The following is a 57,671-nucleotide window of genomic DNA, read 5'->3' as shown; positions in this document are numbered from 1 at the left end:
CGTTACCGAAGGTCTTGCGCTCCTTGCAGTATTCGATGGTGCTGTCGACGCAATACTCCAGGCCCTTGATCATGTTGGCCGCGCCGAACAGGCGTTCCTCCTGGAACTGCAACATCTGCATCATGAACCCCGCGCCTTCATGGCCGATGCGGTTGCGCTGCGGCACGCGCACATTGTCGAAAAACACCTGGGCGGTTTCCGAACTGCGCATGCCGAGCTTGTCCAGGTGCGAGCTCAGGCTAATGCCCGGAGTCTTCATCGGCACCATGATCAGCGACTTGTTGATGTGCGGTTTGTCGTCCGAGGTGTTGGCCAGCAGGCAGATGAAGTCGGCGCTCGGCGAGTTGGTGATCCACATCTTGCTGCCGTTGATCACGTAGTCGTCGCCGTCTTTGCGTGCGGTGGTTTTCAGCCCGGCGACGTCGGAGCCGGCGCCGACTTCGGAGACGCCGATGCAGCCGACCTGATCGCCACTGATGGCCGGGCGCAGGAATTCGTCGCGCAGTTCATCGGAGCCGAAGCGTGCCAGTGCCGGGGTGCACATGTCGGTCTGCACGCCGATGGACATCGGGATGCCGCCGCAATGGATGGTGCCGAACTCTTCGGCGGCGACGATCGAGTAGCTGTAGTCGAGCCCCATGCCGCCGAATTTTTCCGGCTTGGAAATGCCCAGCAAGCCGAGGTCGCCGGCCTTGCGGAAGATGTCGTGGATGGGGAAGCGTCCGGCCTTTTCCCACTCCTCGACGTAAGGGTTGATGTCGTGCTCGACGAATTGACGCACGGTGCGGCGCAGTGCTTCGTGTTCCTGGGTGAAAATCATTTTTATTGTTCTCCTTGAGCCGGCCTAGAACCGGGCTACGCCAAAACTGTTGGCTTGCAATGGCCGCACCTCGGCCTCGTGACAGACGTCCAGCAAGTAACCCAGCAAGGTCCTTGTATCGCGCGGGTCGATCAAGCCGTCGTCCCACAGGTTGGCGCTGCCGTAGAGCGCCGTGGACTGGCTGTCGAGTTTTTGCGCGGTGACCTGTTCGAGCATGTCGAGCATTTTCGGATCGGGCACCAGGCCGTCCTTGGCCTGTTTGGCTTCGGTGACGATACGCAGCACTTTGCCCGCTTGCGCGCCGCCCATCACGGCGGTGCGGCTGTTGGGCCAGGCGAAGATGAAGCGCGGGTCGAGGCCACGTCCGCACATCGCATAGTTGCCAGCACCGTAGGAGCCACCGACGACGATGGTCAGCTTCGGTACCCGGGCGTTGGCCACCGCTTGAATCATCTTCGCGCCGTGTTTGATCACACCTTGCTGTTCCGATTCGGTGCCGACCATGAACCCGGTGGTGTTGTGGAAAAACAGCAGCGGCGTCTGGCTCTGGTCGCACAGCTGGATGAACTGCGCGGCCTTGCTCGCGCCTTTTGGCGTGATCGGGCCGTTGTTGCCGATGAAGCCACAGGCGCGGCCCTGAATTTTCAGGTGACCGCAGACGGTTTGCTGATCGAACTCGCCCTTGAATTCAAGAAAGTTCGAAGCGTCGGCAATCCGCGCGATGATCTCGCGCACGTCGTAGGGTTTTTTCGGGTCATCCGGGATCAGGCCGAGCAGTTCGTCGATGGGGTAGAGCGGTTCGTCCCAACGCCGTTCGGGGCGTTGCGGCAGCTGTTCGTTCCACGGCAGCAAAGCGACGATCTCGCGTACCTGGCGCACACCGTCGGCGTCGTTTTCAGCCAGGTATTCGGCGGTGCCGGCGGTTTGTGCGTGCATCTCGGCGCCGCCCAGTTCTTCATCGGTGGCGACTTCGCCGGTGGCGGCCTTGAGCAGTGGGGGGCCTGCGAGAAACAGTTTGGCCTTGCCACGCACTACCACCACGTAATCCGACAGCCCCGGCTGATAGGCACCGCCCGCCGTGGCCGAGCCGTGCACCACGGTGACTTGCGGCAAACCCATGGCCGACATCCGCGCCTGATTGGCAAAGCTGCGCGCGCCTTCGACGAAAATCTCCGCCGCGTAGTTGAGGTTGGCGCCACCGCTTTCGGCCAGGGTGATCACCGGCAGTTTGTTTTCCATGGCGATCTGTTGCAGGCGCAGGGATTTTTTCAAACCGCTGGGGGAAATGGTCCCGCCCTTGATGGCACTGTTGTTCGCCACCACCAGCACGCGCACGCCGGACACGTAGCCGATGCCGGCGATCAAGCCACCACCGGCGGAGCTGCCGTCCTTGTCGTCGTGCAGCTTGTAGCCGGCCAGGCTGGCTAGCTCGAGAAACGGCGCGCCGGGGTCGAGCAGTAGATTCAGACGCTCGCGGGGCAGTAACTGACCGCGCTTTTCGAATTTTGATTTGGCTTCGGCCGCCTTGTTCAGCAAGTTCTGTTCGAGCGCGCGAACTTGCTCGATGGCGTTCAGCATCGCCGCGCGGTTCTGGGCGTACTGCTCGCTGTGGGGATCGAGTAACGACTGAATCACTGGCATGGATTATTCCTTGTCCTTCAGTACGTCGGGTATGTAGGCGCGATGGAACCCGTTGTACGACTCGCTGTTGGTCGCCTTGTGGATCGGCCAGGCGCGCCCGCCGAGGCTGGCGGCGCCGTCGATGCGCAGGGTGCTGCCGCTGACGAACGCCGCTGCCGGGCTGAGCAGGAAAACAATCGCCGCGCTGACTTCCGATTCGCTGCCGATGCGCTTGAGCGGCACGTGTTCACGCAGGGTCGGGATCACGGCCTTGAAGGCGCCTTCGTAGGTGTCCATGCCGCTGGAGGCAATCCAGCCCGGCGCCACGGCGTTGACCCGCACTCCGGCATGACCCCATTCGTACGCGGCAGTCTTGGTCAGGTTGTCCATGCCCGAACGTGCCGCGCCGGAGTGACCCATGCCGGGCATGCCACCCCACATGTCGGCGAGCATGTTGACGATGGCACCGCCGTGCTTGCTCATGGACTGGTTGAAGACTTCCCGGGCCATCAGGAAACCGCCCACCAGATTGGTGCGCATCACGGTTTCGAAACCCTTCTGGTTGATCGAGGCCAAGGGCGAGGGGTATTGCCCGCCCGCATTGTTGACCAGGCCGTGAATGGGGCCAAACTTGCGGATCAGCTCACTGACCAGATGCGTCACGGCTTCTTCCTCGCGGATGTCGCACACCGCCCAATCGGCCTTGCCGCCGTCGTCGGCGATCTCCGCCGCAACGGTTTTGAGCTTGTCGGCCTTGCGCCCGACCAGCAGCACATGGGCGCCGAGGGCCGCCAGTTCGTGGGCGGTGCAGCGGCCGATGCCACTGCCGCCACCGGTGACGATGATGTTTTGGCCGGCAAACAAATCGGCTTTGAAAATCGAGTCGTAGGCCATGGCGGCAATCCTCTAGTTGAACTGGTCGGCGATGCGCTGCGGCACCGGAATCTGGATTTCCAGCAGTTGCTGGGCGAAGGCTTTGCCTTGCGGATCGATTCGCAGGCTGGCGACACCGCCGCCGCCGAGGGCGTTTTCCAGCAGGAAATTCAGGCTGTGGCTGGCGGGCAAGTACCAGCGCTCGACTCGCCCGTGGATGGGATCGAGGACGTGGCCCATCCAGTCGACGATCACTTCCGGGGTCAAGGCTTCGGCGATCCAGGGCAGGAATTCGGGCGCGCGGGCCATGACGCCGATGTTGCTGTGGTTGCCCTTGTCACCGGAACGGGCGACCGCCAGTTTGACCAGGGCCACGCTGGCGTCGGCCAGGCCAGCCGGTTTTGGTGGAGTGAGCGGGGCTGGCAGGTCCAGCGGGTCGAGGACATCGAGGGCGGGCAGGGCACACCGGTGGCGCTGGCCCATGCAATCAATGTCCAGCGTGCAGGCGGTTTTGTCGATGAGGAACGAGAACAGCCGGATCAGTGGATACACCGTCGGCCGGCCCCCGACAATGCCGGTCAGCCCCGGTGCCATGCCGGTGGCGGCCTGGGCAATTTCCCGGGAGAACACGATCAATGCGCGCTTGTCCGGATGGCGCACCGCGAGTTTGATCACCACTTCGCGGCTGTCCTGGCGCTGGCCGTGGGGGCCGTAGGTGGCCTCGCTGCCCAGCAACTCGATATTCACGTCGCTATAGGGTGCCCAGCCGCGCTGGCGGAACATTTCCGAGGTCTTGTTGATGATCGCAGCGCTGACCCGCCGCGCCTTGTCGACGGCATCGATGCCGGCAATCAGGCAACTGGCGGTGCAGCGAAAACCATCGGGGTACGTGGCGCTGACCTTGTACTGAGCGGTCGGCGGCAGGCCTTTGGCGCCGTGCACCTGCACCGCGTTCTTGCCTTGCTGCAGCAGTTTGACCTGAGTGAAATCGCACACCACGTCGGGCAGCAGGTACGCCCGCGGGTCACCGATTTCATACAACATCTGTTCGCCCACCGTCAGCGGCGTGACCAGCCCGCCGGTCCCTTCGGGTTTGCTGACGATGAACTGGCTGTCGGCGCTGACTTCGACGATGGGAAAGCCGATGTGTTCGTAGTCGGGGACGTCGCGCCAGTCAGTGAAATTGCCGCCGGTGCACTGGGCGCCGCATTCGATGATGTGCCCGGCCAACGCGGCCTGGGCGAGCTTGTCGTAGTCGTGCCACGACCAGCCGAACTCATGCACCAATGCAGCGCTGACCACCGCACTGTCGACCACGCGCCCGGTGATCACGATGTCTGCCCCCAGGCGCAAGGCTTCGACGATGCCGGGTGCGCCGAGGTAGGCATTGGTCGAGACGCACATCGCTGGCAGGGGCGCGCCGCTGAACATTTCATGAATGCCCAGGTTGCCCAGCTGTTTGAATTGCGGTTGCAGGTCATCACCCAGCAGCACGGCGATCTTCAGCGCCACCCCGGCTTTGTCGCAGGCCGCTTGCAGGGCGGCGGCGCACGCTTGGGGATTGACCCCGCCAGCATTGCTGATAACCCGGATGTTGTGCTGCGCGAGTTGCGGCAGCAAGGGCGCGAGCACTTCGATGAAATCGCCCGCGTAGCCGGCCTGGGGATCTTTCATCCGTGCGCCGGCCATGATCGACAGGGTGATCTCGGCCAGGTAATCGAAGACCAGATAGTCCAGATCCCCATGTTCCACCAGTTGCGCGGCAGCGGTCGAGGTATCGCCCCAGAAGGCGCTGGCGCAACCGATGCGAATTGTTTTTGGCGCAGTCCGTTCCATAGCCACCTCCAACCGAAGTGCATCGACATTACCAAGCAAGCGCTTGGTTTGTAAATGACTTGGTTATCTTCTGCCCAAGCGCTTGCTTGGTTGCATCCATGAGCTTAAATTGCCCGCGCAACCCCGCTGTTTTCGGGGGGGATCGGCGTTATTGATTGATCGACTGTAGGAGAGAACGGGTGGACGAGCAAAAAGCCCTGAGGGTCATGCGCGAATTGGTGGACGACGGCCAATTGACCGATCCGGACAGCGCCCGGGGCAAGCTGCTGCAAGTGGCGGCCCACCTGTTCCGCAATAAAGGCTATGAGCGCACGACCGTGCGCGACCTGGCCGGGGCCGTGGGCATTCAGTCCGGGAGTATTTTCCATCACTTCAAAAGCAAGGACGAAATCCTGCGCGCCGTGATGGAAGAAACCATCCGCTACAACACCGCGTTGATGCGTGCGGCCATCGCCGAGGCCGGCAATGTGCGCGAGCGGGTGCTGGCGCTGATCCGCTGTGAATTGCAGTCGATCATGGGCGGCAGCGGCGAGGCCATGGCGGTGCTGGTCTACGAATGGCGCTCGCTGTCCGAAGACGGCCAGGCCAAGGTCCTGGCGCTGCGCGATGTCTACGAAGACATCTGGCTGCAAGTACTGGGCGAAGCCAAGGCCGCCGGGTTTATCCGCGGTGATGTGTTCATTACCCGACGCTTCCTGACCGGTGCATTGTCCTGGACCACCACCTGGTTTCGCGCCGGCGGTAGCATGAGCCTTGATCAGTTGGCCGATGAAGCGTTGATTCTGGTGCTGGAAGACCGGCAATAAGCTTGTATTGGCCAGCATTAAACTGGCTAACTGGACAAAAGCGCCTAGCTTGAAGGCATTGATGCCGTTTTACTGGGGAGTGGGGTTGTTTTGATGGGTTCGCCAATTCGGATGGCCTCGCGGCTTTTGCTGGCGATGCTTGCGGTGTCAGCGATGGTGCCGTCCCAGGCTGCGCAACAGGTGCGCATTGGTGCCGCGCACTTTCCGCCCTACACCGTGCGCCCGGAATCCGGGGCGGACACCGGGTTGCTGCCGCAACTGGTCGAAGCCCTGAACGCATCGCAAAGTGACTACCAGTTTGTCCTGGTGCCCACGTCCATACCCCGGCGCTTCGGTGACTTCAAGCAGGGCCGGATCGACATGGCCATCTTCGAAAATCCTGCCTGGGGTTGGGAAGACATTCCCCATACAGCCGTCGACATGGGGCTGGAAGACGCCGAGATTTTTGTCGCGCAACGCTTGCCCGACCGGCAGCAAAGCTATTTTGCCGACTTGAGCGGCAAGCGCCTGGCACTGTTCAGCGGCTATCACTACGAGTTCGCCAACTTCAACGCCGAGCCGCAGTACCTGACGAAAAACTACAACGCCACGCTGACCTATTCCCATGACAGTAATCTGCTGATGGTGTTGCGCGGGCGGGCCGACATCGCCCTGGTTACGCGCTCTTATCTGAACGACTACTTTTTGCGCAATCTGAAAGTCGCCAACGAGTTACTGGTGTCCGATCGCATCGATCAGATCTATCACCACTACGCCATTGTGCGTCCGGCCGCGCCCATCAGTGGTGAAGCCTTCGGCAAGTTGTTGCAAGGCTTGCGGGACAACGGCCAGATGCTGAGGATTTTCGATCCGTACAAGATTGCGGTGGTGCCTGTCCCGCACAGCGAATCGGCGCCACAAGTCGCCAATTGACGGACTTTGCCTAAATTTCCCATCGTGGCTCACGTCACCTCGTTGAACTGTCGACGATTATCGTGAGCCCGCCCCATGTCCAATCTGAATGACCTGACGGCCCTGTGCCTGCCCAATGGCAGTCGTCTTGCTGCTGATGAAAGCGAAAGCCGCCTGAGCCTCAGTCTGGAGGGGCAACCGTTGCTCACCCTGCGGCTGGTTCGTGGCCCCGAGTTGCACGTGCACCTGCAAGAGCGATTCAACCGCCCTGAAGGACAGGCGTTGTGGGCGGCCTGTTACTGGTTGTTTTCCCGCGACCCGGACTGTCAGCGCCTGGTCTGGCAGCTGCAGGACGTGCCAACCGAAGTCGTGTTGAGCGGCTTGCTGGTCTCGACTTCCGTCAGCGGCCAGTATCACTGCGAGCGCACTTTGTTCTGGCAGTTGCCGCAGCCGTGGCTGGGGCACTCCCTGACCGGCAGTTATCCGCAGCAAATGGTGATCACCGGCGGCAAGCGTCATCCGTTGCGACCGGTCAAGCCCCGGGGTGAAGTGTATCGACGCTTCGATGCGCGGCTGGGGGCCTGGGTTTCTTTGCGTACGCTGGAAATCGAGCAAGACCTGGCGCGCTTCAATTGCTGGCAGAACAGCCCGCGTGTCGCCAGTTTCTGGCAGGAGGAGGGCGGCCTCGAACAGCATCGCGAGTACCTGGGCAAACTCGAGGCCGACCCGCACACCCTGACGCTGATCGGTTGTTTCGACGATCAACCGTTTGCTTACTTCGAAGCCTACTGGGCCAAGGAAGATCGCATCGCGCCGTTCTACGCGACCGGCGATTACGACCGTGGCATCCACATGCTGGTGGGCGAGGAAAACCATCGTGGTCCGCACAAGGTGGCGAGCTGGTTATCGGCGCTGGTGCACTACCTGTTTCTCGATGATCCGCGTACGCAGCGCGTGGTTGCCGAACCTCGGGCCGATAACGCGAAGATGATCGGGTACATGCAGAACCAGTGCTTTCACTGCGAGAAAGAGTTCGACTTCCCGCACAAGCGCGCGGCTTTGATGATGTTGGGGCGGGAGCGGTTTTTTGATCGTTGTGAGTTGGCGTGATGTTTGAGGCTCAAGATTCGTTGCGGTCTTGAGTCAGCCTTCGCGAGCAAGCCCGCTCCCACATTTGAAATGCATTCCCTTGTGGGAGCGGGCTTGCTCGCGAAGGGAGCTCCGCCGATTTCAGATCTTACTGGCGGGCAGCCATATCTCCACGATTGCCCGACACCTTGCGGCAGTGCACCAGCGCATCGCGGATCATGAAGTTCACCAGGGTCGGCGATACACCGAGCTCCTTGGCGATGTCTTTTTGCGGTACGCCGTGCAGGCGATACATCTCGAAGGCATAGCGGGTGCGACTCGGTAACTCGGTCAACGCGTCGGCGATGTGCTCCAGCGTCGAGAAATTGATATGCGACGTTTCCGGTGACGCACCCTGGATCACCACATTCAACCCTTCTTCTTCAGGACCGGAATACTTCTGCTCCAGCGCCTGCTTGCGGTAGTGGTCGATCGCCAGGTTGCGCACGATCTGGAACAGGTAGCTGAGCTGAGCCTTGATCGAGCTGGTGATGGGCGGGGCCGATTGCAGCCGGAAGAACGCGTCCTGCACAACATCCTCGGCGCGTGAACGGCAACCGGTAATTCGGGCTGCGATCTTCACCAGAATCAGTCGATTGTCGACGAATGCCTGAAGTAGCGGTGTATCGCACCTGCTTGTGGACACTGGTTCCATCATGGAAATCACCCTGCTGCCAAAAGGTTAGTGGGACGGGGGATAAACCGGGGGGCCGTCCTGCACAATCGAGCGACAAATTAGGCTTAATGATAATGATTGTCAAATGAGAAAAAGAACTAATGCGCTATAAAAGTGCAGAGTGAGAGCTGCGACACGCTGACGCACCACAGCCCGCTTGGTGTTCCAGCCTGGCGACTAATTATTTCCAGACGTCATCCGTTCTCATTGGTGAATTGCACAGCGCAACCTTCATCACCCTGTAGGAGCGAGCTCGCTCGCGATGGTCGTCAACGATGACGATGGGCGCCTGACACCCCGCGGTGTTCTCCGGATTTTCGCGAGCAGGCTCGCTCCTACCAAGCCGAAATCAGGCAGGAAACCTCATGACCGACGCGTTCGAACTCCCCAGCACAATGGTCCAAGCCCTTCAGCGCCGAGCGGCCCTGACGCCGGATCGGGTGGCCTTGCGCTTTCTCGCCGAGACCCCGGATCAGGCTGTGGTGCTCACCTATCGCGAGCTGGATCTGCGGGCGCGGACGATTGCCCGCGCATTGCAGGCTCAAGCGGATATTGGCGACCGTGCCGTATTGCTGTTCCCCAGCGGCCCGGATTACGTCGCGGCATTCTTCGGTTGCCTGTACGCCGGGGTGATCGCGGTGCCGGCCTATCCGCCGGAGTCGACGCGCCGTCATCATCAGGAGCGGCTGTTGTCGATCATCAGCGATGCCCAGCCGCGCTTGCTGCTGACCCGTGCCGGCCTGCGCGACGCCTTGCTGCAAATCGAAGGGGCGCCACCGTTGCTGTGTGTCGATACCCTTGACGCTGCGCTGGCCGAGCGCTGGGTCGCGGCGGATTTGCAGAACGATCACATCGCCTTCCTGCAATACACCTCCGGCTCCACCGCGCTGCCCAAAGGCGTGCAGGTCAGCCACGGCAACCTGGTGGCCAACGAGCTGTTGATTCGCCACGGTTTCGGCATCGATCTGAACCCCGACGACGTGATCGTCAGCTGGCTGCCGCTGTACCACGACATGGGCCTGATCGGTGGCCTGCTGCAGCCGATTTTCAGCGGCGTGCCTTGCGTATTGATGTCGCCGGCGTACTTCCTTGGCCGGCCGTTGCGCTGGCTGGAGGCGATCAGCGAATACGGCGGCACCATCAGCGGCGGGCCGGATTTTGCCTATCGCCTGTGCAGCGAGCGGGTCAGCGAATCGGCCCTGGAACGGCTTGACCTGAGTGGCTGGCGCGTGGCGTATTCCGGTTCCGAACCGATTCGCCTCGACACCCTGGAACGCTTCGCCGAGAAGTTCGCGACCTGCGGCTTCACCGCGGACAACTTCATGGCCTCCTACGGTCTGGCCGAAGCCACGCTGTTCGTGGCCGGTACAGCCCGTGGCCAAGGCATTGGCAATCTGCGGGTGGACGATCTGGCCCTTACGCAAAACCGCGCCGAACCGGGCGAAGGCAGCCCGATCATGAGTTGCGGCGTCAGCCAGCCTGAACACGCCGTGCTGATTGTCGATCCGGCGTCGCTCACTGCGATGGGCGACAACGCAGTCGGGGAAGTCTGGGCCGCAGGGCCGAGCATCGCCCACGGCTACTGGCGCAACCCTGAAGCCTCCGCCAAGACCTTCGTCCAGCATGCCGGCCAGACCTGGCTGCGCACCGGTGACCTGGGCTTCATGCGCAACGGCGAGCTGTTCATCACCGGTCGCTTGAAAGACATGCTGATCGTGCGCGGGCACAACCTGTACCCACAAGACATCGAGCAGACCGTCGAACGTGAAGTGGAGGTGGTGCGCAAAGGGCGCGTCGCCGCGTTCGCCGTCAACGTGGACGGTCAGGAAGGCATCGGCATCGCCGCGGAAATCAGCCGCAGCGTGCAGAAAATCCTGCCGCCCGAAGCGTTGATCAAAGCCATCCGCCAGGCCGTTGCCGAGGCGTATCAGGAAGCACCGAGCGTGGTGGTGCTGCTCAATCCGGGCGCTATGCCGAAGACCTCCAGCGGCAAACTGCAACGCTCGGCGTGCCGCAATCGCCTGGTGGACGGTAGCCTCGACAGCTATGCGGTGTTCCCGCCGGCCAGCTCCGAAAGCGCAGGTCAGATCGAGTCGGGCTCGGAACTGCAAAGCCTGATCGGCCGGATCTGGTGCGAGCAGTTGCAGGTCAAGCAGGTGGGCGCCGACGATCACTTCTTCCTGCTTGGCGGCAACTCCATTGCAGCCACGCAAGTGGTCGCGCGTCTGCGTGAAGAACTGGGGCTGGAGCTGAACCTGCGCCTGCTCTTCGAAGCGCCGACCCTGGCGGCTTTCGCCGATGGAGTGGCCCGCCAGCAACAGGACGGTGGCCTGGCGCAGGGCGCGATCACTGCGCTGTCGCGCCAGCAACCGATGCCGCAATCGCTGGCACAAAACCGTCTGTGGATCACCTGGCAACTCGACCCGCAGAGCAGTGCCTACAACATTCCAGGTGGCTTGCGTCTGCGTGGCGAGCTGGATGAAGACGCCTTGCGCGTGAGTTTCCAGCAGTTGATCGAGCGTCATGAATCCCTGCGCACACGCTTCTTCGAGCGTGACGGCGTGGCGTTGCAGCAGGTCGATCCGGCCGCCGGGTTCAACCTGCAAATGATCGACATCAGCGACCTGCCGGTTGCCGAGCGAGAAGCCCGAGCGCTGCAAATCCGCGAGGATGAAGCGCGTACCCGGTTCGATCTGGAGCAAGGCCCGCTGCTGTGGGTGACGCTCGTGCGCCTCGACGACGAGGATCACCAGTTGCTGGTGACCCTGCACCACATCATTGCCGATGGCTGGTCGTTGAATGTGCTGATCGACGAGTTCTCGCGGTTGTACACGGCCGCTTCCCAGGGCCAGCAAGCGCTGCTGGCGCCATTGCCGACGCAGTACGCCGATTACGGCAGCTGGCAGCGCCAATGGCTGGCGCAAGGGGAAGGCGAACGGCAACTGGCTTACTGGAAAGCCCGGTTGGGCGACGAGCATCCAGTGTTGAGCCTGGCCACCGATCATCCGCGCTCGGCACAACAACTGCGCAGTGCAGCGCGCCACAGGGTGCGCCTGGGGGCGCCCCTCAGCGATGCCATTCGCCAGACCGCCCAGGCCCATGAATCCACGCCGTTCATGCTGTTGCTCGCGGCGTTTCAGGGACTGTTGCACCGCTACAGCGGCCAGCGTGATATTCGCATCGGCGTGCCCAATGCCAACCGTCCGCGCCTGGAAACCCAAGGGCTGATTGGCTTCTTCATCAATACCCAGGTGCTGCGCGCGCAGGTGGATTCGCGCCTGCCATTCGTTGAGCTGCTGGCACAAACCCGACTCGCCGCGCTGGATGCCCAGGCCCATCAGGACCTGCCGTTCGAACAACTGCTTGAAGCCTTCCCGCAGGCCCGCGAGCAGGGTCTGTTCCAGGTCATGTTCAACCACCAGCAACGCGACCTCAGTGCCTTGAAACGCCTGCCGGGCTTGTTGGCCGAAGAGCTGCCGTGGCATAGCCGCGAAGCCAAGTTCGATTTGCAATTGCACAGCGAAGAAGACCGTAACGGTCGCCTGACCTTGTCCTTCGATTACGCCAGCGAGCTGTTCGATACCGCGACCATCGAGCGTCTGGCCGAGCATTTCAGCAACCTGCTGCAAGCCATCTGCGAGCAACCGGCCACCGCCATCGGTGACCTGCCATTGTTGACGGCCGCCGAGCAGCATCAGCAATCGGGCTGGGCGAGCGCGGTGTGCGCAGCGGCCGATCAATGGCTGCCCGAACGGCTCAACGAGCAGGCACGCCAGACGCCACAGCGCACCGCGCTGCTGTGGGACGGCGGCAGCCTGGACTTCGCCGAACTGCACACCCGGGCCAATCGCCTGGCCCATTACCTGCGTGACAAAGGTGTCGGCCCGGATGTCTGTGTGGCGATCGCCTGCGAACGTTCGCCGCAACTGCTGGTCGGCCTCCTGGCGATCATCAAGGCCGGTGGCGCCTATGTGCCGCTCGATCCGGACTACCCGGCCGAGCGCCTGGCCTACATGCTCAACGACAGCGGCGTCGAATTGCTGCTGACGCAAACCCCATTGCTGGAGCGCTTGCCGGCGACGGATGGCGTCAGCGTGATCGCCATGGACGCCCTGCATCTGGAGAGCTGGCCAAGCCATGCGCCGGGGTTGCATCTGCAAGGCGACAACCTCGCCAATGTGATTTACACCTCCGGTTCCACCGGCCAGCCAAAAGGCGTCGGCAACACCCACGCGGCGCTGGCCGAGCGCCTGCAATGGATGCAGGCCAGCTATCGCCTGAACGAAACCGACGTGCTGATGCAAAAGGCGCCGATCAGTTTCGACGTGTCGGTGTGGGAGTGCTTCTGGCCGCTGATCACCGGTGCACGTTTGTTGATTGCCGGTCCCGGTGAACACCGCGATCCGCATCGCATCGCGCAGCTTGTGCAAGCCTACGGCGTGACCACGTTGCACTTCGTGCCGCCACTGCTTTCGTTGTTCATCGACGAACCGCTGAGCGCTGAATGCACCAGCCTGCGTCGAGTGTTCTCCGGAGGGGAAGCCTTGCCTGCGGAACTGCGCAACCGGGTGTTGGCGCAACTGCCGGCGGTGCAATTGCACAACCGCTACGGACCGACCGAAACCGCGATCAACGTCACCCATTGGCATTGCTCCAGCGCCGACGGCGAACGCTCACCGATTGGCCGACCACTGGGCAACGTGATCTGCCGCGTGCTCGACAGCGATCTCAATCCGGTTCCGGCCGGTGTGCCGGGCGAGCTGTGCATCAGCGGCGTTGGTCTGGCCCGTGGTTACCTCGGTCGCCCGGCGTTGACCGCTGAACGATTCGTCGTCGACCCATTGGGTGAGTCGGGCACGCGCCTGTATCGCACCGGCGACCGGGCGCGCTGGACGGCGGACGGCGTGATCGAATACCTCGGCCGTCTCGATCAGCAGGTCAAGCTGCGCGGGTTCCGCGTTGAGCCGCAGGAAATCGAAGCACGCTTGCTGGCCCAGGACGGCGTTGCGCAGGCCGTGGTGCTGGTGCGCGAAACCGTGGCCGGTGCGCAGCTGATTGGTTACTACACCGCGGCGGACAATGCCGGGGATGAAGGCGGGCAGACCGCCCGCCTGAAAAACGCACTGGCCACCGAACTGCCGGAATACATGGTCCCCGCGCAACTGATGCGCCTGGATGCAATGCCCCTCAGCCCTAGCGGCAAACTCGACCGCCGCGCTTTGCCGGAACCGCAGTGGCAGGTGCGCGAACACGTCGAGCCAGTGACTGAGCTGGAACGACACATCGCCGGTATCTGGCGCGAAGTGCTGGGCCTGGCACAGGTCGGCCTGCGCGATGATTTCTTTGCCTTGGGCGGCCACTCGCTGCTGGCCACGCAAATCATCTCCCGCACCCGCCAGGCCTGCGACGTCGAGTTGCCGCTGCGGGCGCTGTTCGAGCACAGCGAACTTGGTGCATTTGCCGAACAGGTTCGCTTGATCCAGGCCAGCGGCAGCACCAACAAGCAGCCGCCGATTGAAAAAGTCGACCGCAACCAAGTAATACCGCTGTCCTATTCCCAGCAGCGCATGTGGTTCCTCTGGCAGATGGAGCCGGACAGCCCGGCCTACAACGTCGGCGGCATGGCGCGCCTGCGCGGCGTGCTGGATGTCGCGCGTTTTGAAGCGGCGCTGCAAGCCTTGATCATGCGCCACGAAACCCTGCGCACCACCTTCCCGAGCATCGACGGCGTCGCCCGTCAACACGTGCACGGGCAATCCGATGTGCGCATGGCGTGGAAGGATTTCACGGTGCTGGATGCCGAAAGCCGCGAGTGGCAGGTCCAGCAACTGGCCGACGACGAAGCGCACCAGCCGTTCGACCTGGAAACCGGGCCGTTGCTGCGCGCATGCCTGGTCAAGACTGCCGAGCAAGAACACTACCTGGTGCTGACCTTGCACCACATCGTCACCGAAGGCTGGGCGATGGATATTTTCGCCCGGGAACTCAGCGCGCTGTACGAAGCCTTTGTCGATGACCGTGAATCGCCGCTCGCGCCTTTGCCGGTGCAGTACCTGGATTACAGTGTGTGGCAGCGTCAGTGGCTGGAGTCCGGCGAGCGTCAGCGCCAGCTCGATTACTGGACCACGCAACTGGGTCGCGAACACCCGCTGCTGGAGTTGCCGGCCGACCGTCCGCGTCCGCCGGTGCAAAGCCACCAGGGTGAGTTGTACCGTTTTGACCTGAGCGACGACCTCGCCGCACGAGTCCGCGCCTTCAATGCGCAGCATGGCCTGACATTGTTCATGACCATGACCGCCGCCCTGGCTGCAGTGCTGTATCGCTATAGCGGCCAGACCGATTTGCGCATCGGCGCGCCGGTGGCCAACCGCATTCGCCCGGAAAGCGAAGGGCTGATCGGGGCGTTCCTCAACACCCAGGTGCTGCGTTGCCAGCTCGACGGGCAGATGTCCGTGAGTGAACTGTTCGAGCAGGTACGCCATACGGTGATTGAAGGCCAGTCCCACCAGGACCTGCCGTTCGATCATCTGGTGGAAGCCTTGCAGCCACCGCGCAGCGCTGCCTACAACCCGCTGTTCCAGGTGATGTGCAACGTACAGCGCTGGGAGTTCCAGCAAAGCCGCACCCTGGCCGGCATGACGGTCGAGTACCTGGTCAACGATGCACGGGCGACCAAGTTCGACCTCAACCTGGAAGTCACCGACCTCGACCATCGCCTCGGTTGCTGCCTGACCTACAGCACCGATCTGTTCGACGAGCCGCGCATCGCCCGCATGGCTACGCATTGGCGCAACCTGCTGGAGGCGCTGATTGCCGATCCGCAGCAACGCTTGAGCGAATTGCCGCTGCTGGACGCTGGCGAACGGCAACATCTGCTCGACAGCCTTGGTGTCGAACCGGGCGAACATCGACTGGATCAGTGCATCCATCAGCTGTTCGCCGAGCAAGCCCTGCTGCGCAAGGACGCTCCGGCCCTGACCTTCGCCGGGCAGACCCTGAGCTATGCCGAGCTCGACAGCCGTGCCAATCGCCTTGCATGGATGTTGCGCGAGCGCGGTGTCGGGCCGCAGGTTCGTGTGGGGCTGGCACTGGAGCGCTCGCTGGAAATGGTCGTCGGCCTGCTGGCGATCCTCAAGGCCGGCGGCGCCTATGTGCCGCTCGATCCGGAGTATCCGCTGGACCGCTTGCATTACATGATCGAAGACAGCGGCATCGGTCTGCTGCTCAGCGATGCCGGGATGTTCAAGGCCCTCGGTGAGTTGCCGTCAACGGTTGGCCGCTGGTGCGTGGAAGAAGACGCGGCCGCGCTTGCCAGTTACCCAGCCTCCGAGCTGCCGCTGATCAGCCTGGCACAGCATCACGCCTACCTGATTTACACCTCGGGCTCGACCGGTAAACCCAAAGGCGTGGTGGTGTCCCACGGCGAAATCGCCATGCATTGCCGCGCGGTGATCGAGCGCTTCGGCATGCGCCCGGACGACTGTGAACTGCACTTCTACTCGATCAACTTCGACGCCGCCACCGAACGTTTGCTGGTGCCGCTGCTCAGCGGCGCGCAGGTGGTGTTGCGGGCGCAAGGGCAGTGGGACGCGCAAGAAATCTGCGGCCTGATCCGTCGTCATCAGATCAACGTCCTGGGTTTCACCCCGAGCTACGGCAGCCAGTTGGCGCAGTGGCTGGCAACGCAAAATGAAGTCTTGCCGGTGCGCATGATCATCACCGGCGGCGAAGCGCTGACCGGTGAACACCTGGCGCGCATTCGTGCAGCATTCACGCCGAACCTGTTCTTCAACGCCTACGGCCCGACCGAAACCGTGGTCATGCCGCTGGCCAGCCTCGCGCCTGAAGTGCTGGAAGAGGGCGCCGGCAGTGTGCCGATCGGCAGCGTGATCGGCGACCGCGTGGCCTACATCCTCGATGCCGATCTGGCGTTGGTGCCGCAGGGTGCGACTGGCGAGTTGTACGTGGGTGGCGCTGGCCTGGCGCAGGGTTATCACCAGCGGCCGGGCATGTCCGCGGAGCGCTTCGTGGCCGACCCGTTTGCCGCCAATGGCGGGCGTATCTACCGCACCGGCGACCTGGTACGCCAGCGCGACGATGGCCTGGTGGAATACCTGGGACGGATCGACCATCAGGTGAAAATTCGCGGCTTCCGCATCGAATTGGGCGAGATCGAAACCCGTTTGCTGGAGCACGAGTCGGTCCGTGAAGCGGTGGTGCTGGCCCTCGATGCTCCGAGTGGCAAGCAACTGGTCGGTTACCTGGTCAGTGACATCGCCGGGCAGAGCGAAGCGCAACACAGCGTATTGCGCGAAGCCCTCAAGGCACACTTGAAGTCGCAGCTGCCGGACTACATGGTGCCTACGCACCTGATCCTGCTCGAGTGCATGCCGCTGACCGCCAACGGCAAACTCGACCGTCGTGCACTGCCGGCACCGGACCCGGAGCTGAACCGCCAGCAGTACGTGGCGCCGAGCAACGAGCTCGAACTCACGCTGGCGCAGATCTGGTGCGAAGTGCTGAACGTCGAACAGGTCGGCCTCAACGACAACTTCTTCGAACTGGGCGGCGACTCGATCCTGTCGATCCAGGTGGTCAGCCGGGCGCGGCAGCAGGGTATTCACTTCAGCCCGCGCGACCTGTTCCAGCACCAGACGGTGCAGACCCTCGCCGCCGTGGCCACGCGCACCGAGCAGGTCAGCGCCGAACAAGGCCTGATCATGGGCGAGTCGCGACTGACACCGATCCAGCACTGGTTCTTCGACACCGATATTGCGCAACGCCAACACTGGAACCAGGCAGTGTTGCTGCAACCGACAGCACCTCTGGAGTCCCATCGCCTGGAGCAAGCGCTGCTGGCGGTCATCGAGCAGCACGATGCCTTGCGCCTGCGCTTCAGTAAGGTCGCCGGTCAGTGGCAAGCACAGCATCAGGCGATTTCCGACGCGCCGGTGCTGTGGCAGGTGCGTGTTTCGTCGATGGATAAATGCCCCGCCCTGTTCGCCGATGCCCAACGCAGCCTCGACCTCGAAGAAGGACCGCTGATGCGTGTGCTGCTGGTCGACGGTCCCGAGGGCCAGCAACGGCTGTTCATCGCGATTCACCACTTGGTGGTCGATGGCGTTTCATGGCGCGTGCTGCTGGACGACCTGCAAACTGTGTACCGCCAACTCGACGCGCAGCAGTCCGTGAAACTGCCGGCGAAAACCAGCGCCTTCAAGGATTGGGCCGCACGCTTGCAGGCTTATGCCGGCAGCGAGTCCCTGCGTGAAGAACTGGGCTGGTGGCAGACGCAATTGGCCGGACCGAGCGCCGAACTGCCGTGCAATCGCCCGGACGGCGGTCGGCAGAATCGTCATGCGCAAACCGTCAGCGTGCGCCTCGACAGCGAGCGCACCCGGCAATTGCTGCAACAGGCGCCGAGCGCCTATCGCACTCAGGTCAACGACCTGTTGCTGACCGCATTGGCCCGGGTGCTGTGCCGCTGGAGCGGTCACGCATCGGCGTTGATCCAACTGGAAGGTCACGGCCGCGAAGCGTTGTTCGAGGAAATCGACCTGACCCGCAGCGTGGGCTGGTTCACCAGCGCCTACCCGTTGCGCCTGACCCCGTCGAACATTGAAGAAGCCGCCGGGCAGGGCGCTTCGATCAAGGCGATCAAGGAGCAGCTGCGCGCCGTGCCGCACAAAGGTTTGGGTTATGGCGTGCTGCGGTATCTCGCCGATGACCTGAGTCGCCAGAGCATGGCCGGGTTGCCGTTGGCGCCGATCACCTTCAACTACCTGGGGCAGTTCGACCAGAGCTTTGCTGCCGATGCGCTGTTCCATCCGCTGGATGAAGCCATCGGCGCGGCGCACGATGCCAATGCACCGTTGCCCAGCGAGCTGAGCGTCGACAGTCAGGTGTATGGCGGTGAACTGGTGCTGCGCTGGACGTTCAGCGCCGAACGCTTCGATGCGCAAACCATCAACGATCTGGCCGACGCTTACTTGGGCGAGCTGCAAAGCCTGATCGAACATTGCCTGCGTGACGATGCCGGTGGCCTGACGCCGTCTGACTTCCCGTTGGCGCAGCTCAACCAGACGCAACTGGATGCGCTGCCGGTTCCGGCCGCTGTCATAGAAGACGTCTACCCGTTGACGCCAATGCAGGAAGGCATGCTGTTGCATACCTTGCTGGAGCCAGGCACCGGCCTGTACTACATGCAGGACCGCTACCGCATCAACAGCGAGCTCGATCCGCAGCGTTTCGCCCAGGCCTGGCAAGCGGTGATCGCCCGCCACGAAGCGTTGCGCGCGTCGTTCTGCTGGAACGTCGGCGAAGAGATGCTGCAAGTGATCCACAAACCGGGCAGCACGCCGATCGAGTACCTCGACTGGGGCGACATGGCCGAAGCCGGGCAAGAGCCGAAGCTGCAAACCCTGCTCAAGACCGAACGCGAGGCGGGTTTCGATTTGCTCAACCAGGCACCGTTCCACTTACGCCTGATCCGGGTCGGTGCGGCGCGCTACTGGTTCATGATGAGCAACCACCACATCCTCATCGATGCCTGGTGCCGTTCGCTGTTGATGAACGATTTCTTCGAAATCTATAGCGCCCTCGGCGAAGGCCGCGACACTCAGTTGGCCGTGCCGCCGCGTTATCGCGACTACATCGGCTGGCTGCAACGCCAGAGCCTGGCCGAAGCGCGGCAATGGTGGAAAACCAACCTGCAAGGCTTCGAACGGACCACGCCGATCCCGAGCGACCGGCCAATCCTGCGCGAACACGCCGGCGACAGCGGCGGCATGATCGTCGGTGACTGCTACACAAGGCTCGATGCCCGTGACGGTGCGCAATTGCGCGAACTGGCCCAGGCCCATCAGCTGACCATCAACACCTTCGCCCAGGCGGCGTGGGCGCTGGTGCTGCGGCGTTTGAGCGGCGATCGCGACGTGCTATTCGGCGTCACCGTGGCCGGGCGTCCGGTGGACATGCCGCAGATGCAGCGCACCGTCGGCCTGTTCATCAACAGCATCGCGCTGCGGGTGAAAATGCCCGAGGACGGCCAGCGCTGCAGCGTGCGCCAGTGGCTCAGCGGTCTGCTCGACAACAACATGCAACTGCGCGAGTACGAATACCTGCCGCTGGTGAACATCCAGGAGCAAAGCGAACTGCCCAAAGGCCAGCCGCTGTTCGACAGCCTGTTCGTGTTCGAAAACGCCCCGGTGGAAACCTCGGTGCTGGACCGTGCGCAGAGCCTCAACGCGACCTCGGACTCTGGCCGCACCCACACCAACTTCCCGTTGACGGCGGTGTGCTATCCAGGTGATGACCTGGGCTTGCATTTGTCCTACGACCAGCGCTACTTCGATGAGCCGACGGTCGAGCGCATGCTCGGCGAGTTCAAGCGTTTGCTGCTGGCGCTGGTGGATGGCTTCCATGGCGACATGGCCGACCTGCCGTTGTTGGGTACCGAGGAGCAGGACTTCCTCCTCCATGGCTGCAACCAGAGCGAACACGACTATCCGCTGGAACAGAGCTACGTTGCGATGTTCGAAGCCCAGGTCGCGATGCACCCGCAGCGGATTGCCGCCAGTTGTCTGGACCGCCAGTACAGCTATCTTGAACTGAACCAGCGCAGCAACCGTCTCGGTCATGCGTTGATTGCCGCCGGTGTCGGTCGGGATCAACCGGTAGCCTTGCTGGCCGAACGCAGCCTCGAATTGCTGGGCATGATCATCGGCAGCTTCAAGGCCGGGGCGGGCTACCTGCCGCTGGACCCGGGTTTGCCGAGCCAGCGTCTGAATCGGATCATCGATCTGAGCCGCACGCCATTGCTGGTGTGCACGCAAGCGTGCCGTGAGCAGGCGCAGGCCCTGCTCGACGAGTTCGGCTGCTCCAGCCGGCCACGGCTGCTGGTCTGGGAGGAAGTCCAGGCCCTTGCGCTGCCGGCGGACAATCCTGGGCGTTACAGTAGCCCGGATAACCTGGCCTACGTGATCTACACCTCCGGCTCCACCGGTTTGCCGAAGGGTGTCATGGTTGAACAGCGCGGCATGCTCAACAACCAGTTGAGCAAGGTGCCGTACCTGAACCTGAGCGACGCCGATGTGATCGCGCAAACCGCCTCGCAAAGCTTCGACATTTCCGTGTGGCAGTTCCTCGCCGCGCCGTTGTTCGGTGCACGGGTGGACATCGTGCCGAACACCATCGCCCATGATCCCCAGGGCTTGCTGGCGCATGTCGCGACCCAGGGCATCACCGTGCTGGAAAGCGTGCCGTCGCTGATCCAGGGCATGCTCGCCCAGGAGCGCATGAGCCTCGACGGCCTGCGCTGGATGCTGCCGACCGGTGAGGCAATGCCCCCGGAGCTGGCGCATCAGTGGTTGCAGCGCTATCCGCAGATCGGCCTGGTAAACGCCTACGGCCCGGCGGAGTGCTCGGATGATGTGGCGTTCTTCCGTGTCGACCTGGCCTCGACCCGCGGCAGCTTTTTGCCGATCGGTACGCCGACCGACAACAACCGTCTGTACCTGCTCGACGGGGCGCTGGAGCTGGTGCCACTGGGGGCGGTGGGTGAGTTATGCGTCGCCGGCACTGGAGTCGGCCGCGGCTATGTCAGCGATCCATTGCGCACGGCACCGGTGTTTGTGCCGAACCCGTTCGGCGCGCCGGGCGAGCGGCTGTATCGCACCGGTGACCTGGCCCGCCGTCGCAGCGATGGTGTGCTGGAATACGTCGGTCGTGTCGACCATCAGGTGAAGATCCGTGGTTACCGCATCGAACTGGGTGAAATCGAGGCTCGCCTGCATGAACAACCGGAAGTCCGCGATGCGGCGATTGCCGTGCAGGAGGGCGTCAACGGCAAGCATCTGGTTGGCTATCTGGTCGCAGGCGATGCTTCGCTTGATTCAAGCGAGCGACTGGAGCGAATCAAGCTGCGACTGCGTGCCGAACTGCCGGAGTACATGGTGCCGCTGCATTGGTTGTGGCTGGACAAACTGCCGCTCAATGCCAACGGCAAACTGGATCGCAAGGCACTGCCGGCGCTAGAGATCGGCCAGATTGGCAGTCAGGATTACCTGGCACCGCGCAATGACCTGGAGCAGACCCTGGCCGACATTTGGGCCGAGGTGTTGAAGGTCGAACGGGTGGGTGTTCGCGACAATTTCTTCGAACTGGGCGGGCATTCGCTGCTGGCCACGCAGATCGCTTCGCGGGTGCAGAAAACCCTGCAACGGGACGTGCCACTGCGGGCGATGTTCGAGTGCAGCACGGTGGAGGAACTGGCCGGGTATATCGATGGATTGGCGGCGAGTGAGATCACCGAGGAGAAGGTGGATCGCTTGAATGATTTGATGGCGGAGTTGGAGGGGTTTTGATTCTCTAGCGTTTACGGGGCTTCTTCGCGGGCCCCGCTCCCACAATGGCTTGTGGTGGATACATCATTTGTGGCCACCATTGATCCCTAAGGGAGCGGGCTTGCCCGGGTAGAATCCGCAGACATGCGCCGCTGTGGGCGATGTATTAGGGCAGCGCGGTGGAGGAACTGGCCGGGTTCGACCACGGGTTAGTGGCGAGCCGGACTCTGCCGAGTCACCTTGTGCACATTGGGGCGCTACAACCGTCTTGATGGTCATCGAGTTATCTGTGCAACCGTTAGATGAAGCTCTGCCTCTCCCTCCAAATGGATCATTCCCATTTCCACTGCTTTGATCAGCGCTAGCCAGCGTGAGCTGACGCCGAATTTTCGACGAATATTGCAGAAGTGATAATTCACTCCTGCCTCCGAGCAATTGAGGATCCGTCCGATCTCCCAGGACGATTTTCCCATGGCACACCACTTCAGGATTTCCTGCTCTTTGGCGGAGAGTTTCGGGGGGATATGAGGTGTATCCGCGTAGCCGTGTGGCTTGGCGTGCAGTCTTTCAGATCGGAGCTGGGTTGGGCTCGCAGTGTACATGGCTGGTCTCCCGGGGTAGGGGCGCCCTGGAGGGCGGTGAGTAACTCCAGGGCTCTTTTATAGCGCGATTCAGAGTCTTTGGAACCTGTAAGAAATAACAGGTTGGTGCGCGGCATTCGTAGGCTGGTTGCGAATGCAAGTTAAGGGAAAAACGTAGGCTAACTGACTCGATAGTGTTTTTTGTTTTGTTGTTCGCGATTGTATTCGTGTGCAGCGATTGGGTTTGTCAAGGCGAATGGGGGTAAGTGTTAAGCTTATGAAAAGTAGAAGTTTTTGCGCGAGTTGGAAGTGATTTTTAGAGTGTCCTAGCAGTTCTGCTAGTGTGTTGGTGGGTTTTTTTATGGATTAATACAGGTGCAGAGTGTTTTTATGGAAAAGCACTGTAGTTGTAAAAATTTCTCGGTGGGGTGGTAAATGAATAAGCCAAATTTTGATGATTCAGCTCTCTCTCATAAGGTTGTCTCTACGACAAGAAATTCTATCGAGTTGTCGTGGGAGAATCGCGAAGTTCTAGTGAAATATATTCTTACCTCTGCAGGCGAAGGCTCTGGTCGAGTGATATATGAAGGGCCCGCTACAGTGTTTACTCACGGGGCGCTTAGGTCAAATACTGAATATTCTTATTTTATTGTTGGAGTAAATGCTGAAGGGAAGAGGACCAAGCCGGCCTTGATCCTCACTCGCACGGCTGTTAGAGTGATCCCACAAGCACCAGATTTTTTCCAGGCATACAATCAAACACCCAACTCAGTATCTTTTTTTTGGAATGACGGGGTAGTGGATGGTGGTCGGCGTACTTATGAGATACGACGAGACGGAGAATTGCTTGATACGCCTTCAGCACCTCCCTATACAGATACGCGTCCTCTGGAGGGAAGGGATCATGTTTACTGCATCCGTACAGTTGATGATGAGTTTTATAAGTCGGAACCTCACTGTATAGTCGTCAACTTTCCAGACTTTACCGCACCTACAAACCCTGAGAACTTACGTACCAGCAATGTTGGTGTGATATTTGGTTGGGAGAAGTCGTACGACAGTTCCGGTACCGTTGAGTATGAAATTGATCTAGACGGTGATCGATTGGGGACAACAACGGAAACGGAGTTTGCTATTGCCGGATTGGATTCGGGGCGGCAATATGTACTTGGCGTTACCGCCTTCGATAAATCGGGTCATCATTCGGACAGGGTGACCATTCAGTATCCAGGGCAGGGTGTTCCTCCTCAGAGGAAATAGTCGTTTTCCTGTGTCGCTGACTACTCGTGCACAAAAAAGTCCCGATGCCTTGCATCGGGACTTTTTTATGGGCGTAGCGCAGGCTTCATTACAAGCAAATTTTCCGGGTGGCAATCACCCATGTGATCAATTTTTTTCAGCCTGACTTCTGTAAACGGCCGGCAGACTGTTTCGTCAGAACAGGCTAACAACACCCTATCCTTCTCCCTTGGGCGCCGGCCATGTGTTTGCTCGTGGTTTCGCTCTGCATAATCCTGATCACCTCAAATGCCCTTGAAAACTGGTTGGAGACAACTGGATCGGATCAGTCATTTCAAAAAAATGCTTCCTACAAGCTTTGGCCGGTGGGCTGCATCAATGTCCCAGTGGGGATAAATCCTACAGATACTGCAGATAGATCTTGCATACCATTCCTACAGAAAACGAGAAGATGCGCGCCGTTGAAACGCAACATCTATTTACTGATGTTGATCAATAACCCGGTGCCTGACTTTTGTCGTTTGGCCGAAGCACGCACTATTAATCAGATGTTTAAAGGTGAATCCAATGTTCAAGAAAATTGCAATTTCGGCCCCGGTGCTTGCTTTGGCTTTTGTTTCCTCGGCTGCCCTGGCTACTCCACAAACTCATACAATTCAAGTCTACGCTGATATTCCGAGCGCCGACTTCTATGTGCAGCCAGTCAACATCGACACTGTAATCATGCCTCAACAATTGGCCTGGAATACTACAACTTCAGAGCTGGAAGGCATCAGCCGTAATTTCAAGGTGAAAAGCGCCGTTGACGCTGGTCCTGCCATCAAGGCAACCCTGCTGGACCCAGCGGTCATGAGCTCTGGCACAGAAGAAATTACGTTGGACATTAAGTTCAATGGCATTCAGTTGGCTTTGGGTAGCGATGTGGAAGTTGTTGGTGCTGGCGCTGCAACCTCTGAAATTATCGCTCCCCTGAGCATTACGCCAAACGAGCCGAGCGGCGGTTACCAGGAAGGTAACTACACCGGTAACGTTCGTGTGCTGTTCGACGCGCCTTGATAGTTACTGAATAGTTGTAACTAACGGTATGTCCTTTATGTGGCCGGCGCAGCCGGTCGCATTCTTTCTTGCACATGCAAGCGCTAACTTGAGATATTGATCAATGTTTCCGACGACTCCTATCGCAGGAGCGCTTGCGCTTATTATTTGCGCAGGTGCGCTTGCCAATGAAAGCCAGCCTGCGAACAAGTCCATAAGTTTGCTCCAGCAGGCTGAAGGTTTGCCTGCAGAGTTTCATGAATTTTTCTTTGATGTTCCCTTGGCTGTTCGAGTCGAAGTCGATCGACAGTTCCTGGGGGAAGCCATGATCCTGTTGACCCGCGATGAGCGAGTGACGCTGATCAACTTTACGGACACACGCAACAGTGACCTTACTGCGAGCGAGCGTGATGAGTGGGCGGCTTTCCTGACGCAGGGCGCGGCGTTGGGTGCCTGTAATAGTGGCTGCCCTCGGCAATTGCAATCGGTTCACTACAGCCTGGAAGACTCCATGGTGTCGTTGGTGACGGCGAACGCCGAGCGCGATCCGCAAGCCCGACAGTTTCATGATCAGCCTGAAGGCGGCAGCCACGGCATGATTGTGCGCAATCAACTGAACATCAGCGGCGGTCAGCAGCAGAATATCGCCGGCCGTTATGGCCTGGACGCAACCGCGAGCCTGGGCAACTGGACGAACACGTTCAATGCTCAACTGTCGCGCATGTCAGGGATGGACACTGGCATCAAGCATGCTGTCCATGAATTGCATACCCAACGGGAACTGGAGGGCAGCTTCATCCGTGCCGGGTATTTCACGCCCAGCGCCCAAGGTCTGACTCGATCTGTGCGCACCATCGGGCGAGGTCCCGACACGGTAATGGGACTGATGTACGGCAGTTCCGATAGCCTGGCGATCGACAACGCCAACCCTAGTCTCTATCCCATTACGGTGACCGCCAACCGACAAGCGATGGTGGAAATCTATCGCAACGGTGTGCTGATCAACAGTCAGCAAGTGGCGAGCGGTCTGCAGACGCTCGATACGCGTCCGCTGCCCGGCGGAATCTACGAAGTGGAAGTGCGCTTGGTCGAAGACGGTCAAGTGATTACCACCACTTCGGAACTTATTTACAAGCCCAATAACTGGCGCAACCCGGAAAATCGCTGGCGCTACAACCTGTTCGCCGGTCGCGAGAGCAAACTGCTCAGTAATTGGCAGGAGCGCGATGACGGTGATCTGACGGCAGGCGCAGCCTTTAATTTCTTGCTGCATCCGCGAGTTGTCCTGGGGCTTTCCGCCCGTCAGGTCAAGGAGCAGATGCAGTTGGGCACCTCCGCCGACTGGACGGTGGGTGAGAAAACATCCCTTTACACCAGCCTTTCCCAGACCAAAGGAGAAGGCACGGGGATGGAGGTGCAAGGTGTGCATCGCTACAACGGCGGCAGTGTGGTGTTGCGTCATCAGCGCAGCTGGCTGGACACCCGTAATACTTACGAAGTGCTGCCGGACGGGACGCACATCCGTCAACGCAACACCTACAACGGACAAACCAGCAATACCTCGCTGTCAGTGAATCAGCGCCTGAACAGCAAGAGTTCGCTCAGCGCGCAAGTGTCTCAAAGCCAGGGTTACAACGAAGGATTGGGCATCGACCTGAGCTGGACCCGCAACGCGCAGTTGTTCGGCAACAACGCGGACTGGCGCGTGGCGGTGTTCGATCGACCGGGCACGGTGGGCACTGCCGACCAGCGCAACCGCGGGATCGATATCAGCCTGCGCATGGCACTGGGTTCCGACGGTCATCAGGTGACCGGTAGCGTCGGTCAACGTACATCGCGTGACGGTGGGCGGGACCCCAACGCGTCCGTTACCTATCGTCGCGACCTCAAGGATCACGTCCTGCAAAGTGTTTCTGCAACCGTCAGTCAAGACGTATACGGGACAGGTCAGGCGGGCACGGCTGATTTCAAGACTGACCAGGTCAGCGGTTCGATGCATGCGCAACGTTCCTCCTTCAACGGTCAGATCAGCGGCGGTTTGAATCTGGACAGTACCTTGGCGGTCAGTGGCAAAAAACTTGTATTGAGTAGCCAGGCCTCAACCGGAGAGGCGGGAATGATCGTCGATGTCGAAAGCGATCTCGATGATATCGAACTGCGGGCCGACGACTTCGCCGGTACCCACGCCACATTGCGGCCGGGGCGCAATTTTATTCCCGTTTCTGCATACAAGAACGGCACGGTGAATTTTGATTTCAAGGGCACTGATGTTCCCGCGGCGGCAATCCAGCCTGCGCGCACCACCTATCACTTGAACAAGGGAGGGGTGGATTATCGCCAGGTGCGCATTCTGAAGACTGTAACCGTGATGGGGCGGCTGTTGGATGCCAGTGGAAAACCGTTGAAAGGCCACCACGTAATCAACCATGCCAGTCGTGGCGTCAGCGAAGTCGATGGATTCTTTTCAATGGAACTTAGCGAGAACTCTCCTACACTTGAAGTGCGGCACGACAGTCAGTTGTTATGCCAGTTCAGGCTCGATCCGGCCTCCCAGCGTCGAGAGAATGATGTGCTGATGGTAGGGGATCTGCGGTGTCATCCGGACACCTTGGCCGAAGCTGCTTATAAGTCTGAGAAAGCCAGTTGATGGGCACTTATACAACAGCAGCGAGAACATGGCGTACACAGGACAGTCAAATGAACAAGTTAATCAACCGTCTGGTGCTGGGATCGGCACTTTGCGGGTTTGCAAGTTTAGCCAATGCAGCGGTATTGGACGTACAAGCCGAGATTAGGCCGGATCCGATTAGTCCGGGGAACGCGGAGATTATCAATCTAACTCCTATTACCGGTTATTGCGCGGAATTTCCGGGTAATTGCAGTAGCAGGAATATTCGAAGTAACAGCTTTCCTATTGTTTTTACGTCGTCAGGGGTCATTCCCAGGGATCATGTGATCCCCTTTGGTTTTCCGGCGACATGGCGCAGATTTACTGTCGAGCATGCGGTGATTCCTGGCGAAACGGCGGAAGTCGAAATTCGCATTGCCGGAGTGGGGACCCGTTATCGCTTGAATAATACAGCGCAAGCGATAATCGGACATCCGGGGGGAGTGCCTGTGTTTGATTATCATGCCTTTCTCTGGCAACCCTCGTGGGCTGAGGCAATTGCTCCCTGCCAGCAAATAAATGCTACTTCCCAGGGGGCTGATCCTAATGGAACAGACTTTACGACATTTTGGTTGACACCGCAGAACGTCACCACTTGCTCAAGGAGTCCGAAATACAACATTCCCGGCATGTCCTTGCAAAGGCTCGATGTACATTATGAGTTGCGAGCTGTTCGACCGGAGCAGTTGATAAGTGGCGACTATCAAGGGGCGTATACTTATTCCACCAGCGGCGATTTCGATATGGGTGTCTTGAACCCCAATGACGCTGTAATGACATTCAATTTAAACCTGGCGGTAAGGCAGGACGTCAACGTAAAAATGTCCGCAGACAGTGTTGCCCTGGCGCCCAAAGGCGGCTGGATGGAGTGGATCAATCATGGAAGACGACCCGAGAAAATATTGGGTGACTTGCGGTTTTTCATCTTGACTTCTACGCCGTTTAAGATGGATCTCAGTTGCAGTCGAATGGGAATTGGAACCTGTCTGATCAGCAACGGAGCTCACGAAGTACCTGTCGATATCCGTGTCAGCCTGCCAAGTCCCTGGGTGGACAGTACAGGTCAGTCGGTAGTACGGCGTCCACTGACGATAGGAGGTGCTGGCCTGGAGCATTTAGTACCTTCAGGGTTACCCACCCGAGAGCCTGGCCTGCTGCATTTTGAAGTGCCGTCAGATTCAGTTGAAACGATGCATGACGATAGCAGCTATCAAGGAACCATCAATGTAACTTTTGATTCCGATATCTAATCGCAGTAGCAAAGCCTGAGGCTGACTCAGGCTGTTGTCCCAGTACGAGGTTTTATCTCATGAAATTTATTTATATGTTTTTGTGCACATTTTTTTTCAGTCTGTGCGCGCACGCCGGTCCTAGCCTGCAAATTGGTACCTTCTATGACTTTATGAAGGGCAATCAAAGTACTTATCTGAAACGTATTCACAACGGTGGTACTTCAACGGCGTTCGTCAAGGTTGAGATCAAGGAGATTTTTTATCAGCAGAATGGAACTTCCCGTGAAGAGCCCTTGAAGAGTGTCGGTGGCAGTACCCGTGACGGTCTGGTCGCCAGCCCGGCCAGGCTGATCGTACCGGCCAAAGGAACTCAGGGTACTCGCCTGTTGTATACCGGTGATCGTAGTAAAGAACGCTATTTCCGGGTTCGCTTTTTACCCGTCGTTCCAGAAAAGGAAGACAGGTTCGCCGTCTCGGACACTGAGCGGGACACTTATGAAAAGGAAATGTCTGCCGGTTTCAACGTAATGGCCGGTTATGGCATGGTGTTTTTTGTTCGCCCGGCCACTACCCGTTTTGATACCAAGATAGACAACACTGCAAATCGCTACCAGTTGAAAAACAATGGCAATAGCGTCGTAGTCATCGACGCGTTCAAGGATTGCGCGGCCAAGAACGAAGATGATTGCAAACCGACCAAAAAAGTACACTTGATTCCAGGTCATGATTTCGCGTTCGACAAACAAGCGGGTCGAGTCTATCGCTACAGCCTGATCGAGGACGAAAAGAAAACACCTGTGGAAGTGAAGGGGTAGTCAGCGTATATCGAGGGGTTGTAAATCGCCAGCACCGTGAAGTAAGCATCTGACCGTACGTCGATATGCAATGTATCAACGTACGGTCAGATACTTACACAGGAATAGATGGTCAGTTTATCTATCGAATCGTGTTGCGTACTTTCCACCTTGGTGCCATTCATGGACTCCAGGGATAGAGCAGGTTTCACTGATTGCGTACTTGACCTTGGGGGACGGCAATTCCGGCAATCTTTTTTTAGCCACGTTAACCACTCCTGTGTGTACATCGGCCATTCAGGCAATGGTTAGTTATCCTCTCGAAACAGGGCAATGGCTACTGTCAGACTTGACAGTTTTACTGGCCAGAAAAGACGTTTCCGACCAATGGCTCCGAGCGCCAGCTCGTGATGGCGGTTATACAAACGCATACAATCGTGCGATTGACTGCGATCCGTCAGCTGCTCAGTCTTGCGGTTCAATTTTTCCGAGGAGACAGTCGATGCCCTTCGTGACGATAGACGGACAGGCCCTTCACTACATCGATCAGGGCACCGGCCCAGCAGTGCTGCTGGCCGGTAGCTACCTGTGGGACCAGGCCATGTGGGCGCCGCAGATTGCCGCGCTGACGCAACAGTATCGGGTGGTCGCCCTGGACCTGTGGGGCCACGGTGAATCCGGGCCGTTGCCAGTCGGTACGACTTCGCTGGATGACATTGCACGTCAGGCTCTGGTCCTGCTCGATCATCTGGATATCGAGCGGGTCACGCTGGTCGGATTATCGGTCGGTGGCATGTGGGGAGTGCGTCTGGCCTTATCGGCAGCGCAGCGAATCAACGGGCTGGTGCTGATGGACACCTATGTAGGCGCCGAACCGGAGCCGACTCGCCAGTATTACTTTTCACTGTTGAAGCAGATCGAAGAGGCCGGTGTCATCACCCCAGCGCTGCTCGATATCGTGGTGCCGATTTTCTTCCGGCCGGGCATTGATCCACAGTCGGCGCTTTACCGGGATTTTCGTGCTTCCCTGGCGGCTCTGCCCTCGGAGCGCCTGCGTGAAAGCATCGTGCCGATGGGGCGGATTACGTTTGGGCGGAGTGATCTGTTGCCGCGTCTGGGCGAATTGGACGCTGCGACCACACTGGTGATGTGCGGCGATCAGGACCAACCGCGCCCACCCTCGGAAGCACGAGAAATGGCTGAGTCGATTGGCTGCCCATGGCTGCTGGTGCCGGGGGCGGGGCATATTTCCAATCTGGAAAATCCTGAATTTGTGACCAAAACCCTGCTGGAATTCTTGGCTGACAGAGCTTAGTCGAATCTATCGACGCCATTGCGAGCAAGGTAGCTCCCACAGGTAATCGACTATCCCTGTAGGAGCGAGCTTGCTCGCGATGGCGCCAGCACAGTCGCTACCCGTTAAAGCAAAAACCTACTTCGGCCCGAGAATCTTCGCCAGTTTGTCCGGTGACGGTGCGCCTTGCTGCTGTTGCAATTCCCCTTTGTCATCCATGTAGAAAATCGCCGGCGTCGCCTGCAACTCCAGTTCTTCCATCAATTGCATGTTGGCCGCGAGTTTCGCCTGAACGGCTGGCGGCACTTCCTTCAAGGCCTTGAGCGAACTGCCCTTGCCAGCGGCTTCGTGGTCCTGCAGGGCTTTTTCCGGGTCTTTGGCGGCGAGCAGTGCGGCGGATTTCCCCGGGCTGTCTTCGCGGATGATACCGACCATGATGTGGCGCAACTGCACCTTGCCCGCCTTGACCCACGGTCGGGCCTGCTCCCAGAACATGTTGCAGTACGGGCAGTTCGGATCACTGAACAGGTACACCACGCGCGGCGCATCCTTTTTGCCGTCGCCGATCCAGTTGCTGGTTTCGAACTTGGCCCAGACTTCCTTGGCCATCGGCGCATACACCAGCTTCTGCAACGGTGCGCTGCTCAGGTCATTGCCCTCGGCGTCATACAAGTTGCCCAGCAATACGTGTTTGCCATCCGGGGTCAGGTACAGAGCCATGCCGCGGCTCTGGTACTGCGCGGCATAACCGCGCAAACCGTCGGGGGCGTCGAACTGGCCGACGATTTTCGCGCCCTTGGCCTCGATTTTCTTGATCGCATCGGGCAACTCTTCAGCCTGCACCGTTGGCAGGTGAATCAGGGCCGCACCGAGGCTCAGGGTTAGCAGGTGGCGGAGGCGGGGCATGGCAGTTTCCTTGAAGAGGTGGCGGGTACAGTGTCGAAGTTTTCCAGAGCGCGGGCCAGGCTGGCGTCCGACAACTCGCCCAGATGGCTGCCCAGCAGGCGACCTTCGGGGCTATAGAACAGCGTAGTCGGCAATGCCATGGAACCGACGGCCTGGCCCAGGCGCCCACCGCCATCGAACAGCACGTTGGACAGGCTCAGGCCCTGGGTTTCCAGAAAGGTCGCGACGCTCTGCATGCTTTCCGCCTGATTGACGAACAGGAACGTCAGGTCCGGCCTTTGTTGCTGGGCGTTTTCCAGCACCGGCATTTCCCGGCGGCACGGCGGGCACCAGGTGGCCCAGAGATTGATCACCAACGGACCGCCCTTGTAGTCGGCCAATTGCACGACTTCACCGGCGGCATTTTTCAGGACGATTTCCGGCAGGCGCGTGCCTTGTTCATAAATCGACAGGGAGAACGTTGCCAATAGCCAGAACGCCAGGCCGCTGGCCACGCCAAAGCCCAATGGACGGCGCAAACCCGGGCGACGCCAGGCGCGATACAGTGTGGCAAGCAAAACGACGATCACCCCCGGCCAGGCGAGGAAACCGCCATCGCGCAGGTCGATGACCTGCCACGGATCGTTGCGATAGTGGGCCCAATAGACGGCCACGAAACTGATTCGGGCCGCCAGCATGCCCAGCAGAAACAGGCTGAACAGTACTGACTCAGGGTTGTCACCGCTACGCTTGGCAACCCGCCAGCCGACAAAAGTGGCCAGCGCCAGCGCACTGATCAGCAGCAGGTGATTAAGCGCGATGGCAAAGGTGCCAAGGGTAAAGGTCAGCATTAACGGGCGTCTCGGGTAGTAGTCCAGCGTTGCAGGAAAGTATCGGCATCGACCTCGCCAGTAATGCGCTGGCTACGACGCTCCTCGCCATCAGCGCCAATCCACAGCAGGCTCGGTGGCCCCGGCACTTTGTAACGAGCGAGCAACTCGCGGCTGGCGGCATTGTCGGCGGTCACGTCCAATCGGAGCAAGCGCACGTCACTCAGGGCTTGCATGACATTGGCTTTGCCGAACACCTGTTTTTCCATGACCTTGCACGACACGCACCAATCAGCGTAGTAGTCCAGCAGCACCCACTGGCCCTGAGCCTGCGCAGTGTCGAGTTCCTGTTGCAGTGCCTGCGGATCCTTGATGGTGGTGAAGGCATCGTGGCCAACCGGCACGGTGGCCACCGCCTGGTTCGAGGCACGAAAGACCTGCAACGGCTTGAACGGATCGTCACTGCCACCGGCCGCCCCGATCACCAGCAGGCTGCCCCACAAACCGAGCAACAACGAACTGGCGCCAAACAGATGCGCGATACGGCCGAAACCTTCCGACTGCTTCCAGGCACTGTAGGCGGCGATCAGCAGCAGCGAACCACACAAGCCGACCCACAGGGATTCGTCCAGCACCGGGCGCAGCATCAGCAACGCGGTGGCGAGGAACAGGAAGCCGAAAATACCTTTGACCAGGTTCATCCAGGCGCCAGGCTTGGGCATGAAGCGATTGCCGACGGTCACCAGTAACAGCAGCGGCACGCCGATACCGATGCCCATGGCAAACAGGATCAATCCGCCGTGCAACGCATTACCGCTTTGCGCGATGTAGAGCAGGGCTCCGGCCAGCGGCGCGGTCATGCAGGGCCCGACCAGCAGGCCGGACAGGGCACCCAGCACACCCGCGCCGATCAGGCTGCCGCCGCGCTGATTGCGCGAGACGTTTTCCAGGCGATCGCGCACGGCCACCGGCAGTTGCAGTTCGAAGTAGCCGAACATCGGCAGCGCCAGCAGCACGAAAATCGCTGCGAAGCTGCCCAGCAGCCAGGGGTTTTGCAACCAGGCTTGCAGGTTCGCCCCGAGGGAGGCGGCCAGAACGCCCATCGCGGCATACACCAGCGCCATGCTGATCACGTAGCTGCTGGCCAGGGCGAAGCCGCGTCTGGGCGTGGCGCCGCTGCCGACGATCAACCCCGCCAGAATCGGCAGCATCGGCAATGAACACGGGGTGAAGGCCAGCAACAGGCCCAGGCCGAAGAACAGCAAAAGGCTCCAGCCCAACGCCCGTTGTTGCAGGCTGCTGGCCAGTGCCTGGTCCGGTGCTTCATTGGCCGCGCTTTGCGCACTGGCGTTGCCCAGGTCCACAACTCTGGTTTGCGGCGGATAACACAAGCCGGCATCGGCACAACCCTGGTAGCTGACCTTGATCTGGCCGCTGGCACCTGCAGGTATCTTCAGTTCCAGACCCTGGCGGTAGACTTGCTGCTCACCAAAAAACTCGTCACTGTGGGCTTCACCTTCGGGCAGCGCGGGATGCTGCGCGACAGGCAAACCGTCGAACTTCAAGCGTTTCTGGTACAGGTAATAGCCGTCGGTGATTTGCCAATAGAGCTGGGTTTCCCCGGATTCCAGGCGTTCAGAGGTAAAGGTGAATGCCTTATCGACCGGGAGAAACTCTGGTTTGGTGTCGAACGGATTGCTTGCCGCCTGGGCCAGGCCCGCGATCAGAAGGGTAAACAGTAAAAACAGACGATGCATGGATAAGCCTTTGCCCAGTGCTAGTGACGTGCACAGTGGCGGGTTGCGATTAACCGATGATTAACCGCCCCGGCCTTGTGGCGCTAGCGCGTACGGCATAATGTCGGCTTAATCGGTCAAAGGCTTAATCAGCTTTATTTCTACGAGGCTCCCCATGCACGTACTGGTTTGCGAAGACGATGAGCTGATCGCTAGCGGCATTGTCGCCGGCCTGACCGCCCAGGGCCTGACCGTGGAGCACGTTGCCACGGCGTCCTCCGCCCGGGCGATGCTCAAGGTGGCGGAGTTTGACGTGATGGTGCTCGACCTTGGCCTGCCGGACGAAGATGGCCTCAAGCTGCTGCAGCAGTTGCGCCATCAAGGCCTGGAACTGCCGGTCCTGATCCTCACCGCGCGTGACTCGGTCACCGACCGCGTCGATGGCCTGCAAGCCGGTGCCGATGATTACCTGCTCAAACCGTTCGACTTGCGTGAACTCGCTGCACGCCTGCATACGCTGTTGCGACGGGTGGCGGGGCGCAGCGTCAACCTGATCGAACATGGTGCCCTGACCTACGACCCGAGCAGCCGCGAAACCATGCTCGCGGGGCAGCCGGTGGACCTGTCGCGCCGCGAGCAGTCACTGCTGCAAGCCTTGTTGCATAACCGTGGTCGGGTGTTGTCCACCGAGCAACTGAAGGACAGCGTCTACGGCTTCAACGACGAACTGGAGAGCAACGCCCTCAACGTCCATATCCATCACCTGCGGCGCAAGCTTGGCAATGGCATTGTCGAGACCGTGCGCGGCCTGGGCTATCGCCTGGGGCCGGCTGATGGTGGAGAAGAATCGAAGTGATGAGTCTGCGTTTGCGCCTGAGTCTGACGCTCGGCGCCGCATTTGCGCTGATCTGGGCCCTGGCCGCGGCCTGGATGCTCAGCGATCTGCGCAATCAAATGATGTTTTCCCTCGACCAGCGCCTGGTGGCGTCGGCACGCATGGTCGCCGGCCTGATGGAGCAACTGCCGCCCGTGCCGAGCAAGGGCGAGGGCACTCATTTCAGCGCCGAACAATTGAACATTCCCGGTGGCATGGCGTGCCAGGTCAGCTCGTTGCGTGGTGAAATCCTTGCCCGCAGCCACAGCGATCCGCAGCAAGCCCTGGAGGCCGAGAAACTGGGGTTTCACGATCAGATGATCGACGGCGCGCCGTGGCGCAGTTTCACATTGGCCCGGGGCGATCTGCGCATCACCACCGCCGACCGGCAGATCGAGCGCGAGGCGTTGAACATGTCGATCCTGCTGGCCGCTTCGGTACCGGTGGGCGTGGCCTTGCTCGGATGCCTGTGCCTGCTCTGGCTGGGTATCGGCCAGGGGCTGGCGCCGCTCAACCGCATGCGCGATGCCTTGATGCGCCGCAGCGCCGACTCCCTCGAGCCCTTGCAGATCCAGCCGCTGCCCAGCGAGCTGCAACCCTTGCTGGAAACCCAGAACCAGTTGCTCCAGCGCATCGGCAAGACCATCGAGCGTGAACGGCGCCTGACCGGTGATGCGGCCCACGAGTTGCGCAGCCCGCTGACCGCGATCAAGACCCACCTGCAAGTGGCGCGCATGACCGACGGCAACGCCCGGGATCAGTCCCTGGCCCGGGCCGAAGAGGGCGCGGATCGTATGCATCGCACCCTTGAGCAATTGCTGTTGCTGGCGCGAGTCGAGGGCAGCCTGTCGTTTGACGACGGTGTGCAGTGCAACGCCGAGCAAGTGGCGAAACTGGCGATCCAGGACGCGGCGAGCGGCGATCGTCAACGCATCAAATTCCAGGCGCCGGGCAAGGTCTCCGCTGCGCCTGTGCAAATGCCCGCCGTGCTGTCGATTGCCGCACTGCGCAACTTGCTCGACAACGCACTGCGGCATACCCCTGCCGACAAAGCGGTGGAGTTGAGCCTGGAAACCACCGGCAATCGTGTGCAGTTCGTGGTGCGCGACCATGGCCCGGGGATCGCCGAAGAGGATCTGCAACATCTGACCCAGCGTTTCTGGCGCAACGGCCAGAGCACCGGTTGTGGTCTGGGGCTGGCGATTGTCCAGGCCATCGTCCAGCGTTGCGGCTGCACGTTGCATTTCGATAGCCGTCCGGACGGCTTGCGGGTAGAGCTGACGATGCCGCTGCAATCTATCTGAAAATCACCACATGCCAATGTAGGAGCGAGCTCTGCTCGCGATGGTCGATAACGAAAACGCGTGCTTTCTGAATGCACGCGGTGTTCTTGAGTCCATCGCGAGCAGAGCTCGCTCCTACAGAGGTTTGCGTGTTACCGCCTAAATCCCTCAAGCGCTGATGCGTTTCCAGAACAGGAAAACTTTACTGAGGGTTAGAGAGATGTCAGTCGCTACCAGCCTTATCGAAGAGCAGCCGGTGACGTCCGCCGAGACGCTTTATCAGTTCAACGAATCGCCATTGCTCGCCCGTCAGAGCCAGCAGGAATCCAACGCCCGCAGCTATCCGCGACGCATTCCCCTGGCGCTCAAGCGCGCCAAGGGTATTTACGTCGAAGACGTCGAAGGCCGCACCTTCATCGACTGCCTGGCCGGTGCCGGGACCCTGGCCCTGGGGCACAACCACCCGGTGGTGATCGAAGCCATCCAACAAGTGCTGACCGATGAACTGCCGCTGCATACCCTGGACCTGACCACGCCGGTCAAGGACCAGTTCGTCCAGGATCTGTTCGGCCTGCTGCCGACTGCCCTGGCTGCTGAAGCAAAGATCCAGTTCTGCGGCCCGACCGGCACCGATGCCGTGGAAGCTGCGCTGAAACTGGTGCGTACCGCCACCGGTCGTAGCACCGTGATCTCGTTCCAGGGCGGTTATCACGGGATGAGCCAGGGCGCGTTGAGCCTGATGGGCAGCCTCGGGCCGAAAAAACCGCTGGGCGCCTTGCTCGGCAGCGGCGTGCAGTTCATGCCGTACCCTTACGATTACCGCTGCCCGTTCGGGCTGGGTGGTGCACAAGGGGTCAAAGCCAACCTGAGCTATCTGGAAAACCTGCTCAACGATCCCGAGGCCGGCGTGCAATTGCCGGCGGCGGTGATCGTGGAAGTGGTGCAGGGCGAGGGCGGGGTGATTCCGGCTGACCTGGACTGGTTGCGCGGAGTGCGCCGGATCACCGAAAAGGCGGGCGTCGCACTGATCGTCGATGAAATCCAGAGCGGTTTCGCCCGCACCGGCAAGATGTTCGCCTTCGAGCACGCCGGGATCATTCCCGATGTCGTGGTCATGTCCAAGGCCATCGGCGGGAGCCTGCCGTTGGCGGTGGTGGTCTATCGCGACTGGCTCGACACCTGGCTGCCGGGCGCCCATGCGGGGACGTTCCGTGGCAACCAGATGGCCATGGCCGCCGGTTCCGCCGTGATGCGTTATCTGGTCGAACACAAGGTCTGCGAGCATGCCGCCGCGATGGGCGAGCGCCTGGCCGAGCACTTGCGCATCCTGCAGCGGGACTTCCCGCAACTGGGTGATATTCGTGGGCGTGGCTTGATGCTCGGAGTCGAACTGGTCGACCCGACGGGCGCGCTGGATGCCCAGGGTCACCCGCCGGCCTTTGCCCGCCTGGCTCCGTTGGTGCAGCGCGAATGCCTCAAGCGTGGCTTGATCCTGGAACTGGGTGGCCGCCATGGCGCGGTGGTGCGCTTTCTGCCGCCACTGGTGATTACCGCTGCGCAAATCGATCGTGTGGCCGAGATTTTTGGTCGGGCCCTGGCCGCTGCCATCGCCAATCCCTAAATTTTTCGCACCGGGGAACGTTCCTTCTACATAACGGCTGCGCACACAGCGCAGCCCGCCCTACAACGATGGAGAGACACCATGACGTCAGTATTCGACCGCGAGGACATCCTCTTTCAGGTCGTGGTCAACCACGAAGAGCAATACTCGATCTGGCCCGACTACAAAGCCGTGCCACAAGGCTGGCGCACCGTGGGCAAAAGCGGGCTGAAAAAAGAATGCCTGGCTTACATCGAAGAGACTTGGACCGATATGCGTCCGTTGAGCTTGCGGCAAAAGATGGATGAGTAGGCGGCTGTGGCGCACTGAGTCGTCATGCAAAAAGAAGCCCGCTGGACTGGTGACAGTCAGCGGGCTTTTTCATGCCTGGAGTTTGTGTTGTCTGTCCGGCTGCCTTCGCGGGCAAGCCCGCTCCCACATTTGGAATGCGGTTCCCTGTGGGAGCGGGCTTGCTCGCGAAGAACGATAACGCGGTCCAACCGAGGTTACGCGCCGCCAAGTCCCTTGATGAGTAAATCCACATTCCCCTCCAGTTCAGCCACCGGATTCTCGGCATCGGTGCTCAACACCACCAACCGGCTACCCGACCCGGCAATCACGGCTTTGAGCGCCTCCGACGGTTGCCGGTGATGCAGCACCACCGCCACATCATTGTCCTTGAGCGTTGTGCCCAATTGCTTGAGCGCCTCGGCTGTCCACTCGGCGTCGGGGCGCGGGTCCTGAGCGATCAATTCCAGATTGAGACCACCAATCAGGTAGCCGAAATGATCGCTCAGGCTCATCACACTGAGGTTGTCCGCACTGGCCAGCCGCGCTTCGCTGGTGGCGCTGAGCTTGAGCAGGCGTTGCTTGAGCGCTGCCAGGTTGGCGTCGATTTTCGGCTTGGCCTCGGGGGCCAGGCGCACCAGGTCCGCCGCCATCACATCGGCCATGCGCCCCATGTTGTTGCTGGAGAACCATGGCTGACTGTTCAGCCCGTCGACCTTGCTGTCGGGTTGCACGGCAATACCGGGCAGGGCGCCGTCCACCGGGCGGGCGGCATCGACTTCGACGATGCGGATATTGCTGCGCCGGGAGATCGGGTACAGCGGGTCGTCTGGCCACAGTGAACGCAGGCCGATCACCGCATCGGCATCATTTGCCAGCTTGGCCAGCGCCGGGGCGCCACGCCCGGTGAAGTAGGCGGTCTGGCGGCTGCCGGGCAGGTTGGCCGGCGCGGCGCGTTCGAGGCTGACATCGGTGCCTTTGAGCAGCACTTCACCGAGACCATAGGTAATCGGCAAGGAGGCCAGTACGCGCAGCGGTTTGCCGCTGCTGGCGGCGACGGCCGTGGTGGTCAGACCGCACAGGGCAACGGCGAGGGTCAGTTGGCGCAGTGAAAAATTCATTTATCCAAGGTTCCCTTTCAGGCTGGGGACGACGCCGCGCGCGAGGGCGGCCAGGGCGAAGGCGATACCGGCCACGAGGATGATCGCGGCACCGGACGGGATCGGCAGGTCGAAGACGATCGGCGCAAGAATCCCGCACAGCGTGCTGACGGTGGCGATCAGCACCGAACACCAGAAAAAGCCCTTCAGCGATTGGCTGAGCAAACGCGCCGCCGCTGCCGGAATCACCAGCAGGGCACCGACCAGGATCGCGCCGATGACCTTCACGGCGGCGACGGTGATCAGCGTCACCAGAATCACGAACAGATAATCCAGGGTCTTCACCGCCACGCCGCGCACCGCCGCCAGTTGTGGATTGAAACTGGCGAGCATGATGCGGTTGTACAAAGGCAAAGCCAGGGCCATCACCAGCGAACCGACGATGGCCAATACCAGCAGGTCATTGCCGTTGACCGTCAGCACTGAACCGAACAGCACGTTTTCCAGGATGTGCACGTTGATCTTGCCCGCCAGAATCAACAGCAGGCTGGCGCCCAGGGCGAGCGACACCGAAAGGAACACGCCGATCAAGGTGTCCGGCGCCAGGCCGGTGCGGTTGCGCAGGTAGTTGAGCAAAATGCCGAACAGCAGGCAGTAGCCGAACAGGCTGCCGTAGGGGCCGGTGTAGGGTTCGCCGAGCAAAATGCCGATGGCCACGCCGGTCAACGCGGCATGGCCGACGGCTTCGGAGAAAAACGCGAAGCGCTTGACCACCACCAGCGTCCCCAGGCCGCCCAGCACCGGGCCGATCAGCAGCCCGGCAATCAACGCGTTGACTACAAACCCATAGGCTAGCGCCTCGGGCAGATAACCCGACGACGCCCAGCCCTGGACCATCAGGCGAAAAGCTTCGTAACTCATCAGGCAAGGCTCCGTGGGTGGGTCGAGAACAGCGTCAACAGACGCTCCGGTGTCAGCGCCTGTTGCGGCGTGGCATCGAACAGCACCCGGCGATTGAGGCCGGTGACGTGATCGGCCAGGCGCCCGACCGCTTCCAGGTCGTGCTCGATCCACAGCACGGTGATGCCAGCCGCTCGCCAGTCGCCGAGCAAGCGTTCGAACACTTGAATGCCGGCCTCATCGAGGGCCGACATCGGCTCGTCGAGCACCAGTAATTGCGGAGGCGGGATCAGTCCCTGGGCCAGCAACACCCGTTGCCGCTCACCGCCGGACAGCGCGCCCATGCGGCGCTTGCGTTTGTCCTGCATGCCGACCCGTTCAAGGGCCTCGCCAATCGCCGCCGCGTAGTGTTTGCTCAAACCGAGAAACGCCGGGCGACGCTGGCACATGGCGGCCATGAAATCGTCGACGGTCATCGGCAAGCCCCGGTCGAACTCCAGTGCCTGTGGTACATAGCCGATGGTGCCGGGCTCGCCCGGCCATTGCAGGCTCAAGCGGCCCTGATGCGGCATTTGCCCGAGCAGGGTCTTGATCAACGAACTCTTGCCACCGCCGTTGGGACCAACCAACGCGTGCACGCTGCCGGGACGGACCTGGAAGGTCACCTTGTCGAGGATCGTCGTGCGCCCGAGGGTCAGGCTGACATCGGCAAACTCCAAGGCCGGCCCCGCTCCCACAGGGTATTCGGCGCTTGGGGTGGTGAGCGTTTCTTTCGATGTCATGCGCCGGACTCCTGAATCGCCCGCACCACGGTGTTGAGGTTGCCGGTCATTTCCTTTTCGTACTTGTCGGCGGTGTATTCGCCGTAGGAGATGTGCGACAGCGGATACAGCTTCACGCCTGATTCACGCTGAATGGTGTCGACGTAAGTGGAGGGGAAATCCATTTCCGAGAAGATCACCTTCACGTCCAGTTCACGCAGTTGATCGATGGTCTTTTTCAGCTGGCTCGGGCTCGGCTCGATACCGTGGGCGGGTTCGACCACGGCCGTGACTTCGAGACCGAACTCACGCAGCAGGTAGTCGTACGCCGCGTGCACTGTGGCCACCCGCAGCTCGGCGTTCGGTGCCTGGGTCAGTTTGGCCAGGGCGTCGGCGCGCATCTTGCGCAGGCGCTTGCCGTAGGCGCGGGCGTTCTCGGTGTAGGTCTTGGCATTGGCCGGATCAAGCTTGCCCAGCTCCCGGGCGATGTTGTTGACCTGGGCAATCGAGGCACTGATCGACAGGAAGGTGTGCGGGTTTACCACTTTGCCGGCACCACGAGCGGCAACGCCGGTGGCCGCCAACAGCGGCACGTTTTCGTTGGCTTCGATCACCGGCACGTTCGGGGTTTCGCTGGCCGCGATCATGCGGTCGGCGAAATCGTCATGGCCTACGCCGTTGAGCACGATGACGTCCAGCCCGCTGATGCGCTTGATGTCTTCGGCGCGGGGTTCGTAGGCATGCGGGTTGAAACCGGCCGGGATCAGCGGCACCACTTCGGCCTTGTCGCCGACGATGTTCGCCACGTAGCTGTAATAGGGATGCAGGGTGATGCCGATGCGCAGGCGTTTGGCTGCGTCGTCGGCACTGGCGAGGGATGGCAGCAGGCAGGCCAGCAGGCCGACCAGCAGCAAGCGCAAGATAGAGCGTTGAGATGAAATGGGCATGGGAAAGCGGTCTTCTCTCGAGTGGGGCGAGGGTTCAGTGCCGGTGCTGGCGGGTCACGCCAGCATCGAATTGCGCGACGATCTGTTGCCAGCCTGTGCTTTCGAGCGAGGCATCGCTGAGGTCAGCCGGAGCCGTGGGCGTGCCGGCGCGGTTGAGCCAGATGTCCGGGGCGGCATCGGTGGCGGTCAGGCGCATCAGGAATGAACCGGCGACCGTCGGCACCTGGCTCTGGCCGAAGTAGGCTTTGGCGTTGAGCAATTGCCAGGCATGGCCGCCACGGCTGACGGAACTGGCGTCCTGGGCAAATGGGGCAAAGCCTTCCTCAGCGAGGACCTCGGGAGTCGGCAGGGTTTGCTGTTCCTGGCGCAGCCAATGAATCTCGTCCAGCGTCACCCGCAAATCGGCATAGATACCTTGCTCAGAGGCACTGAGGTCGCGGCGGGCATCCAGTTGATGGCTGTTGACGCTGCTGACCTCATGGGATTCGCCGCGCCAGAGCACCACAGTCCCTGCGACTGCGAGGATCACCAGGCACATCAGCAGAACGTAGAGGGTTTCGTGGCCGGCACCGGCCGGGCGTACGACTTGGGTTGTTGGAGTGCTCATGGCGCTTCGATGTCCGCTTGGTCGATTTCCACCACGTGACCGGGGCCTGCGTCGAACAGCACGTAGAACTCGGCGCCGGGTTTCTTGAAGGTCAGGGTCGAATCGGCGCCGAGTTTGCCCGGCACCAGAATGGTTTCGTCGTAGCCGATCACATCGAGGGTCACGCCCGGCGCGCCGCTGCCGTCGGAAAAACCGCCGGTGCATTTGATCTGCTCGGCGTCGATGGCCTTGCATTCGCACATCGGGTTGTGGGCCAGGGCGCTGGCGCTGAATCCGCCGCAGAGCACCAGCAACAGGGCTTTGAGCGGGCGAAGTGGGGGGATCATGGTTTGCCTCCTTGTTTGTTCAGCCAGGCGATGGTGGCGGGGGAGGCCTGGTTCAAAGGTATGAATGCCTGATACATGGAGCCGTCCCAGCCTTCCATGGTGATCCACAGCTCGGCGTCGGCCGTGGTTTTTTCCGGGACGGGCAGCGAAGCGCCCATGCGATACGGGGTGCCGAAGAAAATCACCCCGGCAGCACGCAGACTGCGGGGCTTGCCGATGCGCAGGTGCGTAGCCTTGACCTGTCCGATGCAGGCATCGCACAGCGCGGCGTTGAAGCCCTTCATGTAGCCGGCCGGGCCATCGAGCGTGGGCGCGGCATTGCGCAGCTCCGCCAGGCGCAGGCTCCAGGGGCCGACCTGGACTTCACCGATTTCCCGTTCGCCCAGGCCACTGTCACCACGCATCAGCGCCTCGTCCGCGAAGTACTTGGGCATGAAACCGAGTGGAATCAGCAGCAACAGGACATTCAGGTGAAAGCGCCATTTGTGCCAGAAAACGCTCAGGCGCGAAGGTTGTGAGGCCGCAATGACTTTGCTCACAGGTTGACCTCCGACGGTTCATTGTTCGTGGTCGGTTGCGCAGCGGTACCACGCGGTTTTTTGTTGCTGCGCTTGAAGGCATTGGCGGTGGCCAGCGCCGTGCGCTTGGTCCAGATCAGCAAGCCGCTGAGCACCATCATGCTCAGCAGCAGACCGAAGAACGCCCAGATCAGCTTGATCCACAGGCCACCGAAGTCCCCGGTGTGCAGCGGGCGCATGGATTCGGTGACGAACTCCAGGGTCGAACGATCCGAAATCAGGCGCGTGGCGGCGATTTCGCCGTTATACGGGTTGAGGGTCGCGGTCTGGAACATCAGCGGATACCAGCCGCGTCCGCCGACATCCAGATGGCTGTAGGCATTGCCTGGCAGGCTGACGAAGCTGGCTTCCAGCCCGGAAATCTTCTGCGAGGCAATTGCAATCGCGCGGTCAAGGTCGATGCGCGGCGCAGGCGAACCATCGGGCGACAGCGGCACCGCTTCACGGGACATCGCCGGAATGATCTTTTCCGTGGATATGGAAATCTGGTTATCGAACAGCAGCGCCTGGATCAGGAACCAGGTACCGGTGATGGAAATGACCGCGATGAACCAGATCGACCAGATGCCGCTCAAGCGGTGGAAGTCGCCCCAGAAAATCCGCGCGCCGTGGCGAATACGCAGGGTCGGGCGGAAAAAACCTTTCCAGAAACGTTTGTAGACCACCAGCCCCGTGACCAGTGAAGCCAGTAGCGGCAGGCCGAGAAACGACACCAGGTACCAGCCCCAGCTATAGCCATTGGTGAACGGCACCAGCCACCAACCGTGCAGGGCGCGGGTGAACGCGCGAAAGTTGAATTCCGGCGCGACACCCTGGATAACGCCGCTGTACGGATTGACGTAAATCACCACCGAGCGCCCATCGGGGTAGCTGACTTCGACATCCAGCGCGAAGTGCGACTCGTCGGGCCGACTGATGCTCTGCACCACGGTCTGCGGCTCGGCCTTGTCGATGGCCTCGATGACCTGCTGATAACTGAGCAGCGGTGCATCGTCCGAGGGCTGGCTGGCGCGCATGGACGGGTTGGCCAGCCAGACGATTTCCTGGCTGAGCACCGCCAGGGTGCCGGTCACGCAGACGATCAGCACGAAAAACCAGATCGGCAACGCCAGCCAGCTATGGACCAGGAACCAGATTTTTGAACGGGACTTCTTTGACATATTGGAGGTCTTGCCTGGATGAGAGGCTGCTCGGCTGCGGGCTTCGCAGGATTGAGGGCCCTGAAGGTCCAGTCGTGGCTTTTGCCTACGCGAAAGGACTGCATCTAGGTAGGACGGATGAGCAGGGGAAATCCCGAACGGAGAAATGAAAGAAAATGTTTCGCATTACCGGAAGCCTGGATTGGGCTTGCTTGCGAAAGTGCCTTGAGGTCAGCGCAGTTGTTGAGGGCGAGGCAGAGAGGGGGAGCGCGGAACAACCCGCGCGCGGTGAGCCCGGCGCGGGAACGAAGACTCAGCGCAGGAAGTCGAGCGCCTCGGCGAGCAACAGTTCAGGGGCTTCTTCGGCAATGTAATGGCCGGCCGGCAAGGCTTTGCCGCGCACGTCGGTTGCCACGTGCTGCCACTCCTCGAGCGGTTCGAAGCAGCGCCCGACCGTACCTTCGGCGCCCCACAACACCAGCAGGGGCAGATTCAGCTGATGGCCGGACTCGATATCGGCGCGGTCGTGGTCCAGGTCAATGCTGGCGCTGGCGCGATAGTCCTCGCAGATGCCGCGTGCAGCCCCTGGCTGTTTCAGGCAGCGCAGGTATTCGCCGAAGGCTTCGTCGGTAAAGGGTTTGAGCCCGGCGCTACGGCTGCCCATGACGCTGCGCAGATAGGACTCCGGATCAGCTTCGATCAGGGTTTCCGGCAATGGTGCCGGACGAATCAGGAAGAACCAGTGCCAATAGGCGCGGGCAAAGGCTTCGTTGGTTTGCGCGTACATCGACAGGGTCGGGGCGATGTCGAGCAGTACCATGCGCCGCACGGCATCTGGATGGTCGAGCGCCAGGCGATGGGCAACCCGGGCACCACGATCGTGGGCGAGGATCGAGAAATGCTCGAACCCCAGGGACTTCATCAACTCGACGGCGTCCCGGGCCATCTCCCGTTTTGAATAGTGGTTATGGTGCTCGTCCGCCGACGGCTTGCCGCTATCGCCGTAACCGCGCAGGTCGGCGGCCACCACGGTGAAGTGTTTGGCCAGTTGCCCGGCGACCTTGTGCCAGATGACATGGGTCTGTGGATGGCCGTGCAGCAACAGCAGGGCAGGCCCGTTACCGCCGATGCGGTAGGCGATATCCACACCGTTGACGTGGCACTGGTCTTTGCGGAATCCGGCAAACATGGGTGACTCCTTGTAATGGTTGCCGCCATCCTGAAATCCCCGGAGGCCGAGAGCAAGGCTCAAAGTGTGGTGTGTTTGTTCATGAACCGTGTACGGCAAGCGGGATCAATGTGGGAGCGGGCTTGCTCGCGAAGAGGACGGCACATTCGAAATCCATGTCGCCTGGAACACCGCCTTCGCGAGCAAGCCCGCTCCCACAGGACTTGTGGATACACGCAAATTCCGCAAGCACCGAGGACTAATGTGGGAGCGGGCTTGCTCGCGAAGAGGCCCGCTCCAACACCGAAGATCAACCCTGCGAAAACATCTCCTTCGCCCGTTGCTCGATCTGTTCCTGGGTCAGGTCTTCCTTGCGAGTGGCGAGGAACCACAGGTGACCGTAGGGATCTTTCAAGGTGCCCGAACGGTCGCCGTAGAATTGATCCTTGACCTCGGACACCACCGTTGCACCGGCATCGATGGCCTGTTTGTAGGACTTGTCGACATCCGTAACGTACAAATGCAGACCCACGGACGGCGAATTGTCCGGATTGCGCAGTGGTCCTTGATCGCAAGGTGTGCCCAGCATGATCGGGCAGTCGCCGATACGCAGTTCGGCGTGACCGACACCGCCATCGGGCATGTTCAGGCGCATGACTTCGATGGCACCGAAGGCTTTTTTGTAGAAGGCGATGGCTTCGGCGGCTTTGTTGATGCCCAGGTAGGGGGTGATGCTGTGATACCCCTCCGGAATGGGTTTGACGCTCATGATGGATCTCCCTGTTCTTGTTGTGTGAATGGAAAGTGCCTGTGCCGTTATACGACCGAATAAATATAGGCCAGTCTCTTTCGCCTCACCGAGCGCCCGACGAGCAGCAACGCCACACAAATGCCATCAGGTCGGCTCCAGCCAGTGCGCCCCCGGCCCGCGTTCCCCCAGCACGTCGCCGGCATTGCGCAATGGACAAGCCTCCATCGACAGGCAACCACAACCGATACAGCCGTTGAGACGATCGCGCAGCAGGGTCAATTGGTTGATGCGCTCATCCAGTTCCCGACTCCATTGCGCCGACAGGATTTTCCAGTCCGCCGCCGTCGGCGCCCGATTGTCGGGCAGACTCTTGAGCGCTTCGCCAATCTCCGCCAAAGGGATCCCCAGGCGTTGGGCAACCTTGATCAACGCCACCCGTCGCAACACTTCCCTCGGATAGCGGCGCTGGTTGCCCTGATTGCGATTGCTTTTGATCAGCCCCCTGGACTCATAGAAGTGCAGCGCCGTGACTGCCACACCGCTGCGCGCCGCGACCTGGCCGACGGTGAGTTCCTTGTGCAGGTTTTCCGGGGTGATCATTTAAAAATTGCCTCTTGACCTCTAGTTAACTAGAGGTTTTACCCTGCACACCTTCGGATCGCAAGATTCGCCTTACATGTGAGTGGGGACATTTCATGCAAGCCTCAGAGAACAATCGCAGCTTTGCCCAACTGATCGAATTCGAGATCGAGCCGCATCAACAGCCCGCGCTGGTGTTGGCCCTGTCGGCCCAGACCGAGCATCTGGCCCGGCAGCACCGTGGCTTTCTCAGTGCCAGTATCCAGGCCAGCGACGATGGCCGACGCGTACTCAATTATCTGCAATGGCAAACCCGAGAAGCAGGGGAGGCCGCGTTCCGGGCCTTTGAAAGCGGCGAAGTGGATTTCTGGCAGTTGATCCGCGCCCATCAGGCGAAGGCGGTGACCTTCGGATCGTTCCAGGTGCTGCACAGTCTGCAGCGCAGCCACGACAACGCACTGCATTGCAGTCTGGTGGGCTGATACAGGCAAGGACAATGATCGCCATTTGCTGATAGGCACTATTGAAAGCGTTGATTTCTGCTGCCCGGGAGGCGCGGGTAGCCTGTGTTCATTGCCTCGAACCCAGTCGCCAGGACGCCAGAAATGAAACCGATGATTGCCACTTTGCTGATGCTCGCCGTCTCTGTACTCGCCGGATGTGCCAGCCATGTTTCCCCGGAGCTTCGTCCTTACACGGCTGAAGAAAGCAAGGAACTGGCGCTGGAAGCGCTGAACCGCCGTGGACTGTCCTTCGATGAATACCACGCGAAGAAAGCCGAACTGCTCGGCCAGCCGCAGAAGTCGTTCGGCTTCGACAACCAGGGTGAAATGAACGCCGGGCGATCTGTACAGCTGCACGGTCGTCCTAGCTGAGGCAAAACTGTACTGCTCCAAGTTTCGCGCAACTGTCCATGGGTTTCGCCCAAGGTGTGCGGTAGGGTCAATACCTGACTGACCCTGACGGACTGCCACCCATGACGCTCTCACTCGATCTGCTGCTGGGCTTCGCCCTGTTTGCCCTCGTCACTTCGATCACGCCCGGCCCGAACAACACCATGTTGCTGGCATCCGGGGTGAACTTCGGCTTCAACCGCACGATTCCGCACATGCTCGGTATCACTTGTGGCTTCTTTGTACTGGTGGTGGCGGTCGGCTTTGGCCTGGGCGCGGTGTTCCAGACTTACCCGTTGCTCTACACCGTGCTGCGTTACGTGGGGGCGGCGTATCTGCTGTATCTGGCGTGGAAAATCGCCCATTCCGGACCGGTCTCGGAGAGCCAGCAAGGCGAGGCGAAACCGATCAGTTATCTGGGCGCCGCCGCGTTCCAATGGGTCAATCCCAAGGCCTGGATCATGGCCATTGGCGCCATCAGCACCTACACGCCGATGCAAGGTTACTTCACTAATGTGATCGTGATCGCTGCCGTCTTTGCCATCATCAACCTGCCGAGTGTCGGTGTCTGGGCCGCTTGCGGCACGCTGTTACGCAATGTCCTGAAGGACCGTCGCTGGCTGCGCCTGTTCAATTGGGGCATGGCCGCGCTGCTGGTGGTCTCGCTGTATCCGCTGATGCTCGAAAGCTTTAGCTGACGCATTGCTTCAACCGGTTGCCCGATGCCTGTTAAGCTGACTTTTCAGGAGCGTTCCTACGCACTTTTAAATGAAGTAGTTCTTCTTTAACGGCATCCGATCAGGTATTGGTACGTTCTGAAAACAGCGCGCAGCTCACAAGGCTGCGCTTTGCCGTTTGCAGTTACGAGCTTCCTGATCCCGGAACACGCTCTGCGAGTCTTTTATGAATAAACGTCCGTTGTATTTCGATTACGCCGCCACCACGCCGGTGGATGAGCGGGTCATCAAGGTGATGGTCGAATGTCTGGGCTTTACCGGCAATTTCGGCAACCCGGCCTCCAGTTCCCACGTCTTCGGCCAGCAGGCCCGGCAATCGGTCGAACAGGCGCGACGCCAGGTCGCCGAACTGGTCGGCGCGACGCCTGGGCAGATCGTCTGGACCTCCGGCGCCACTGAATCCAACAACCTCGCGCTCAAAGGCGTGGCCCAGGCCCGCGGTACTGGCGGCGGCCATATCATCACCAGCCAGATCGAACACAAGGCCATCCTCGATACCGCCAAACAATTGCAGGATGCCGGTGTCGCCGTGACGTACCTGGTGCCGGACGCCGAGGGTCTGATTACCGCGCAAGCGGTCAGCGAAGCCATGCGCGAGGACACTTTCCTGGTGTCGCTGATGCTGGTCAACAACGAGCTGGGCACCCTCAACGATATTCCCGCCATCGGTCAGGTCGTGCGTGATCGCGGGGCGTTGTTCCATGTCGACGCCGCACAGGGCGCGGGCAAAGTGGCGATCGACCTCGCGCAGTGGCCAGTGGACCTGATGTCGTTTTCCGCGCACAAGCTCTATGGCCCCAAAGGCATCGGTGCGTTGTACGTCGGTCCGCGCGCCAAGCAGCGTTTGCAGGCGCAGATCCATGGTGGCGGGCATGAGGGCGGTTTGCGATCCGGTACTCTGGCGACCCATCAGATTGTCGCCATGGGCTCGGCTTTCGCCTTGGCGGCCGCCTCTTTTGATGAAGAGAAAGCCGTTATCGTGTATTTGCGTGAGCGCTTGCTCGAGCAGTTGTCGAGCATTCCTGGCGTGCGGCTCAATGGCAGCCCGACCCGGCGCATCCCCCATACCCTGAGCCTGACCTTCGCAGAAGGTGAGTTCAACCCGGCAGCGTTGCAGGCCTCGATTGCGTTTTCCGCGACCTCGGCCTGCAACTCCGCGAGCAATGCCCCATCCCATGTACTGCTGGCCCTGGGGCACGACGCCCGCTCGGCCAGTCGCACCATCCGCTTGAGTCTCGGGCGTTTTACCACCGAGCAGGACATCGACCAGGCGGTTCAACTGATCAAGGCGGCCTGCGCCAGTGCTCCGGCATTCTGGCAGTAGGGCGACGAAGCGCCGGCGCTGATCGGCACTCAACAATAATGATGAAGTGGTTAGCAGGAGACACGATGAATACGCAGCTTTCGATCAATGGATCGGTGCCCCAGCGCCTGGCGCAAACCCGCGAGCTGATGAGCCGGGAAGGCATTCACGCCTTGCTGGTGCCGTCGGCCGACCCGCACCTGTCCGAGTACCTGCCGGGTTACTGGCAGGGGCGCCAGTGGTTGTCGGGCTTCCATGGTTCGGTCGGCACGCTGATCGTGACCCCGGATTTTGCCGGCGTCTGGGCCGACAGCCGTTACTGGGAGCAGGCGACCAAGGAACTCAAGGGCAGCGGCATTGACCTGGTCAAGCTGCAACCGGGTCAACCCGGGCCTCTGGAATGGCTAGCCGAGCAAACTCCCGAGGGTGGCGTTGTGGCAGTCGATGGCGCGGTCATGGCCGTGGCTTCGGCACGGACCCTGGGCAGCAAACTTGAAGAGCGTGGCGCCCGTCTGCGCACCGACATCGACCTGTTGAGCGGTGTCTGGAGCGACCGCCCAGGTCTGCCGAACGAACCGATCTATCAACACCTGCCACCGCAAGCGACGGTCAGTCGTGGCGAAAAACTCGCCCAACTGCGTGAAACCCTTCAGGCGCGGGGTGCCGACTGGCATTTCATCGCCACACTGGATGACATCGCCTGGCTGTTCAACCTGCGCGGCGGCGACGTGTCGTTCAACCCGGTATTCGTTTCCTTTGCCCTGATCAATCAGCAACAGGCCACGCTGTTCGTGGCCTTGAGCAAGGTCAGCGCCGAGTTGCGTGCAGTCCTCGAACAGGACGGCGTGACCTTGCGCGACTACAGCGAAGTTGCCGCTGCACTGCGCGCCGTGCCGAGTGGCGCGAGCCTGCAAGTCGACCCTGCGCGGGTCACGGCGGGGTTGCTGGACAACCTCGACAGCGGGGTGAAACTGATCGAAGGGCTGAACCCGACCACCCTGGCCAAATCGCAAAAAAGCCTGGCCGATGCCGAACACATCCGTCAGGCCATGGAACAGGACGGCGCAGCGCTGTGCGAATTCTTCGCCTGGCTGGACTCGGCACTGGGGCGCGAGCGCATCACCGAACTGACCATTGATGAAAAACTCACCGCCGCCCGTGAGCGCCGTCCGGACTACGTGTCGCTGAGCTTCAACACCATCGCCGCGTACAACGCCAATGGCGCGATGCCGCACTACCACGCCACCGAAGAAGAGCACGCGGTGATCGAAGGCGACGGTCTGTTGCTGATCGACTCCGGCGGCCAGTACCTGGGGGGCACTACCGACATCACGCGGATGGTCGCGGTGGGCACTCCGACCGATGAGCAAAAGCGCGACTGCACCCGCGTGCTCAAGGGCGTGATTGCCCTGTCCCGCGCGCAGTTCCCCAAAGGCATTCTGTCGCCGCTGCTCGATGCCATCGCCCGCGCGCCTATCTGGGCGGAAAGTGTCGACTACGGTCATGGCACCGGTCATGGCGTTGGCTACTTCCTGAACGTCCACGAAGGTCCGCAAGTCATCGCTTACCAGGCCGCACCTGCACCGCAAACCGCGATGCAACCCGGCATGATCACGTCCATTGAGCCGGGCACCTATCGTCCGGGGCGTTGGGGTGTGCGGATCGAAAACCTGGCGATGAACCGTGAGGCGGGTAAAAGCGAATTCGGCGAGTTCCTGAAGTTTGAAACGCTGACCCTGTGCCCGATCGATACGCGTTGCCTGGAAACGTCGCTGCTGAGCGAAGACGAAAAGCAGTGGTTCAACGCCTACCACGCCGAAGTGCGCGAGCGTCTGAGCCCGTTGGTCGAGGGCGCTGCGCTGGATTGGTTGAATACCCGTACTGCGGCTATCTGATGTGAAGCTCGGGCGCGTTATCCAGCGCCTGAGTCATGTAGTCGACAAAGGCTTTGACCCTGGCGGATTGGCGACGATTCGCCGGGGATACGGCATAAATTGGCAGCGACAACGTACTGTAATCCTGCAAAATCGCGCTCACCCGGCCGGCGCCCAGGTCTTCGCTGAACAGCCACACCGGTGACAGCGCAATCCCCAATCCCCCCAGCACCATTTCGCGGATCGCCTCGGAACTGTTGCTCTGCGCATTGCCCTTGATCCGCACTTCGTAGCGTTGGGCGTCTTTTGTGTACACCCACAGGTTTTGGCTATTCAGCAGGTTGAACATCAGGCAGTTGTGCCTGCCCAGTTCCTGCGGTGTTTGCGGTTGGCCGTTTTGCCTGACGTAGTCAGGTGAGGCGACGGTTACCCGATGGGTCGTGCCGACAAGGCGAGCGATCAGGCCGCTGTCGTTCAGGGCACCGATCCGGAATGTCACGTCCAGCCCCTCGCTGACCAGGTCCTGGTTCTGATCACTCAATTGCAAATCTATCTGTACGTCGGGGTAGTGTTTGAGAAATTCCGGTAACCGGGGGGCGATCTGCAAGCGGCCGAAACTGACCGACGAGCCGATTTTCAACGGACCGACGACCCTTTCCTGACCGGATTGAAAGCTATGTTCCGCCGCGTCCACGGCGGCGAGGATGAGTCGGCATTCGTTGTAGTACCGCTGACCTTCGTCCGTCAGGGATAGCTTGCGCGTACTGCGGGCAATCAGCTTTCCGCCCAATCGGGTTTCCAGTGCTTGCAACACTTTGCTGATGGTCGGCTGGCTGGTCTGCATCTCCCGGGCTACGGCGGAAAAACTGCCCCGTTCGACCACCCGCACGAAAACCGCCATTGCATTGAGTTTGTCCACGGAACTTCTCATTGATGCCGTAATGGAATGGTCACTATAGCGATATGGCGTCTTATCGGCATGAATTGAGCAAGACAAAATCAGTCCTGCATTCACTACTGATGGGACATGGCGAAATGACTGACTCACTGAATATGCGCGCTTTGATGGTCGACTCGGCCAATGCGCCTTTACGTCTGGTTTCGATCCCACGGCCCGTGCCGCAGGCGGGGCAGGTATTGGTCAGGATCAAGGCCAGTGGTGTCAATCCGCTGGATGGCAAAATCCGCTCCGGGCAGGCGGCCCATGCGGCTCAACCATTGCCGGCGATACTGGGGATGGATCTGGCTGGAACCGTAGAGGCGTTGGGGGAGGACGTCAGAGGCTGGCTGCCGGGGGACGAGGTGTACACCATGGCCACCGGTATTGGTGGTGTTCAAGGATCATTGGCCGAGTACGCGGTGGTCGACGCACGACTGTTGGCTCGAAAACCACACAACCTGAGCATGCGTGAGGCTGCCGGTTTGCCGCTGGTGCTGATCACCGCCTGGGAAGGTCTGGTGGACAGGGCTCGTGTTCGGCCCGGGCAGAAGGTATTGATCCATGGTGGCGCCGGTGGTGTTGGCCATGTTGCGGTGCAAATCGCCCGCGCTTTTGGCGCAGAAGTTTTTGCCACGGGCTCTGCGGGGCAGCAATCGATCATCGAAGGGGTCGGCGCGACGTTTATCGATTACCGCAAGTCTTCGGTTGCAGACTATGTGGCTGAGCATACGACGGGCGAGGGCTTCGACATTGTCTATGACACCGTGGGGGGTGAAACGCTGGATGCGTCATTCAAGGCGGCACGGATGTATCACGGTCATGTGCTCAGTTGCCTGGGGTGGGGGCAGCACAGCCTGGCACCGCTTTCCTTTCGCGGGGCGTCTTACTCCGGTGTCTTCACTTTGCTGCCGCTTCTGACCGGCAAGGGGCGTGAGCATCACGGAGAGATTCTGCACGAGGCGGCGCGGTTGATTGAGGCGGGCAAGCTCATGCCGTTGCTTGACCCGCACTCCTTCACGCTGGAATCGGCAGAAACCGCCCATGAACTGCTCTTGTCGGGAGCGGCAAAGGGGCGGTTGGTGGTCGAGATTTAACTCAGGGCCTCGAGTACGAAGTCCAGTCGATCCTGGCCGAAGTACAGCTGGTTATCGACAAACATGCTCGGTACGCCGAACACGCCGCGCTGCACCGCTTTCTCGGTATTGTCCTTGAGGGTTGCCTTGACTGTTTCGTCGGCGGTCAGTGCGAGCACTTCATTGGGATCGAAACCGTTGCCGCTCAGCACCGCCGCTACGGTTTCCGGGTCATTGAGGTTGCGGCCGTCGACCCACAGGGCGTTGAACAGGCAGTCAATGAAGGCGATAAAGCGCTCGGGATGGTGCAACTGAATGCCGGTCACGGCACGCATCAGCATGAGGGTGTTGATCGGGAAATGCGGATTGAATTTCAGTGGCACGCCGTAGCGCCGGGCATAACGGTCGAGGTCCTGAATCATGTGGCGGCCCTTGGCCGGAATGGTCGCCGGGGAGGCGTTGCCGGTGGCCTTGAACACACCGCCAAGCAGAATCGGAATGTAGATCAACTGGCTGTCAGTTTGCTTACAGATTGCCGGTAGCTGGGTATACGCCAGGTAGGTGGTGGGGCTGCCCAGGTCAAAAAGGAATTCCACGGTTTTGCTCATGGTCGGTGCGCTCTGCTTATTGTTGTAGGGGGAGGGCTTACCAGCGTTCGCTCCAGGGGCGAAGGTCCAACTCGAAGGTCCAGGCATCGCGGGGCTGGCTGTGCAGGTACCAGTAGTTTTCGGCAATGTGTTCGGGGTTGAGGATGCCGTCCTGATCCTTGGTCGCGTATTTCTCGGGGAAGCTGTCGCGGATGAAGTCCGTATCGATGGCGCCATCGACGACGACATGGGCAACGTGAATGTTCATCGGCCCCAGTTCACGAGCCATGCTCTGCGCCAATGCACGGATCCCGTGCTTGGCGCCGGCGAATGCGGCAAAGCCGGCGGCACCGCGCAGGCCGGCGGTGGCACCGGTGAACAGGATCGTGCCGCGTTGGCGCTTGGCCATGCGTTTGGCCACTTCCCGGGCATTGAGAAACCCCGAGAAACAGGCCATTTCCCAGATCTTGAAATACTTGCGGGCGGTTTCTTCGAGAATGCTGCACGGCACGTTGGCGCCGATGTTGAACACGAACGCCTCGATGGGCCCGATCTCGCTCTCAATCTGCTCAACCAACGCAATTACGTCTTCCTCCTTGCGTGCATCGCAGGCAAAACCATGGGCCTCGCCGCCAAAGGCCGTGATGGCATCCACCAGTGGCTGGAGCTTGTCCGCGCTGCGGCGGGTGACACAGGCGACAAATCCCTCCTGGGCAAAACGCTTGGCAATGGCGCCGCCCGTGGCATCACCTGCACCGACGACCAGTACGACCTTCTTGTTATTCATGGGTAGATCCCTTTTGGTAAACGATCGTTAACTAAACGAACGTTATGCTATGATTCGACAGGCGTCAAGATGAGCAATTTAAGGGGAAGGGCAATGCGTTATTCGGCCAATCACAAGCTGGAAACCAGACAAAGGCTGCTGGAAAGCAGTGCGGTATCGGCCAAGAAATCGGGATTTTCAACGGTGGGCGTGGACGGCCTGATGAAAGCGATTGGCTTGAGCGGCGGCGCTTTCTACAGCCACTTCTCGTCTAAGGATGAGTTGTTTGCGAGCATTGTCGAGCGTGAGCTGTGCCAAAGCATGGCGCGACTGGGGGAAGGGCAGGACCGTGACAAGCTTGAGCGTTGCTTGAAGCAGTACCTGAGCATGTCTCACGTCGAGAATCCTGAATCCGGTTGTGCATTGCCGGCATTGGGGGCGGAAATTGCCCGCTCCGACGTGACTGTCCGTCAGCAGGCGGAGCACTGGATTTGTCGGCTACAGGAAAGTTGGGCGGGGGTTCTGCAAAGCGACAGCCTGGCGTGGGCAATTCTGTCGCAATGTATTGGCGCGCTGGTCGTGGCGCGCATGCTGGCTAGTCCGGATATCCAGCGCACAGTGCTGAAGTCCAGCTACGAGGAAATTGGCCGTCAGATCGCAAGTCCGAGAACCTGACGCGACGGCCCTGCCTATTTGCAGATGACAATCATGCTGCGGCTGGTATAGCCCGCAGGATTGAGGCCAAACGGGTAGTCGCCGGGTTCTTCCACGGCATCTCCCGACTTGGCAATGACCTTGTATCCCTTGGGTGCGCAGGAGTTGGCGGCGCTGGCGTAGCACTTGTCCCAGGACGAAGACAGTCCGGAACAGTTGATATGTAGCCCTTTCTTGCCATGCTTGATCTGTGTTTCCGAGGTCGCTGCGCAGCCCGCAATTGCAAGTACGGCGATCAGTATCAAAAATCGTTTCATTACTGTCCTTATAGCGTCCCCGGATCTTGTGCCCGAGTCTGGCTGCATTCGCTTTCGCTTGAAGCGTACCGACATCCCTATCTGAAATAGTCCATGGTATGACTCTGGGTTGCGGGGCTAAACATGGCCTAATTGATCGGTAAATACCAGACCTTCGTCATATCAACTATCAATCTGCCGCTACTGCTGGCCTGGTGGAAGTGCTCATGGTCATGGTTGCGCCAACGGATGCCAGAATGATGCACATGATTGCCATCCACTGCGACAGCGAGAGGTATTCATGAAGGAACAGCAAGCCCGATAAGGCGCCGAAGGCGGGCTCGATGCTCATCAGCGTGCCGAAGGTGCGGGCCGGCATGCGGGTCAGGGCGACCATCTCGAGGGTATAGGGGAGGGCTGTGGACAAGACGGCGACGCCGAGGGCCACGGGGATCAATGAAGGCGTCAGCAAAGCGGAACCCGCATGGACGATGCCGATAGGGGCGACGAAGAGCGCAGCGATCATTACCCCCAGTGCGGCGGTTTGCACACCATTATCGGCCCCCGCTTTTTGGCCGAACAAAATGTACAGTGCCCAGCAGACGCCTGCTCCCAAGGCATAACCGGCGCCTACCAGATCGATTCCCGCGCTCGCCTCTCCCGTCGGTATCAGTAGCAGCAAACCGACGGCAGCCAGGGCGATCCACAAAAAGTCGATCGCGCGACGCGAGGCGTAGATCGCCACAGCCAGAGGGCCGGTGAATTCAAGCGCCACTGCGATGCCCAGCGGGACTGTTTGCAAGGACATATAGAAGAGGAAGTTCATTCCACCCAGCGCCATCCCGTAGACGATGACGGTGCGCAGGGATCTGGCGGTGAGTTTTGCCCGCCATGGACGCAGTATCAGCATCATGATCACGCTGGCAAAAATCAGCCGCAACGTTGTCGTCCCTTGAGGACCAACAACGGAGAACATGCTTTTGGCCAGGGAGGCTCCGGACTGGATCGACGCCATGGCTATGAGCAGCAGTCCGACCGAGAACAGTGTGGAGGCTAGGCTGCGAGGCTGATCATTCATTGCGTGGCATCGTCCGAAATATGGGAATCAAGGTCGTTTCTAATTGTGTTGGGCAATATACTGCGCATTCCCTGCAGGCGCGTCTATATATAAGCAGTGTTTTTGCACATATCGATAGAAACCTGAATCAGTGCTTGACGGCAGATTTCAGATCTCTATAATTCGCCCCACTTCCGGCGCAGTCGAAACGGAAAACTCCTTGGTAAACAACGAGTTACGCAGTTTTCGGCAGCAGGTTGCTTCAGTTCATCGAAGCCAAAAGGAAGTTGAAAAAGAGGTGTT

At 60.4% G+C, this 57,671-nt stretch carries 46 protein-coding genes (1 of these 46 running past the window's edge); 21 read left to right on the top strand and 25 right to left on the bottom strand.

What is annotated here, in order from left to right:
* The 4 genes in view from atuD to KGA88_RS11260 are tightly spaced (at most 24 nt apart) and all read right to left on the bottom strand, a layout consistent with a single transcriptional unit that may run on beyond the window.
* Positions 1-820, bottom strand: the 5' portion of a protein-coding gene (gene atuD / locus KGA88_RS11275; protein ID WP_110657459.1) for a citronellyl-CoA dehydrogenase. 338 nt of this gene lie to the left of the window's left edge; only the first 820 of its 1,158 coding nucleotides appear in the window; the start codon lies at positions 818-820; its stop codon lies beyond the left edge, outside the window.
* Between the two features lie 24 nt (positions 821-844).
* Positions 845-2,461 (bottom strand): geranyl-CoA carboxylase subunit beta, encoded by a 1,617-nt coding sequence (atuC, locus tag KGA88_RS11270; protein ID WP_223591013.1) that lies wholly within the window; start codon positions 2,459-2,461, stop codon positions 845-847.
* Positions 2,462-2,464: 3 nt separating this feature from the next.
* Positions 2,465-3,334, bottom strand: a complete 870-nt coding sequence (locus KGA88_RS11265) for an SDR family oxidoreductase (protein ID WP_110657463.1) — start codon at positions 3,332-3,334, stop codon at positions 2,465-2,467.
* Between the two features lie 12 nt (positions 3,335-3,346).
* Entirely contained in the window at positions 3,347-5,149 is a 1,803-nt protein-coding gene (locus KGA88_RS11260) for an acyclic terpene utilization AtuA family protein (protein WP_223591001.1), read from the bottom strand.
* 179 nt (positions 5,150-5,328) lie between these two features.
* Here KGA88_RS11260 and KGA88_RS11255 point away from each other — a divergent pair, with 179 nt between their 5' ends.
* The 3 genes from KGA88_RS11255 to KGA88_RS11245 all read left to right on the top strand — a co-directional run bounded on the left by KGA88_RS11255 (position 5,329) and on the right by KGA88_RS11245 (position 7,956).
* The gene (locus KGA88_RS11255; RefSeq protein ID WP_110657467.1) at positions 5,329-5,955 is read left to right on the top strand and encodes a TetR/AcrR family transcriptional regulator; all 627 of its coding nucleotides are present in this window, start codon (positions 5,329-5,331) and stop codon (positions 5,953-5,955) included.
* A gap of 93 nt (positions 5,956-6,048) precedes the next feature.
* On the top strand, positions 6,049-6,867 hold the full coding sequence (locus tag KGA88_RS11250; RefSeq protein WP_110657469.1) for a substrate-binding periplasmic protein: 819 nt from the start codon (positions 6,049-6,051) through the stop codon (positions 6,865-6,867).
* A 75-nt stretch (positions 6,868-6,942) separates the two neighbouring features.
* Entirely contained in the window at positions 6,943-7,956 is a 1,014-nt protein-coding gene (locus tag KGA88_RS11245; RefSeq protein ID WP_223590999.1) for a GNAT family N-acetyltransferase, read from the top strand.
* A 127-nt stretch (positions 7,957-8,083) separates the two neighbouring features.
* On the opposite strand, the gene KGA88_RS11240 is transcribed toward KGA88_RS11245, so the two are convergent.
* Complete coding sequence (locus tag KGA88_RS11240) at positions 8,084-8,632, bottom strand: RNA polymerase factor sigma-70 (protein ID WP_095946262.1); 549 nt, start codon at positions 8,630-8,632, stop codon at positions 8,084-8,086.
* Positions 8,633-9,015: 383 nt separating this feature from the next.
* On the opposite strand from KGA88_RS11240, the gene KGA88_RS11230 reads away from it, so the two are divergent.
* On the top strand, positions 9,016-22,014 hold the full coding sequence (locus KGA88_RS11230) for a non-ribosomal peptide synthetase (RefSeq protein ID WP_223590997.1): 12,999 nt from the start codon (positions 9,016-9,018) through the stop codon (positions 22,012-22,014).
* A gap of 254 nt (positions 22,015-22,268) precedes the next feature.
* Here the strand turns inward: KGA88_RS11230 and KGA88_RS11225 are convergent, their stop codons facing one another.
* Entirely contained in the window at positions 22,269-22,595 is a 327-nt protein-coding gene (locus KGA88_RS11225; RefSeq protein WP_317851667.1) for a helix-turn-helix domain-containing protein, read from the bottom strand.
* A 414-nt stretch (positions 22,596-23,009) separates the two neighbouring features.
* Between KGA88_RS11225 and KGA88_RS11220 the strand changes: the two genes are divergently transcribed.
* The 6 genes from KGA88_RS11220 to KGA88_RS11195 all read left to right on the top strand — a co-directional run bounded on the left by KGA88_RS11220 (position 23,010) and on the right by KGA88_RS11195 (position 30,857).
* On the top strand, positions 23,010-23,834 hold the full coding sequence (locus KGA88_RS11220) for a fibronectin type III domain-containing protein (RefSeq protein ID WP_223590995.1): 825 nt from the start codon (positions 23,010-23,012) through the stop codon (positions 23,832-23,834).
* 546 nt (positions 23,835-24,380) lie between these two features.
* Positions 24,381-24,869 carry a CS1 type fimbrial major subunit gene (locus KGA88_RS11215; RefSeq protein WP_110658347.1) on the top strand — a complete coding sequence of 163 codons (489 nt, stop codon included), beginning with the start codon at positions 24,381-24,383 and terminating at the stop codon, positions 24,867-24,869.
* A 103-nt stretch (positions 24,870-24,972) separates the two neighbouring features.
* The gene (locus KGA88_RS11210; protein ID WP_223590993.1) at positions 24,973-27,495 is read left to right on the top strand and encodes a TcfC E-set like domain-containing protein; all 2,523 of its coding nucleotides are present in this window, start codon (positions 24,973-24,975) and stop codon (positions 27,493-27,495) included.
* Between the two features lie 50 nt (positions 27,496-27,545).
* A complete protein-coding gene (locus tag KGA88_RS11205; RefSeq protein WP_223590980.1) occupies positions 27,546-28,766 on the top strand; it encodes a hypothetical protein in 1,221 nt (406 codons plus the stop codon).
* A 59-nt stretch (positions 28,767-28,825) separates the two neighbouring features.
* Complete coding sequence (locus KGA88_RS11200) at positions 28,826-29,563, top strand: molecular chaperone (RefSeq protein ID WP_110658350.1); 738 nt, start codon at positions 28,826-28,828, stop codon at positions 29,561-29,563.
* A 481-nt stretch (positions 29,564-30,044) separates the two neighbouring features.
* Positions 30,045-30,857, top strand: a complete 813-nt coding sequence (locus tag KGA88_RS11195; protein ID WP_223590978.1) for an alpha/beta fold hydrolase — start codon at positions 30,045-30,047, stop codon at positions 30,855-30,857.
* Positions 30,858-30,974: 117 nt separating this feature from the next.
* Here the strand turns inward: KGA88_RS11195 and dsbG are convergent, their stop codons facing one another.
* From dsbG to dsbD, 3 genes are read right to left on the bottom strand one after another with little or no spacing between them, the layout of a single operon-like run.
* Positions 30,975-31,742, bottom strand: a complete 768-nt coding sequence (dsbG, locus tag KGA88_RS11190) for a thiol:disulfide interchange protein DsbG (RefSeq protein ID WP_110658352.1) — start codon at positions 31,740-31,742, stop codon at positions 30,975-30,977.
* A complete protein-coding gene (locus KGA88_RS11185) occupies positions 31,718-32,572 on the bottom strand; it encodes a TlpA disulfide reductase family protein (protein ID WP_110658353.1) in 855 nt (284 codons plus the stop codon). Before KGA88_RS11185 ends, dsbG begins: the two co-directional genes overlap by 25 nt.
* Entirely contained in the window at positions 32,572-34,308 is a 1,737-nt protein-coding gene (gene dsbD / locus KGA88_RS11180; protein WP_223590976.1) for a protein-disulfide reductase DsbD, read from the bottom strand. Before dsbD ends, KGA88_RS11185 begins: the two co-directional genes overlap by 1 nt.
* A gap of 154 nt (positions 34,309-34,462) precedes the next feature.
* Here dsbD and KGA88_RS11175 point away from each other — a divergent pair, with 154 nt between their 5' ends.
* The 4 genes from KGA88_RS11175 to KGA88_RS11160 all read left to right on the top strand — a co-directional run bounded on the left by KGA88_RS11175 (position 34,463) and on the right by KGA88_RS11160 (position 38,356).
* Complete coding sequence (locus KGA88_RS11175) at positions 34,463-35,143, top strand: response regulator (protein ID WP_110658355.1); 681 nt, start codon at positions 34,463-34,465, stop codon at positions 35,141-35,143.
* A complete protein-coding gene (locus KGA88_RS11170) occupies positions 35,140-36,465 on the top strand; it encodes an ATP-binding protein (RefSeq protein ID WP_223590974.1) in 1,326 nt (441 codons plus the stop codon). The genes KGA88_RS11175 and KGA88_RS11170 overlap by 4 nt, the downstream gene beginning before the upstream one ends.
* Before the next feature lie 199 nt (positions 36,466-36,664).
* Positions 36,665-38,065 carry an aspartate aminotransferase family protein gene (locus KGA88_RS11165; RefSeq protein ID WP_110661987.1) on the top strand — a complete coding sequence of 467 codons (1,401 nt, stop codon included), beginning with the start codon at positions 36,665-36,667 and terminating at the stop codon, positions 38,063-38,065.
* A gap of 81 nt (positions 38,066-38,146) precedes the next feature.
* A complete protein-coding gene (locus KGA88_RS11160) occupies positions 38,147-38,356 on the top strand; it encodes an MbtH family protein (protein WP_223590964.1) in 210 nt (69 codons plus the stop codon).
* A 194-nt stretch (positions 38,357-38,550) separates the two neighbouring features.
* Here KGA88_RS11160 and KGA88_RS11155 read toward each other — a convergent pair whose 3' ends face one another.
* The 11 genes from KGA88_RS11155 to soxR all read right to left on the bottom strand — a co-directional run bounded on the left by KGA88_RS11155 (position 38,551) and on the right by soxR (position 47,209).
* A complete protein-coding gene (locus KGA88_RS11155; RefSeq protein WP_223590962.1) occupies positions 38,551-39,453 on the bottom strand; it encodes a metal ABC transporter substrate-binding protein in 903 nt (300 codons plus the stop codon).
* Positions 39,454-40,353: a metal ABC transporter permease gene (locus tag KGA88_RS11150; protein WP_056727050.1), complete on the bottom strand. Its 900-nt coding sequence runs from the start codon at positions 40,351-40,353 to the stop codon at positions 39,454-39,456.
* Positions 40,353-41,114 carry a metal ABC transporter ATP-binding protein gene (locus KGA88_RS11145; protein WP_223590960.1) on the bottom strand — a complete coding sequence of 254 codons (762 nt, stop codon included), beginning with the start codon at positions 41,112-41,114 and terminating at the stop codon, positions 40,353-40,355. Before KGA88_RS11145 ends, KGA88_RS11150 begins: the two co-directional genes overlap by 1 nt.
* On the bottom strand, positions 41,111-42,040 hold the full coding sequence (locus KGA88_RS11140; protein WP_223590958.1) for a metal ABC transporter substrate-binding protein: 930 nt from the start codon (positions 42,038-42,040) through the stop codon (positions 41,111-41,113). The genes KGA88_RS11145 and KGA88_RS11140 overlap by 4 nt, the downstream gene beginning before the upstream one ends.
* Positions 42,041-42,074: 34 nt before the next feature.
* Positions 42,075-42,647, bottom strand: a complete 573-nt coding sequence (locus KGA88_RS11135) for a DUF6162 family protein (protein WP_110661843.1) — start codon at positions 42,645-42,647, stop codon at positions 42,075-42,077.
* Positions 42,644-42,973, bottom strand: a complete 330-nt coding sequence (locus KGA88_RS11130; RefSeq protein ID WP_110661842.1) for a hypothetical protein — start codon at positions 42,971-42,973, stop codon at positions 42,644-42,646. The genes KGA88_RS11135 and KGA88_RS11130 overlap by 4 nt, the downstream gene beginning before the upstream one ends.
* Complete coding sequence (locus tag KGA88_RS11125) at positions 42,970-43,512, bottom strand: thiamine pyrophosphate-binding protein (RefSeq protein ID WP_223590956.1); 543 nt, start codon at positions 43,510-43,512, stop codon at positions 42,970-42,972. The genes KGA88_RS11130 and KGA88_RS11125 overlap by 4 nt, the downstream gene beginning before the upstream one ends.
* A complete protein-coding gene (locus KGA88_RS11120; RefSeq protein WP_223590954.1) occupies positions 43,509-44,711 on the bottom strand; it encodes a PepSY-associated TM helix domain-containing protein in 1,203 nt (400 codons plus the stop codon). The genes KGA88_RS11125 and KGA88_RS11120 overlap by 4 nt, the downstream gene beginning before the upstream one ends.
* Positions 44,712-45,003: 292 nt before the next feature.
* Positions 45,004-45,879, bottom strand: a complete 876-nt coding sequence (locus KGA88_RS11115) for an alpha/beta fold hydrolase (protein ID WP_223590951.1) — start codon at positions 45,877-45,879, stop codon at positions 45,004-45,006.
* Between the two features lie 289 nt (positions 45,880-46,168).
* A complete protein-coding gene (locus tag KGA88_RS11110) occupies positions 46,169-46,627 on the bottom strand; it encodes a VOC family protein (protein ID WP_110659940.1) in 459 nt (152 codons plus the stop codon).
* A gap of 126 nt (positions 46,628-46,753) precedes the next feature.
* Complete coding sequence (gene soxR / locus KGA88_RS11105) at positions 46,754-47,209, bottom strand: redox-sensitive transcriptional activator SoxR (protein ID WP_110659941.1); 456 nt, start codon at positions 47,207-47,209, stop codon at positions 46,754-46,756.
* Between the two features lie 95 nt (positions 47,210-47,304).
* On the opposite strand from soxR, the gene KGA88_RS11100 reads away from it, so the two are divergent.
* From KGA88_RS11100 to KGA88_RS11080, 5 genes are all read left to right on the top strand, one after another.
* Complete coding sequence (locus tag KGA88_RS11100; RefSeq protein WP_223590949.1) at positions 47,305-47,670, top strand: antibiotic biosynthesis monooxygenase; 366 nt, start codon at positions 47,305-47,307, stop codon at positions 47,668-47,670.
* Between the two features lie 123 nt (positions 47,671-47,793).
* Positions 47,794-48,063 (top strand): hypothetical protein, encoded by a 270-nt coding sequence (locus KGA88_RS11095; protein ID WP_223590947.1) that lies wholly within the window; start codon positions 47,794-47,796, stop codon positions 48,061-48,063.
* 101 nt (positions 48,064-48,164) lie between these two features.
* Positions 48,165-48,779, top strand: a complete 615-nt coding sequence (locus KGA88_RS11090) for a LysE family translocator (protein ID WP_110659943.1) — start codon at positions 48,165-48,167, stop codon at positions 48,777-48,779.
* A 205-nt stretch (positions 48,780-48,984) separates the two neighbouring features.
* A complete protein-coding gene (locus KGA88_RS11085) occupies positions 48,985-50,142 on the top strand; it encodes a cysteine desulfurase family protein (protein ID WP_223590945.1) in 1,158 nt (385 codons plus the stop codon).
* Between the two features lie 65 nt (positions 50,143-50,207).
* Positions 50,208-52,016: an aminopeptidase P family protein gene (locus tag KGA88_RS11080; RefSeq protein ID WP_110659945.1), complete on the top strand. Its 1,809-nt coding sequence runs from the start codon at positions 50,208-50,210 to the stop codon at positions 52,014-52,016.
* Here KGA88_RS11080 and KGA88_RS11075 read toward each other — a convergent pair.
* Positions 52,009-52,926 (bottom strand): LysR family transcriptional regulator, encoded by a 918-nt coding sequence (locus KGA88_RS11075; protein ID WP_223590944.1) that lies wholly within the window; start codon positions 52,924-52,926, stop codon positions 52,009-52,011. The two genes, KGA88_RS11080 and KGA88_RS11075, sit on opposite strands and share 8 nt — an antisense overlap.
* Positions 52,927-53,030: 104 nt before the next feature.
* On the opposite strand from KGA88_RS11075, the gene KGA88_RS11070 reads away from it, so the two are divergent.
* Positions 53,031-54,029, top strand: coding sequence for a zinc-dependent alcohol dehydrogenase family protein (locus KGA88_RS11070; protein ID WP_223591082.1), 999 nt, complete (start codon positions 53,031-53,033; stop codon positions 54,027-54,029).
* On the opposite strand, the gene KGA88_RS11065 is transcribed toward KGA88_RS11070, so the two are convergent.
* Positions 54,026-54,616: a 2-hydroxychromene-2-carboxylate isomerase gene (locus KGA88_RS11065; RefSeq protein ID WP_223590942.1), complete on the bottom strand. Its 591-nt coding sequence runs from the start codon at positions 54,614-54,616 to the stop codon at positions 54,026-54,028. The genes KGA88_RS11070 and KGA88_RS11065 overlap by 4 nt on opposite strands.
* A gap of 37 nt (positions 54,617-54,653) precedes the next feature.
* The gene (locus tag KGA88_RS11060) at positions 54,654-55,382 is read right to left on the bottom strand and encodes an SDR family oxidoreductase (RefSeq protein WP_110659948.1); all 729 of its coding nucleotides are present in this window, start codon (positions 55,380-55,382) and stop codon (positions 54,654-54,656) included.
* Between the two features lie 93 nt (positions 55,383-55,475).
* Between KGA88_RS11060 and KGA88_RS11055 the strand changes: the two genes are divergently transcribed.
* On the top strand, positions 55,476-56,036 hold the full coding sequence (locus KGA88_RS11055) for a TetR/AcrR family transcriptional regulator (protein ID WP_110659949.1): 561 nt from the start codon (positions 55,476-55,478) through the stop codon (positions 56,034-56,036).
* A gap of 14 nt (positions 56,037-56,050) precedes the next feature.
* On the opposite strand, the gene KGA88_RS11050 is transcribed toward KGA88_RS11055, so the two are convergent.
* Together KGA88_RS11050 and rhtA are read right to left on the bottom strand one after the other, a co-directional pair.
* Positions 56,051-56,332: a hypothetical protein gene (locus KGA88_RS11050; protein WP_110659950.1), complete on the bottom strand. Its 282-nt coding sequence runs from the start codon at positions 56,330-56,332 to the stop codon at positions 56,051-56,053.
* Positions 56,333-56,501: 169 nt separating this feature from the next.
* Positions 56,502-57,389: a threonine/homoserine exporter RhtA gene (rhtA, locus tag KGA88_RS11045; RefSeq protein WP_110659951.1), complete on the bottom strand. Its 888-nt coding sequence runs from the start codon at positions 57,387-57,389 to the stop codon at positions 56,502-56,504.
* Positions 57,390-57,671: the final 282 nt, after the last annotated feature.

The organism is Pseudomonas sp. A-R-19 (genome assembly GCF_019956575.1).
In the GTDB taxonomy this organism is placed as follows: Bacteria; Pseudomonadota; Gammaproteobacteria; order Pseudomonadales; family Pseudomonadaceae; genus Aquipseudomonas.
The sequence above is the reverse complement of the archived record's forward strand: the minus strand, read 5'-3'. Positions and strand labels throughout refer to the sequence as shown.

Excerpts from the sequence above, each read along its gene's own strand:
- KGA88_RS11055 (WP_110659949.1), top strand. The coding sequence starts at position 55,476 with ATGCGTTATTCGGCCAATCACAAGCTGGAAACCAGACAAAGGCTGCTG.
- KGA88_RS11070 (WP_223591082.1), top strand. The coding sequence starts at position 53,031 with ATGACTGACTCACTGAATATGCGCGCTTTGATGGTCGACTCGGCCAAT.
- KGA88_RS11260 (WP_223591001.1), bottom strand. The coding sequence starts at position 5,149 with ATGGAACGGACTGCGCCAAAAACAATTCGCATCGGTTGCGCCAGCGCC.
- KGA88_RS11160 (WP_223590964.1), top strand. The coding sequence starts at position 38,147 with ATGACGTCAGTATTCGACCGCGAGGACATCCTCTTTCAGGTCGTGGTC.
- soxR (WP_110659941.1), bottom strand. The coding sequence starts at position 47,209 with ATGATCACCCCGGAAAACCTGCACAAGGAACTCACCGTCGGCCAGGTC.
- KGA88_RS11195 (WP_223590978.1), top strand. The coding sequence starts at position 30,045 with ATGCCCTTCGTGACGATAGACGGACAGGCCCTTCACTACATCGATCAG.
- dsbG (WP_110658352.1), bottom strand. The coding sequence starts at position 31,742 with ATGCCCCGCCTCCGCCACCTGCTAACCCTGAGCCTCGGTGCGGCCCTG.
- KGA88_RS11210 (WP_223590993.1), top strand. The coding sequence starts at position 24,973 with ATGTTTCCGACGACTCCTATCGCAGGAGCGCTTGCGCTTATTATTTGC.
- KGA88_RS11090 (WP_110659943.1), top strand. The coding sequence starts at position 48,165 with ATGACGCTCTCACTCGATCTGCTGCTGGGCTTCGCCCTGTTTGCCCTC.
- KGA88_RS11115 (WP_223590951.1), bottom strand. The coding sequence starts at position 45,879 with ATGTTTGCCGGATTCCGCAAAGACCAGTGCCACGTCAACGGTGTGGAT.
- KGA88_RS11060 (WP_110659948.1), bottom strand. The coding sequence starts at position 55,382 with ATGAATAACAAGAAGGTCGTACTGGTCGTCGGTGCAGGTGATGCCACG.
- KGA88_RS11230 (WP_223590997.1), top strand. The coding sequence starts at position 9,016 with ATGACCGACGCGTTCGAACTCCCCAGCACAATGGTCCAAGCCCTTCAG.
- KGA88_RS11065 (WP_223590942.1), bottom strand. The coding sequence starts at position 54,616 with ATGAGCAAAACCGTGGAATTCCTTTTTGACCTGGGCAGCCCCACCACC.
- KGA88_RS11205 (WP_223590980.1), top strand. The coding sequence starts at position 27,546 with ATGAACAAGTTAATCAACCGTCTGGTGCTGGGATCGGCACTTTGCGGG.
- KGA88_RS11140 (WP_223590958.1), bottom strand. The coding sequence starts at position 42,040 with ATGCCCATTTCATCTCAACGCTCTATCTTGCGCTTGCTGCTGGTCGGC.
- KGA88_RS11050 (WP_110659950.1), bottom strand. The coding sequence starts at position 56,332 with ATGAAACGATTTTTGATACTGATCGCCGTACTTGCAATTGCGGGCTGC.
- KGA88_RS11155 (WP_223590962.1), bottom strand. The coding sequence starts at position 39,453 with ATGAATTTTTCACTGCGCCAACTGACCCTCGCCGTTGCCCTGTGCGGT.
- atuC (WP_223591013.1), bottom strand. The coding sequence starts at position 2,461 with ATGCCAGTGATTCAGTCGTTACTCGATCCCCACAGCGAGCAGTACGCC.
- KGA88_RS11085 (WP_223590945.1), top strand. The coding sequence starts at position 48,985 with ATGAATAAACGTCCGTTGTATTTCGATTACGCCGCCACCACGCCGGTG.
- KGA88_RS11110 (WP_110659940.1), bottom strand. The coding sequence starts at position 46,627 with ATGAGCGTCAAACCCATTCCGGAGGGGTATCACAGCATCACCCCCTAC.
- KGA88_RS11075 (WP_223590944.1), bottom strand. The coding sequence starts at position 52,926 with ATGAGAAGTTCCGTGGACAAACTCAATGCAATGGCGGTTTTCGTGCGG.
- KGA88_RS11215 (WP_110658347.1), top strand. The coding sequence starts at position 24,381 with ATGTTCAAGAAAATTGCAATTTCGGCCCCGGTGCTTGCTTTGGCTTTT.
- KGA88_RS11165 (WP_110661987.1), top strand. The coding sequence starts at position 36,665 with ATGTCAGTCGCTACCAGCCTTATCGAAGAGCAGCCGGTGACGTCCGCC.
- rhtA (WP_110659951.1), bottom strand. The coding sequence starts at position 57,389 with ATGAATGATCAGCCTCGCAGCCTAGCCTCCACACTGTTCTCGGTCGGA.
- KGA88_RS11135 (WP_110661843.1), bottom strand. The coding sequence starts at position 42,647 with ATGAGCACTCCAACAACCCAAGTCGTACGCCCGGCCGGTGCCGGCCAC.
- KGA88_RS11100 (WP_223590949.1), top strand. The coding sequence starts at position 47,305 with ATGCAAGCCTCAGAGAACAATCGCAGCTTTGCCCAACTGATCGAATTC.
- KGA88_RS11175 (WP_110658355.1), top strand. The coding sequence starts at position 34,463 with ATGCACGTACTGGTTTGCGAAGACGATGAGCTGATCGCTAGCGGCATT.
- KGA88_RS11150 (WP_056727050.1), bottom strand. The coding sequence starts at position 40,353 with ATGAGTTACGAAGCTTTTCGCCTGATGGTCCAGGGCTGGGCGTCGTCG.
- KGA88_RS11250 (WP_110657469.1), top strand. The coding sequence starts at position 6,049 with ATGGGTTCGCCAATTCGGATGGCCTCGCGGCTTTTGCTGGCGATGCTT.
- KGA88_RS11240 (WP_095946262.1), bottom strand. The coding sequence starts at position 8,632 with ATGATGGAACCAGTGTCCACAAGCAGGTGCGATACACCGCTACTTCAG.
- KGA88_RS11080 (WP_110659945.1), top strand. The coding sequence starts at position 50,208 with ATGAATACGCAGCTTTCGATCAATGGATCGGTGCCCCAGCGCCTGGCG.
- KGA88_RS11185 (WP_110658353.1), bottom strand. The coding sequence starts at position 32,572 with ATGCTGACCTTTACCCTTGGCACCTTTGCCATCGCGCTTAATCACCTG.
- KGA88_RS11200 (WP_110658350.1), top strand. The coding sequence starts at position 28,826 with ATGAAATTTATTTATATGTTTTTGTGCACATTTTTTTTCAGTCTGTGC.
- KGA88_RS11130 (WP_110661842.1), bottom strand. The coding sequence starts at position 42,973 with ATGATCCCCCCACTTCGCCCGCTCAAAGCCCTGTTGCTGGTGCTCTGC.
- KGA88_RS11245 (WP_223590999.1), top strand. The coding sequence starts at position 6,943 with ATGTCCAATCTGAATGACCTGACGGCCCTGTGCCTGCCCAATGGCAGT.
- dsbD (WP_223590976.1), bottom strand. The coding sequence starts at position 34,308 with ATGCATCGTCTGTTTTTACTGTTTACCCTTCTGATCGCGGGCCTGGCC.
- KGA88_RS11225 (WP_317851667.1), bottom strand. The coding sequence starts at position 22,595 with ATGTACACTGCGAGCCCAACCCAGCTCCGATCTGAAAGACTGCACGCC.
- KGA88_RS11220 (WP_223590995.1), top strand. The coding sequence starts at position 23,010 with ATGAATAAGCCAAATTTTGATGATTCAGCTCTCTCTCATAAGGTTGTC.
- KGA88_RS11095 (WP_223590947.1), top strand. The coding sequence starts at position 47,794 with ATGAAACCGATGATTGCCACTTTGCTGATGCTCGCCGTCTCTGTACTC.
- KGA88_RS11120 (WP_223590954.1), bottom strand. The coding sequence starts at position 44,711 with ATGTCAAAGAAGTCCCGTTCAAAAATCTGGTTCCTGGTCCATAGCTGG.
- KGA88_RS11145 (WP_223590960.1), bottom strand. The coding sequence starts at position 41,114 with ATGACATCGAAAGAAACGCTCACCACCCCAAGCGCCGAATACCCTGTG.
- KGA88_RS11265 (WP_110657463.1), bottom strand. The coding sequence starts at position 3,334 with ATGGCCTACGACTCGATTTTCAAAGCCGATTTGTTTGCCGGCCAAAAC.